This window comes from Nonomuraea coxensis DSM 45129 (assembly GCF_019397265.1).
GTDB classification, from domain to species: Bacteria; Actinomycetota; Actinomycetes; order Streptosporangiales; family Streptosporangiaceae; genus Nonomuraea; species Nonomuraea coxensis.
In genome coordinates this window covers 6,777,495-6,831,988 of the sequence record NZ_CP068985.1, presented here as the reverse complement: position 1 = coordinate 6,831,988, position 54,494 = coordinate 6,777,495, and the positions used below count along the sequence as shown (strand labels likewise).

Below are 54,494 nucleotides of genomic sequence, written 5' to 3'. Positions count from 1 at the left end.
ATCGTGATCGACTTCATCGACATGGTGCTGGAGTCCAACCGCGACCTGGTGCTGCGGCGGCTGCTGGAGTGCCTGGCGCGCGACCGTACGAAGCACCAGGTGGCCGAGGTGACCTCGCTGGGCCTGGTGCAGATGACGCGTAAGCGGGTCGGCCAGGGGCTGCTGGAGGCGTTCTCGACGCCGTGCGAGTGCTGCAACGGGCGCGGGCTGATCGTCTCGACCGAGCCGGTCGAGAGCAAGCCGGAGCCGCGGGGCACGCAGGGCAAGATGGCCGTCGAGAAGGCGGTCTCGGACAAGGTTTCCGCGGCCAAGGACACCTCCGGCCGTGATACCGTGACCGGTGCGCTTGATGACGTCCCGGCTGAGGACGACCAAGCGGGCCAGACTTCCGGCAGAGGGCGGCGACGCTCCCGCCGAGCCAAGTCCGCCGACTAGCCCTTGGTGGACATCCGACGATCCGTCCGGTTCGCCTAGGGGGCCGTTAATCCGGTACCCTGGTGAACCGGTGCGTCAGGTGACGCGCCCTGTTGGCGCGCCTACTCGGTTCGTCGGTTCAAGACAGGACCGAATGACAGGCGCAGCATTCGGCGGTCGTTCCCTCGGGGGGCGGCTGTGGCAACAGCGAGTCAGTAGAAGGGTTCCGCGGTGTACGCGATCGTTCGTTGCGGCGGCAGGCAGCAGAAGGTCTCCGTCGGTGACGTCCTCGAGGTGGACAAGGTCGCCGGCGAGGTCGGCTCTTCGGTTTCGCTGCCGACGGTGCTCGTCGTCGACGATGGCGACGTGACCACCGAAGTGGGCAAGTTCATGGTCAGCGCCGAGATCCTCGGCGAGACCAAGGGCCCGAAGATCCGGATTCTCAAGTACAAGAACAAGACCGGTTACAAGAAGCGCCAGGGTCACCGCCAGCGGTACACCCAGGTGAAGATCACCGGTATCGACCAGGCCTGATCGGGAGTTTGAGAGATGGCACACAAGAAGGGCGCGTCGTCCACCCGGAACGGCCGTGACTCCAACGCTCAGCGCCTGGGCGTCAAGCGCTTCGGCGGCCAGCTGGTCAACGCGGGCGAGATCATCGTCCGGCAGCGTGGCACCCACTTCCACCCCGGCGACAACGTCGGCCGTGGTGGCGACGACACGCTGTTCGCGCTGACCGCGGGTCACGTGCAGTTCGGCGTCAAGCGCGGCCGTCGGGCCGTGAGCATCGTCCCCGTCGCGGAGTAGTTCTCCGCTCCCGTTCGGGGGTCGTTGCACCATCGCGTCAAAGGGGTGGATCGCGCGGGCGATCCACCCCTTCCGCGTTTCCTGGGCCCGGGCAGGGCCTCGTACGACGAGTTGAGAAAGCCCCCGGCGGGGGCGATGGAGGAGTGCTGCTGCATGCCGGACTTCGTGGACCAGGTGGTCCTGCACGTCAAGGCCGGTGACGGGGGGAACGGGTGCGCCTCCATCCACCGGGAGAAGTTCAAGCCCCTCGGCGGCCCGGACGGGGGCAACGGCGGGCGCGGCGGCGACGTCATCCTTGAGGTCGACCCCAACACCGCGACCCTGCTCGACTACCACCGCCGCCCCCACCGCAAGGCCGAGAACGGCAAGCAGGGGCAGGGCTCCAACCGCGACGGCGCCAACGGCGAGGACGTGATCCTTCCGGTGCCCAACGGCACGGTGGTCAAGGACGCCCGCACCGGCGAGGTGCTGGTGGACCTGATCGGCGCCGGCACCCGGTACGTCATCGCGCAGGGCGGCCACGGGGGTCTCGGCAACGCCGCCCTCGCCACGTCCAGGCGCAAGGCGCCGGGGTTCGCGCTGCTCGGCGAGCCGGGCGACGGGCTCGACGTGATGCTGGAGCTGAAGAGCGTCGCGGACGTGGCGCTGGTCGGCTTCCCCAGCGCGGGCAAGTCGTCGCTGATCGCGGCGCTGAGCGCGGCCAAGCCGAAGATCGCAGACTATCCGTTCACGACGCTCGTCCCGAACCTGGGCGTGGTGACCGCGGGCGACACCGTGTTCACCGTGGCCGACGTGCCGGGGCTGATCCCGGGAGCCTCCCAGGGGAAGGGGCTCGGGCACGAGTTCCTGCGGCACGTCGAGCGGTGCGACATGCTCGCGCACGTCATCGACTGCGCCACGATGGAGCCGGGACGCGACCCGGTCAGCGACTACGAGGTGATCGAGGCCGAGCTGGCCGCGTACGGGAAGCTGGAGGGCCGGCCGCGCATCGTCGTGCTCAACAAGGCGGACGTGCCGGACGCGCGGGAGCTGGCCGAGCTGGTGACGCCGGAGTTCGAGGAGCGCGGGCTGCGGGTGTTCACGGTGTCGGCGGCCACGCATGACGGGTTGCGCGAGCTGACGTACGCGATGGGGGAGTGGGTCGCGGCGGCGCGGGCGAACAAGCCGGTGGAGGAGCCGACCCGGCTGGTCATCCGTCCCAAGCAGCTCGGGGACGCCGGGTTCAAGGTCCGGCGGGTCAACGAGAACCTGTTCCAGGTCACCGGCGAGAAGCCGGAGCGGTGGATCCGGCAGACCGACTTCACCAACGACGAGGCCGTGGGCTACCTCGCCGACCGGCTGGAGCGGCTGGGGGTCGAGGAGGAGCTGGCCAAGGCCGGCGCCACGGCGGGGGCCGAGGTGGTCATCGGGCCTATGGAGGGCGGCTACGTCTTCGACTGGCAGCCCACGCTGGGCGCGGAGTCCGCGCGGCAGGGGCCGCGCGGCACCGACAACCGCCTGGGCTGAAGCGGAAGCGCCGCGAGGCGTCCACAGGGCGGCCACGGGGCCACGGGCGGGTACGGGGCGGCCACCCGTGGCTGGGACCGGGGAAGGACTGGGGTTGTGAAGGCTGGGAGGTGAGGGGATGGGGTCGGGTGGTCATGGCATGACCTGGAGCTTGGATAGGCTGCAAAGTGTGCGGGAACAGATCAGCGCGGCGTCGAAGGTCGTGGTCAAGGTCGGCTCCTCCTCGCTCACCACCCCCCAGGGCACGATCGACGTCGATCGCGTCGACGCCCTGGTGGACGTGCTGGCGGCGCGGCGCCGGACCGGGACGCAGCTCGTCCTGGTCTCCTCCGGGGCGATCGCGGCGGGCCTCGGCCCGCTCGGGCTGAGCGCGCGACCACGTGACCTCGCGACCCAGCAGGCCGCCGCCTCCGTCGGCCAGGGCGTGCTGGTGGCCCGCTACACCTCCTCCTTCGCCCGCTACGGGCTGCGCGTCGGCCAGGTGCTGCTCACCGCCGACGACATGATGCGCCGGGCCAACCACGTCAACGCCCAGCGCACCCTCGACCGGCTGCTGGAGCTGGGCATCGTCCCGATCGTCAACGAGAACGACACGGTGGCCACCGACGAGATCCGCTTCGGCGACAACGACCGGCTGGCCGCCCTGGTGTCGCACCTGATCCGCGCCGACGCGCTGGTCCTGCTGTCGGACGTGGACGCGCTCTACGACGGCCCGCCGAGCCGTGGCGGCGCCCGCCGCCTGGCCGAGATCCGCGGCCCCGAGGACCTGGCGGGCGTCGAGCTGGGCAGGAGCGGCGCGGCCGTCGGCACCGGCGGCATGGTGACCAAGGTGCAGGCCGCGAGGATCGCGACCGGGGCCGGCGTCCCGGTGGTGCTCACGGCGGCCGCTCACGCGGCCCAGGCGCTGAGCGGAGCCGACGTCGGCACCTACTTCCACCCCGGCGGCCGTCATCCCGGCACGCGCCTGCTGTGGCTCGCGCACGCCACCACCGGCCGCGGCCGGCTCAGCCTCGACCCGGGGGCGGTGGAGGCGATCGTCAGGCGGCGCAAGTCGCTGCTGCCGGCCGGGGTCACCTCCGTGGAGGGCGAGTTCGCGGCGGGCGACCCGGTCGACCTGTGCGGGCCTGAGGGCGACGTGGTGGCGCGCGGGCTGGTCAACTTCGACGCGGCAGAGATCCCCGGCCTGCTCGGCCGTTCCACGCGCGAGCTGGCCAGCGCGCTCGGTCCGGAATACGAACGCGAGCTGATCCACCGCGACGACATCGTCATACTGGAGACCCACGCCTAGCAGCACAACGAGGAGCACGCGATGTCCGAGGAGTTCCTGAAGGTCGCCCGCGCGGCACGAGAGGCCGCCGCCGAGCTGGCCCCGCTGCCGCGGGCGCCCAAGGACCGGGCGTTGCGCGCGATCGCCGACGCCCTGGTCGCCCACGCCGCCGAGATCGTCGCGGCCAACGCCGAGGACGTCGAGCGGGCCAGGGCCGAGGGCACGTCCGAGGCCATGGTCGACCGGCTGCGGCTGGACGAGGGCCGCATCGCCAAGATCGCCGACGCCGTGCGCGAGGTCGCCGACCTGCCCGACCCGGTCGGCGAGGTGGTCCGCGGCTCCACGCTGCCGAACGGCCTGGAGCTGCGCCAGCTCCGGGTCCCGCTGGGCGTCATCGGCATCATCTACGAAGGCCGTCCCAACGTCACCGTCGACGCCGCCGCGCTCTGCCTCAAGAGCGGCAACGCCGTGCTGCTGCGCGGCTCCTCCAGCGCCTACTCCTCCAACACCGCGCTGGTCGCGGTCATGCAGGGCGCGCTGGAGGGCACCGAGGCGCCGGTCGGCGCGATCCAGCTCGTGCCGGGCCGCACCCGCGACTCGGTCAAGGAGCTCATGCGCGCCCGCGGCCTGGTCGACGTGCTGATCCCGCGCGGCGGCGCGTCGCTGATCAACTCCGTGGTCGAGGAGTCCACCGTGCCGGTCATCGAGACCGGCGTCGGCAACTGCCACGTCTACGTCGACGCCGAGGCCGACGTCGACCTCGCGGTGAAGATCCTGGTCAACGCCAAGGCGCAGCGGCCCTCGGTGTGCAACGCGGCCGAGACGTTCCTCGTCCACCGGGACATCGCCGACGCGTTCGTGCCGAAGGCGCTGGAGGCGCTGGCCGAGGCGGGCGTCACCGTGCACGGCGACGAGCGGATCGCCGCCTACGGCGCGGGCGTCGTGCCCGCCACCGACGACGACTTCGCCGCCGAATACCTCTCGCTCGACATCGCCGCGGCCGTCGTCGGCTCGCTGGAGGAGGCGGTGGCGCACATCAGGCGCCACGGCTCGGGCCACACCGACGCCATCGTGACCCGCTCGCAGGGGGCGGCCCGGCGGTTCGTGGCGCTGGTCGACTCGGCGGCGGTGGCGGTCAACGCCTCCACCCGGTTCACCGACGGAGGTGAGTTCGGGTTCGGGGCGGAGATCGGCATCTCCACGCAGAAGCTGCACGCGCGCGGCCCGATGGGGCTGCCGGAGCTCACCTCCACGAAGTGGGTTTACACCGGCGAAGGGCATTTGCGCACCTCAGAAGGCACTGTGGTGGCCGGCTGACCGGCGTGTCGGCCTGACCGTGGCCGCGCACCGCGGCTTGACTGGGGGACATGGAGATCATCGTCGCCCTTCTCTTCGTCGCCGGGGTGCTGTTCGGCGCCGACCGGCTGATGCTCTTGCTGGAGAGCCACGGCCACGTACGCTGGCGCCGCACGGGCCGCAGGCGGCTGTCGGAGGAGCCCACTGCGCGGCTCGACAGCATGCTCTCCGACCACTCACGCCGATAAACCTGGACGACCTCCGGCGCGCCGCAAGCGTTGACTCCCGTCCCAACGCTAGGGTTGTGTCCCTTATGGGCGCGCCGGGCGGGGAGGGACGGTGAGCAAGCTCGGCAAGGTCGGGCCGTACACCTTGGTCGAGCGGCTCGGCCGGGGCGGCATGGGCGAGGTCTACCTCGCGACCACCCGCCGGGGCGAGCGCATCGCGCTGAAGGTCCTGCACGACCTGGCCGAGGACGAGACCTCGCGCGTCAGGCTGGAGCGCGAGGTCCGCGCGCTGCGCAGGGTCGAGAGCCCGTACGTCGCCAAGGTGCTGGACGCCGACCTCAACTGCGCGCGTCCCTACCTGGTGATGGAGCACATCGAGGGCGCCACGCTGCTGGAGAAGGTCCGTCAGGACGGGCCGCTCGACGTCGCCGAGCTGGTCGAGATGGCGCAGGGCATCGCGGCGGCGCTGGCGATCATCCACGCGGCCGGGGTCGTGCACCGCGACCTGAAGCCGGGCAACATCATCATGTCCGCGCGGGGGCCGGTGCTCATCGACTTCGGCATCGCCCAGGTCCTGGACGCGACCCGGTTGACCATGACCGGCACGTTCCTCGGCACGCCTGGCTACACCGCGCCGGAGATCTTCGCCGACGAGCAGGTCGACTCGCCGGCCGACGTGCACGCCTGGGCGGCGACGGTGGCGTTCGCGGCGACCGGGCGGCCCACGTTCGGGCGGGGGACGGCCGAGGCGCAGATGTACGCCGTGCTCAACGGGCAGGCCGACCTCAAGGGCGTGCCGGTCGAGCTGCTGCCGCTGGTACGCGCGGCGCTCAACCGGGAGCCCGGCAAGCGGCCCACGGCGGCGCTGCTGGCCGACCGGCTGTCGCGGCTGGCCAGGGTCACCAGCGCGACCGAGACCGACGCGGGCGGTGAAGTCGCCGAGGAGGCGCCGCCGTCGCGGGGGCGGGGCGCGGACGAGAGCGCGCGGGGCGAGGCCAAGGCGGCGCGCGGGCGGCCCAATCCGACGGGCGCGGACGGGAAGGTGCCGCCGCCTCGCCGTACCGGAGGCGACCGGGCTCGGGCCGCCACGGACGGGAAGACCCCGCAGCAGGCCCGTGGGCGGACGCCGGCGGACGGGGCTGCTGTCCGGGGGCGCACGCCCGCTGATGGGGGCGCCGCGCGCGGGCGTACGCCTGCCGACGGGGCTGCCGCTCGTGGGCGGACGGCTGCTGATGGGACCGCTGCTCGGGGCCGCACGTCTGCTGAGGGGGCCGCTGCGCGTGGCCGCACTCCCGCTGACGGGGCCGCCGCCCGTGGCCGCACACCGGCGGATGGGGCCGCCGCTCGTGGGCGGACGCCGGCGGACGGAGCTGCTGCGCGTGGGCGGACGCCGGTGGATGGGGCCGCTGCTCGGGGGCGTACGACCGGTGACGGGGGAGCCGCTCGGGGGCGTACGCCGGCTGACGGGGCGGTGGCGCGGAGCAGGATGGACGGGAAGGTGCCCGCGCCGCGCGTCCGGGGCAGCGGCGGCGACGGCAAGAACACCGGGCCGCGGCCGAAGCTGACCACGCCGCGCGCCCGGGCGGCCGCCGCCGTACGGACCCGCGCGGCGGCGGCCCGGCCGCAGGTCAGGCGGAAGACCGACGCGCCCACCACGCTTCCCGCGGGCAACGGCGCGCTGCTGCTGCTCGCGGTGCTGGCGGTTCCGTGCGTGGTGACGTCGGTGATCTGGCCGATCGCCTCGATCGCGATCACCGCCGTGTTCGTGGTGCTGACCAGGACGCTCTGGATGAACCACTGGATGATCAGGAACCGGGGCTCCCGGCGGGTCCGGGTGACGCTGCGGGTGCTGCTGTTCCCGCTGGCGCTGACCGGCGCGTCGGCGACCGCGCTGGTGTGGCCCGGCCTGCCCGTCGCGGTGGCGTCGGGCGGGGCGCTGTGGGTGACCGGCGGCGGTCAGATCGACACCGACTGGTGGCAGCAGCCCGCGCCCGTGACGGTGGCGGCCGTGGTGTTCGGGATGCTCTGCGGCGGCATCACCGGTCGCGAGATCGAGCGGATCGGCGGCCGGTTGCCTGACCTGCGCAGGGAAGGGCTGCGGGCGCTGGCGGTGCTGGGCGGGTTCGTCGCCCTGTGCGCCGCCGCCGTGCGCGCCATCGCCCTCCTCCTCTAGGCGCGGCCGCTCACGCTGACCGGCCGCGCGTGGCGATGGCGCCGGTCAGCCCTGGCCGCCGTCGCGGCGGGAGAAGCGGTTGAAGATGCGCTCGCCCGCGTTGACCGCGCCCTCGGCGACGTCGCGCAGCACGCCGATGAACGGGTCCTGCGACTGCTGCCAGGACGCGCGGTAGGACTCGGCCGCCGCCTTGACCTCGTCGGTCACCCGTGCGCCGGCGTCGTCCTCGCGGCGCGGGTAGTCGCCGCCGAGGATGCGGTCGTAGTCGCCGCTGCGCTGCCACTTGTCCAGCTCGGCCACGCGCACCACGGCGAACGGGTGGGTGGTGCCGAGCAGGTTGAGCACCTTGAGGAAGCCGTCGCGAAGGTCGCCCGCGGTGTCGTACTCGTTGTACTGCTCCAGGAACGCCTCGATGTTCATCTCGTGGGTGTAGGCGCCGCCGGCGAGCTTCATCAGGGCCCGCTTGCCCGCGTCGGGGTCCTGGCCGACGAGCAGGCCGCCGCGGTCGGAGGACAGCTCCGACTTGCGGTACCACTCCTCCAGGCCCGCGACGATGGCCCGCAGGCCGATGTAGCCGAGCGGGATCCAGGCGACGCGGGTGGCGAGGCGGGTGAGGATGTCGAGCATCGTGCGGTAGACCGCGTGCCCCGAGAGGATGTGGGCGGTCTCGTGGCCGATGACGAAGCGCTGCTCCTCCTCGTTCATGAGGTTGAGCAGGCCGGTGGTCACGACGATGAACGGGTCGTCGAAGCCGATGGCCTTGGCCTGCACCTGCGGGTCCTGCTGGACGTAGATCTCCGGGATCCGGTGCAGGTCGAGGGTGTAGGCGGCGTCGCGGCCCATGTCGTAGAGCGAGCGGAACTGCGTCTCGCTGACGCGGACGGCCGAGGCGAGGTACATCAGGCGGAGGCGGCGCTCGCTGATGAGACCGGACATCTGCTTGAGAACCGTGTCAAACCCACTCAACTTACGCAGAGCGACCAGCGCGGACCGGTCTGCGGGGTGTTCGTAGGCTCGGGACGAGATGCCGGGCAGTTGGACGCGATTGCGGTCCGGGGTGGTCGTCATGCCCGGCATGCTACGTCCGCAAGGGAGGTGGTGCGCGGACATCACGAAGGGGGGTGCCATCGAGTTGTGGTACTGCGTCCGCGTAAGGTCCGTTTCATGAAGAATGCGCCCGGTATGCAGGGGATGCGGAGAGTGGGAGTGATGGGCGGGACGTTCGATCCCATCCACCACGGCCACCTCGTCGCCGCCAGCGAGGTCGCCCACCATTTCCGGCTGGACGAGGTCGTCTTCGTCCCCACGGGACGGCCGTACCAGAAGTCCGAGCGCGAGGTGTCCGCCGCCGAGGACCGCTACCTCATGACGGTCATCGCCACCGCCTCGAACCCCCGCTTCTCCGTGAGCCGGGTGGACGTGGACCGCCCCGGGCCGACGTTCACGATCGACACTCTGCGCGACATCGCCAACATTTACGGCCCGGACGTCGAGCTGTTCTTCATCACCGGCGCCGACGCGCTCGGCGCGATCCTCGACTGGCAGCAGGCCGACGAGCTGTTCGAGCTGGCGCACTTCGTCGGCTGCACCAGGCCGGGCCACACCCTGCACGATCCCGGCCTGCCCGAGGGGCGGGTGACGCTGCTGGAGATCCCCGCCCTGGCCATCTCGTCGTCGGAGTGCCGGCAGCGGGTGGCCAAGGGGGAACCGATCTGGTATCTGGTTCCCGACGGGATCGTGCAGTACATCAACAAACGGGGGCTGTATCACGCCCACGGGTGAGGGTATCCGTGCCGTACGTGAGGGGTTTCGGCCCGGACGGGTACCCTCAACATATGGGCATGCTGCCGACACAGGAGGACAGACCCGCATCGTGACCGCATCTGACAGAGCCGTCCAGCTCGTGCGCATCGCCGCGGAGGCCGCGGCCGACAAGCTGGCCGATGACATCCTCGCCTACGACGTGAGCGAGCAGCTCGTCATCACCGACGCGTTCCTGCTCTGCTCCGCCACCAACGACCGTCAGGTCCGCGCCATCGTCGACGAGATCGAGGACCGGCTGCGCACCGAGGCCGACGCCAAGCCCGTGCGCCGCGAGGGCGAGCGCGAGGGCCGCTGGGTGCTGCTCGACTACATCGACATCGTCGTGCACGTCCAGCACGAGGAGGACCGTACGTTCTACGCCCTGGAGCGCCTGTGGAAGGACTGCCCGGCCATCGCGCTGCCGGAGAGCGTCATGCAGGCCAACCTGCAGCGGGCGCGCGCGTGAGCGGAGGGGCCGGACGTTCCGGCGGGGACGCCGCATGAGCAAGCGCATCGTGTGTCTGCGCCACGGGCAGACGTTGTGGAACGTCGAGCAACGGTTCCAGGGCCACTCCGACATCCCGCTCGACGAGACCGGCATCGCGCAGGCCGCCAGGGCCGGCTCGCTCCTGGCCTCGCTCCGGCCCACCCTCATCGTCTCCTCCGACCTGCAGCGGGCCAACGACACCGCGCTCGCGCTGGGCCGCCTGGTCCGGCTCGACGTGCACGTCGACAAGGACTTCCGCGAGCGCGGAGGCGGCCAGTGGGAGGGGCTGACGCGGGAGGAGATCGCCGCGCGCTGGCCCAAGGAGTACGCCGACTGGGAGGCTCCCGACGGCGAGGCGGTCCAGGACGTCGCCGACCGGGTGGCGTCGGCCATGCGCCGCTGGGTGGCCAAGCTGGACGACGACGGCCTGCTGGTCGTGGCCTCGCACGGCGCGGCGCTGCGGCTCGGCATCTGCGAGCTGCTCGGGCTGCCCGAGGAGCTGTGGCCGGCGATCGGCGGGCTCGGCAACTGCTCGTGGTCGGTGCTGCAGGAGGGGCGCAAGGGCTGGCGCCTGCTGGAGCACAACGCCGGCACCCTGCCCGAGCCCATCAGCAGCGACGACAAACCGGACGCCGAGGTCTGAGAACGGTCGGGCGGCCGTGCGGCTCGGGGGCCGTGCGGCTCGCTCGCTCAGGAGGCGGTGTGCCGCTCCTGCGCGTCGAGAAGCTCGTCCCAGTGCTCGGCCGCCCACGCGCATGCCGCCTCCAGCGGCTCCAGCATGCTGCGGCCGAGCGGCGTCAGCGCGTACTCGACCCTGGGCTTCGGGTCGTCGTGCACGGTCCGCGAGACGAGGCCGCTGCGCTCCAGCCCGCGTAGCGACTGCGTGAGCACCTTCGGGGTGACGCGGTGCAGCGGCACGCGCAGCTCCGAGAACCGGCGCGGGCCGTCCTCCAGACAGCGGATGATCAACGCCGCCCACTTGTCGCCGAAACGGAACGGCAGCAGCGCGGACGGACACAGCTCGTCGAACAGATCGGCGGGCAGCGGCTGCCGGTGCGTCATGATGTCTCTCCCCGCGGGCCTCGGTATCCGAAAGGTAACCGCTCTCGCGGATACCTTTCCGGAGCATCGACGCAACGGGAGGTATTCCGACGATGGGCAGATACGTGGTTTTCGGGGCCGGCGGCCGGGCCGGACGGCAGGCCGTCGCCGAAGCGCGCCGGCGCGGGCACCAGGTGACGGCGGTGGTGCGGGACCCGTCCCGGCACGACGGCCTGGCGGGCGACGGCGTACGGGTCGCGGCGGGGGACGTCACCGACGCGGCCGACGTCGCCGCCCTCGCCGCCGGGCACGACGCGGCCATCAACACGGCGGCGGTGGTCGGCTCGGACACCTTCTTCGGCGACGCCGCGCACGCCCTCGTCAAGGGCCTGCGGCAGGCCGGGGTGGACAGGCTCGTCGCGGTCGGGATCGCCACGCTGCTGCCCGGGCCCGACGGGGTCCGGCTGCTGGACGCGCCCGGTTTCCCGGCCGAGTTCCGGCCCTTCTGCCTGGCGCACGCCGCCGGTCTCGAGGTGCTGCGCGCCGAAGGCGGCGGGCTGGACTGGGTGTACGTCAGCCCGGCCGGCGACTTCGACCACGAAGGGGAGCGGAGCGGCCGGTACGAGATCCGCGAACACGGGGACATGGCGCTGCGCGTCTCGTACGCGGACTTCGCCATCGTCCTGCTGGACGAGGCGGAGACCCCGCGGCACCGCGGCGGCCACCTGGCCGTGACCTGACGGGCGATTAGGCGAATCGGGGCGGATGGCTATATGCTCTCGGAGCGCCGCAACGGGCAAGCGCCCGTGGCGGTGACCAGGGGCTATAGCGCAGTTGGTAGCGCGCCTCCATGGCATGGAGGAGGTCTGGGGTTCGAATCCCCATAGCTCCACCGCCACCACGAACGGCGGCGTCCCACGGGGACGCCGCCGTTTCTCGTGCCGGGGGTCAGGTGGTGCAGGCGGCGCCGTTCAGGGTGAAGGCGGAGGGGGCCGCGGTGTTGCCGGTGTGGGTGGCCTGGAAGCCGAACTGGGCGGACGCGCCGGGCGCCAGGGTGCCGTTGTAGCTGACGTTCCTGGCCGTCACCGTGCCGGAGGCGGGGGAGACGGTGGCGTTCCACGCGCCCGTGACGGTCTGCCCGGCGGGCAGCGTGAAGCCCAGCGACCAGGACGAGAGCTGGGCCGTCCCGGTGTTGGTGATCGTCACGGCGGTGGTGAAGCCGGTGTTCCAGGTGTTCATGGCGTAGGTGACCTTGCAGGCGCCCGGGGTGACGGTCGGGGTGACCGTCGGGGTGACCGTCGGGGTCGAGGTCGGCGTCTGGGACGGGCCGGGGACGTCCAGGCCGAGGAAGGCCAGCGCCATGGCGGCCATCCCGCCCTGCGGCAGGCTGTGCCCGACGCCCTGGAGGCTGATGCCCTCGACCGCGACGGTGGTGCCGGTGCCGCCGTAGCGGGTCCTGGTCCAGCCGGAGCGGGGCTGGTCGGTCATGGACGGGGTCTGGCTCAGGCCGTGGACGTTCGTCCACTGCTTGATCTCCTCGCCGAAGTTCGGGTAGCGCAGGGTGCTGTCCTCGGTGCCGTGCCACACCTGCATGCGCGGGCGCGGGCCGCTGTAGCCGGGGTAGGCGGCGCGCACCAGGTCGCCCCACTCCTGCGGGGACTTGATGAGCTGGCCGTTGGCGCAGGTGCTGTTCCAGCTCGACCCGTCGGTGGTGGCGAAGCAGCCGAACGGCACGCCCATGAACGCCGCCCCCGCCTTGAACACGTCGGGGTAGGCGCCCAGCAGCACGTTCGTCATCATGCCGCCGGAGGAGGCGCCGGTGGCGTACGTGCGCGCGGGGTCGGCGTTGTAGCGCTGCTGCACGTACCGGACCATGGAGACGATGCCGACCGGGTCGCTGCCGCCGTCGTGCCGCAGCGCCTGCGGCGAGGAGACGTCGAAGCAGGATCCACTGCGCGTCGCCGACGGGTAGATGACGATGAACTTGTACTGGTCGGCCAGCGAGGCGAACTCGGTGCCCGAGTAGAAGGCCGGGCCGGAGCCGGTGCAGTAGTGGACGGCCACGAGCAGCGCCGGGCGGGAGCCGATGCCGTCCGGCACGTAGAGATGCATGCGAAGATTGGTAGGGTTCGTACCGAAGCCGGTCACCTCGGTGAGCTGGGCCGAGGCGGCCGGGGGCGCCAAGATCAGCGTCGCGACGACGAGCGCCATCGCGGCGACCGCGGCGCTGGCTAACCGAGCTGTCAGTTTCATCCGGGCTCCTCTCGATGGCCAGAAACATTGCGAGTGTGTTGCGAAAGTTTCAGCTCCGCAATAGGCCAGGTCGACAGGGGATGACTGCCCACTCTTGAGCTGCGAACCCGCGGACGCTAGGCAGGCTCCGGTGTGAAAGTTTCGCCGGTCGTGTAGCGCGCGGCGAGAGCCGTGACGGTCGCGGCGAGCCGGTCCCGCAGCTCGGCCGGGGCCAGCACCTCCGCGTCCACCCCCAGACGCAGGAACTCGGCCAGCGCGTGCTCGACCGACTCGATCGGCACCGTGACCCGCGTCCACCCCTCCGCGTCCGGCGGACCGGCCGTGCGCCGCGCCGCCTCCACCATGCCCGGCGTCATCAGGTCGGGCAGCCGCTCCAGCCCGCGCGGCGACAGCCGCACCACCGCCTCGCCCCGCCGCAGCCGGACCTCGAACGCCTCCAGGTACGCCGCCCAGTACGCCGCCAGGTCGAACCCCTCGGGCCGGGCGAAGCCCTCCTCCAGCGTGCGCAGGCCGAGGATCTGCGAGACGCGGTAGGTCCGCACGTCGCCGTCCGCCCCGGCCACCAGATACCAGCGACCCGCCTTGACCACCAGCCCGTACGGGTCCAGCAGCCGTTCCACCTCCTGCGGCTCCTTCCACCGCCGGTAGACGACCTGGACCCGCCGCTCGTTCCACACGGCGTCGGCCACGGCCGGCAGGAAGGCCGCCGGCTCCCGGTCCCGGTACCACGTGGGCGCGTCGAGGTGGAAGCGCTCCTGGATCCGCCCGGCCCGGTCGCGCAGCTCGACCGGCAGCGCGGCCATGAGCTTGAGCTGCGCCGCCGTCACCACCGCGCCGAGGCCCAGCTCCGCCGCCGGACCGGGCAGCCCGGCGAGGAACAGCGACTCGGCCTCGTCCGTGGTCAGCCCGGTGAGCCGGGTGCGGTAGCCGTCGAGGAGCTGGTAGCCGCCGCGCGGGCCGGCGTCGCCGTACAGGGGGATGCCGGCGGCGTGCAGCGACTCGACGTCGCGGTAGATCGTGCGGACCGAGACCTCAAGCCGCTCGGCCAGCTCGCGCGCCGTCACCCGGCCCCGGGTCTGCAGGAGCAGCAGGATCGACACCAGGCGGGAGGCACGCATAACCGCTGACACTACCTGTCAGTGACCCTGCCGTACGTTCGCCCGCATGAACGACTTCGACTTCTTCGCCGGCCACTGGGACGTCGCCAACCGCCGGCTCGTCAAGCCCCTGTCCGGCAGCGACGAATGGGACGAGTTCCCCGGCCGCTCGGTCGCCACCCGCCACTTCGCCGGCGCCGCCAGCTTCGACGAGATCACCTTTCCCACCAAGGGGTGGAGCGGGCTGACCGTGCGCGTCTACCACCCCGGCACCCGCCAGTGGTCCATCTACTGGGCCAGCAGCGCCCGCGGCGAGCTCGACACCCGGCCCATGGTGGGCGCGTTCGACGGCGACCGGGGCGTCTTCTACGGCGAGGAGGTCGTGGACGGCCGGCCGGTCCGCTGCCGGTTCCTCTGGACGGTGATCGACCGGGACACCGCCCGCTGGGAGCAGGCGTTCGCCGAGGAGGGCAGCGAGGACTGGGAGACGAACTGGATCATGGACTTCACGCGGACGTGACCGCCGTGACCGGCGGCCCGGCCGCCGCGGACTGCGTGCCGCGCACCCACAGGATCCCGGCCACCGCCAGCGCCCCGAGCAGCAGCACCAGCCCGCCCACCACGATCACCCACCACCAGCCCGCCCGCGCCGGCTTGGCCTCGTAGAGCTGGACGTCGGGCAGCATGTCGGGGGTGTAGTCCAGCCGCTGCGTGGCCGGTGGCTCCTGGGGCTCCCGGCGGGGTGGGGGCGACGCCGGGTGAGGTGAGCGGTGCCGGATGGTCTGGTCGGGGTCCGGCTCCTGGCGGCCGGGCTGGTGCGCAGTCATGGGCCCCTCGAACGCGCTGGGAGGTGTCGGGCTTTCCGCCGACATTGTCACACTTTCACGTGCTGCCCCGTCCAGGTCCCATGACACGTGTGCTGGTGACGGGAGGCAGCGGCCGGCTCGGCCGCGCGGCGCTGGAGACCCTGGTGAAGGAGGGGTACGAGACGCGGGCGACCAGCCGGTCGGCGCGTGCCTCCGACACCGAGGCCCGGCCGGCCGGCGAGCTCACCTGGGAGCGGTACCTGCGAGGCGAGTGAGGGAGCGGGCTCGGGTCAGCCGTAGGGGCCCTGGCCGTAGGGCGGCTGCGGAGGCTGCTGTGGATAGGGCTGCGACCCCTGCGGCTGCTGCTGGTAGGGCTGCTGTTGGGGCTGCTGGGGAAACGGCTGCGGGCCCTGCGGGTGCGGCGGAGGCTGCGGCTGGTTCCATCCCTGCTGCCATCCCTGGGGCCCTTGCGGTCCCTGCTGCCATCCTTGGGGCCCCTGCGGTCCCTGCGGGGGAGCGGGCCGTTGCGCGGGCTCGGTCCGCCTCGCCACCACTCCGCCGATCAGCAGGGCGATGCCGGCGAACTGGATGAGCGAGCCGATGACGACCCACACGGACAGCCCCGTGACCAGGCCCAGCAGCCCGACCAGCTGTGACTGCAGGAAGCTCTGCGCCAGGGCGAGGGCCGCGCCGACCAGGAGGACGGCGCAGCCGGCGATCCCGAGCACGGCTCCGCGCCCCTGCTCCCGCCGGCGCATCGCCATGAGGACGAGGCCGGCGAGCAGGAGCACGCCGTTGAGGAACGCGCTGATGAGGCCGATGACCGCGAGCGAGCTGGTGGCTGTCAAAGGAGGACTCCGGCGGGGATCGAGGGGTTCTGTCAGGAAGGCTGTGGCGACGGGCGTAGCGCGGCTATCGCCCGGCTGATCGCGTCCTCGTCGAGCGGCCCCTGGTAGCGGACGCCGTTGAGGAAGAGGGTGGGGGTGCCGCGCACGCCGCTGTCGCGCCCGGAAGCCTCGTCGAGCGCGATCCTGGAGGCGTGCCGCGGCACGTCCTCCCACGGTTCGACGTCGAGCTGGGCGGCGTAGTGCTCCAGGTCGGCGTCCGTGAGGTGACGCTGGTTGTCGTAGAGGACGTCGTGCATCTCCCAGAAGCGGCCCTGGTCGCCGGCCGCCTCGGCGACGATCGCGGCGGAGGCGGCGCGCGGGTGGATGCTGCGCAGCGGGAAGTGACGGAAGACGAGGCGCACGTCGGGGTTGTCCCTGAGCAGCCGCGTCAGCACGGGGTGGAGCCGGCCGCAGTAGGGGCATTCGAAGTCGCCGTACTGGACGATCGTGATCGGGGCGCCGGGCCGGCCGCGTACGTGGTCGCGCGGCCCTACGGGCACCGACAGCAGCTCGGGCAGCTCCTCGTCGGGCTCGGCCTCGGGCGGGGCGCAGACGCCGCCCCGGTCCCACGCCATGCGGAAGATCACCCAGCCCAGCGCGGCGGCCAGCAGCGAGCCGGCCAGGATGCCGATCTTGGCCTCGGCGCGGATCACCGGGTCGGCGAAGGCGAGGTCCACGATGAACAGCGCCACCGTGAACCCGATGCCGGACACCGCGGCCCCGCCGAACAACTGCCCCCACACCAGGTTGCCCGGCAGGACGCCCCAGCGGAGCCGGAGCGGCAGCCACGTGCCGAGCGCGATGCCGGCGAACTTGCCGAGCAGCAGCCCCGCCACGATCCCCCACGACACGGGCGAGGTGAGCGCCGCCCGCAGCGTCTCGCCGTCCAGCCGCACCCCGGCGTTGGCCAGCGCGAACACCGGCACGATCACGTAGCTGCTCCACGGGTGCAGGCGCAGTTGCAGCCGCTCGTTCACGGAGACGGCGTGCCTGACCCGCAGGGTGGCCTCCCTGGCGGCGCGGGCGCTCGGCTCGTTCGTGAACTCCTGGACGGCCTCGCCGGCCATCAGCAGCTTCTGGTCGGAGGGCGCGTAGACGAAGACGAGCACGCCGAGCGCGATGCCGACCAGCGTCGGGTGGATGCCGCTCTCCAGCGTGGCCACCCACAGCGCGAACCCCAGCACGATGTACGCCGGCGCCCGCCAGATCTTCAGCCAGCGCAGCGTCACGATGGCCGCCAGCAGCAGCGCCGCGGTGAGGAGCGCGGGCACCGACAGCTCGTCCGTGTAGAACAGCGCGATGATCAGGATGGCGAGCACGTCGTCCACGATCGCCAGCGTCAGCAGGAACGCCCGCAGTGGATCGGGGCACCGCGCCCCCACGACGGCGAGCACGCCGAGCACGAAGGCCGTGTCGGTCGCGATCGGCACGCCCCACCCGGCCGCGCCGGGGCCGCCCGCGTTGAGCAGCAGGTAGATGCCCGCCGGCACGAGCATGCCGCCGAACGCCGCCACCGCCGGCACCGCGATCAGCCGGCGGTCGCGCAGCTGGCCCAGCCGGACCTCGTACGAGATCTCCAGGCCGATGACGAAGAAGAACAGCGTCATCAGCCCGTCGTTGACCCAGTGGCGCAGGTCCAGCGAGAACTCGGCGGTCCCGAACGACAGCCCCATCGGGGTGTGCCAGAACGCCTCGTAGGTGTCGCCCCAGGGGGAGTTGGCCCAGACCAGGGCGAGGACGGTGGCGATGAGCAGCGCGCTGGTGCTGCCCGCTTCGGTACGGAAAAAGGTGCGCAACATCGTCTGGATCGCCTCCCCGGAGATCGATCCTAGAGGCGCGGACCCGGTTCCCCCCAGCCGGGAGCGGTCAGGCCGGGGCGAAGAACAGCTGAGCCGCCGCGTCGCGGGCGAGCAGGAAGCCGATGATGCCGAGCGCCCAGCTCACCATCGACGCCGAGTGCCTGGTCAGCCAGGCCCGCAGCCGCTCCAGCCGGGGCTCCAGCCGGGCCCCGGTCATGCCGCGCAGGCCGATGAGCGCGAGCGGCGGCACGATCATGACGAGCACGTACCCGGCCAGCAGCGGCAGCCACTGCGCGGCGGACAGGCCGGCGGTGGTCATGATGCCGACCGCCGCCAGGTAGGGGACCATCGTGGCCACCTCGACCGCGCCGGCCGTCAGCCCGAGCAGCACCATCGTCCCGGGCCCGCCGGTGCGCGGCTCGAAACGGCGCTCGGGCAGGCCCCGCTTGGCCCGGTACTTGGGGTCGAACCTGAAGCTCAGCGCGAACAGGCCCACGCCCAGCGCGAGCTGCACGCCGTACGCGACCTTGCTGTGCAGCGCCTCGCCGAGGCCGTCCATGGCCGCGGACAGGCCCAGCATGAGCGCGACCCCGACCAGGAAGTAGAACGCCGCGATCGTCGCCAGGTAGACGAGCTGCCCCGGCACCTTGGACCGCCCGCCGGACAGCAGCAGGTAGAGGGGGATGACCAGCGTCCCGAAGCTGGTGCTGTCCACCAGTGCGAAGGCGGCGAGGGTGAGCATCAGGCCGATCGTCATGACACGATCATCACGGCCGGTGCCCGCCCCCGCCTCCTACGCCGGTCCGAACCTGGCGTACATCCTTCGATGCAGGCCGGGCGCGCTCACGGGGTCACAGGGTGCGCAGGTAGGCCAGCGACGGCGCGAAGAAGTACTCCCCGCCCCTCATCGTGACCGTCTGCGCCACCTGGGCCTGCGGCGGCGACTGCTCGGGCTTGCCCCAGACCTTCGGGAACGTCACCTTGATCGCCCGCTCGCCCTGCCCGATGACCGGGTCGTGGCCGGTCGCCGGGTGCTCGAAGTCGGGATTGCCCGCCCAGCTCCGCTGGGTGAACTCGAACTGGTCGACCAGGCTGCTGTTGAACGCCATGAACAGCAGCCCGACCCCGCCGCTGGGCCGCGTCTCCGGGGGCGCGTCGTCCCACGGCTCGTCGCCGCGCCGCCCGTACGTCTGGCCGCGTCTCGCCATGAGCACCTCGCGGCCGAACGAGCGCGGGTTGGTCTTCCTGATGTGGCCGCTGAAGGGGCACTTGCTCCCGTCGTCGCCGTCGAAGGTGAAGTCGTTGGCCACCGGGCCGCCGCCGGCCTTGGCCCGGCCGGTCACCGGCGTGCCGTCCTTGAAGCGGCCGACGAGCATCGCGCCCGCCCGGTGGCGGTCGCCGCCCTTCAGCCCGAGGTCGTCGGCGAGCCGCTCCTCGATCTCCTTGAACGCCCGTACGTTCTGCTCCAGCTTCCTGAAGACCAGGTAGCTGCCGTGGTGGCGGCGCGGGTCCGGCGAGAAGGGGTCGGGCACCAGCACGTTGGCCAGCGGGAAGGCCGGGTCCCAGTGCTTTCTCGGCTCGCGGTCCACCTCGTCCTTGAGGAACAGCGGCTGGCTGCGGCCGTCCACGTAGCCGAAGTGCTCGATGCCGTCGCCGGCCGGGTTGCGCATGCCCCGGCCGGTCTCCTCGCCGAGCAGCCTGGCGCTGGCCGGCAGCGCGCCGATGATCTCCTCGCGGAGTGCCGCCACCGGTCCCGGCCGGTCGTCGCCGATGAGCACGACGGCGTGGATCTCGCGCTGGTAGGCGCGGTCCCACTGCTCGACGGGCGGGTCCTCGACCTCGGCGACGCGCCGTTTCATGCCGTCGCGGAACGCCTGGTCGCCGAAGGCCCGCACCTGCTCGACCGAGTGGCCGAGGTCGCGGTAGCCGGCCTTGCTGATGCCGATCCCGACGTAGGGGGTGCCGCGCCGCCCCCGGCCGGCGAAGTCGCGCACCTCCTCCAGGTGCTCGCGCGCCGACTTCATCCTCGCGGTGGCCACGTGCCGGAGGAACGCCCGGCCCTCGGCCGCGTCGTTGAACCGGACGAACAGGACGGCCAGGTGCTCGCGTACGTGCGCGCGCAGGATGTTCGGCTGAAGGTTGTCGAGCATCGCCTTGGTGTCCGCGTCGAGCGTGGCCGAGTCCCAGGCCAGGGGTCGTGCGTTGTTCAGGTCGACTGGCATCGCCAAGTCCCTTTCCCCGTTTCGGAATGGAGTTTTCCGAGCCCCCACTTCTAGGACTCCCGGGAGGCGGAGAAAGTTTCCCCCGTGAGGCGCCGGGCGGACGCTACCGCGCCGGACGTACGCCGACGGCCTCCCCCGGGACGATGGCCGGCCGTGCCCCCCGGTGGGAGCGTGGTGCCATGGACGCGATCCGCAGAGCCCTGGGCCGGCTCTCCCTGCTGTACGCGCTGATCTTCCTGGCGGCGGCGCTGCTGCACGCCGGGGCCGGTCCCGGCCCGCTGCGCCAGCCCCCGGTTCCGCCCGCGGTGATCGTGGAGGCGCTGTGCTGCGCCGCGATGCTGACCGGCGCGTACGGAGCGCTGAAGGCCCGCCCGTGGGCGTGGGACGGGCTGATCTACACGCACGCGGCCGCGCTGGGCGGGGTGCTGCTCGGCATCCTGGCGACGGCGCTCGCGCCGGGCACGCGGGGCAGCACGCCGCTCCTGTGGTATCACGGCACGATCGCGACCTTCCTCGCCGCCGGCCTCGGCGCGGCCTTCTACGTCTCCAGGGTGCGCAGGTAGCCGGCCGCCTCGGCGAGGCGGTCCTCGCCGAACACCCGGATGCCGTGCCGCTCCAGCAGCGCCGTGGTGACCCCTTGACCGGGCGTCCTGCGGCCGGCGAAGGAGCCGTCGTAGACGGCCAGCGCGCCGCACGACGGGCTGCCCTCCTTGAGCACCGCCATCCTGGCGCCCGCCGCCCTGGCCGCCTCCAGCGCCGCCCGCGCCCCCGCGAGGAACGCCTCCGTCACGTCGTCGCCGCCGGACGTCAGGACCCGGGCCGCGCCCTCCAGCACGGCGGCCCCGCCCGCGCCCCCCTCGATCTCGGCGGCCGGGCGCGGCACCGGCAGCCCGCCCGACACCTCGGGGCAGAACGGCACAAGCCGCCCCTCCGTCCGCCATCCGGCGAGCACGGCGGCCGAGCTGGTCTTCGCGCCGCCGTCGTAGCGGACTTTGCGGCCCATCAGGCAGGCGCTGACGAGGATCTTCTCCACGTCTTCGATCCTATGAGCAGGATCGGCGCCGGCGAGAGCGCGGCCGGCGCGGCGGCGCAGCCGAAGGCGTAGGCGAAGGGCCGGGCCGCGCCCGCCGCCTGGCGCTTCCTGACCGCCTGCACCGACTACATGACCGGCTACATGGTCCGTGAGGCGCAGGAGCGCTCCGCGCCCAGGCGCGAGGGCGTCAGCGACGCCGAGCCGCCGCACCTGGCGCCCCTGCTGGAGCGGGGCGTCCCCGGTGCGGACGACAACTTCGAGCGCGGCCTGCGCCGGCTGCTCGACGGCATCGAGCGCGAGCTGCCGCGATGAGGGGCGCCACCGCCGGGCGATAGCCTTACCCCCGATGAACACCACCGTCTCCGCGATCGTCATCACCGTCGCGCTGCTGCTCATGCTGGCGAGCCTGGTCACCGCGATCCGCGACCGGCCCATGGGCATGGTGCTGCTGGTCGGCTTCGCCGTGCTGGAGGTCGCCGTGCTGGTGCAGGTCGGCTTCGTGATCGCGGCGGTGGCCGGGGGAGCGGAGTCGCCTGAGCCGGCCACGCTGTGGGGCTACCTCATCGGCGAGGTCGTCATCCCGCCCGCCGCGGTGTTCCTGGCGCTGGCCGAACGGTCGCGGTGGGGGACCGCGATCCTGGTCGTGGCGGGGTTCGCGATCGCGGTCATGAACGCCCGCCTCGGGCAGATCTGGCAGGGCGCGGCATGAGCTCCATCGGCAGCGGCCCCGGGCGGGCGCTGATCGCGGTCTACGGCCTGTTCTCGCTGGCGGCGGGCGCGCGCGCCGCGGTGCAGATCGCCACGAGGTTCGGGGAGGCGCCGCTCGCCTACAGCCTGTCGGCGTTCGCGGCGGCCGTCTACGTCCTGCTCACGGTCGCGCTCTGGCGCGGCGCGCGGCGGCTGGCGCTGGCCGCGCTCCTGGTCGAGCTGGCCGGGGTGCTGATCATCGGCACCGTCAGCCTCCTCGACCCCGCGGCCTTCCCCGACGAGACCGTGTGGTCCGCCTACGGCAAGGGCTACCTCTTCATCCCGCTCGTGCTCCCGTTCGTCGGGCTCCTCTGGCTGCGGCGAAAGCGTTAACCTCCGGCCCGGCCGGGAAGTGGCTGAACCCATGAGCACGATCGAGCACTCCGTAGACGTCGAGGTCCCCATCAGGGTGGCCTACAACCAGTGGACGCAGTTCGAGAGCTTCCCCGAGTTCATGGAAGGGGTCGAGTCGGTCAAACAGGTGACCGACACCCGTACGCACTGGGTGGCGGAGATCGCCGGGGTCAGGCGCGAGTTCGACGCCGACATCACCGAGCAGCACCCGGACGAGCGGGTCGCCTGGCGCAGCGTCGACAAGCCGAACCAGGCGGGCGTCGTCACCTTCCACCGCGTCGACGACGGCCGCACGCGGGTCACGCTCCAGATGGAGTACGACCCCGAGGGCTTCGTCGAGACCGCCGGCGACTGGCTGCAGCTGGTCCGCATGCGGGTCAACGGCGACCTCAAGCGGTTCAAGCAGTTCATCGAGTCGCGCGGCTCGGAGACGGGCGGCTGGCGCGGCGACGTGCCCGGCCCGCACCAGCGCGACGGCGCCGCCCCCGGCACCGGCACGCACGAGCCCGGCTCCACGTACGGCGGCGCGCAGCAGGTGCCGCCCGGCACGATCGGCGGCACAGATCCGTCCATGCCGGGCGGCGACACGACGCTGCCGGCCCCCGGCCACTTCCCCCCGCGCGACGAGCCGCCGCAGGGGCCCCGGCCGGTCCTGTAAGCGCGGTCCTGCAAGCAGGTCCTGTAAGCGATCCCCCTTCGACCCGAACGGCGGCCGCCCGCGTGGCGGCCGCTGTCGTGTGCCGGGAGGCCGGCGCGCCGGGTGGAATAAAGCCGCATTTCGCTCCTGTTAGGGTGGTGATTCGTCCCATGACTTGATGAATGGAGGAATTGCCCGGCATGAGTGTTCTGGCGTCGGAGCGCAGAGGCAGGACCACACCCCTCGCCTGGCTCCTCGTGCTGGGAATCGTCCTCGCCGCACTCAACCTGCGGACCGCCGTCACCAGCGTAGGCCCCCTCCTCGACCAGCTCGCGGGGGCGCTCGGCATGACGAGCGTCGGCACGGGCCTGCTCACCACCCTCCCGGTGCTGGCCTTCGCCGGCGTCGGCGCCGTCACCCCGGCGCTCGCCCGGCGCGTCGGCGAGCACCGGCTGCTCCTGCTCGCCCTGGTCACGCTGGGCGCGGGCCTGCTGGTCAGGTCGCTGGTCGGCTCGGCCCCCGTGTTCCTGCTGAGCAGCGCGGTCGCGCTGTCCGGCGGCGCCGTGGGCAACGTGCTGATCCCGACGCTGATCAAACGGCACTTCCCCGCGCGTACGGGGATCATGACCACCGTCTACACCACGGCCCTGGCGACGGGCACCATGCTGGCCGCCGCCGCGACCGTGCCGATCGAGCGCGCGTCGGGGGACTGGCACGTCGCGCTCGGCGTGTGGGCGGCCCTGGCCGCCGTGGCCGCCATTCCGTGGCTTGCGCTGCTGCGCAGTGAGCCGGAGCGGGACACGGGAGGCAGGGACGCCGGAGTACGGCGGATGCTGGGCAGCCAGCTGGCCTGGACGATCGCGATCTACTTCGGCACCCAGTCGATGATCGCGTACATCATGTTCGGCTGGCTCGCCACCATCCTCACCGACGGGGGCTACAGCACCTCCGAGGCCGGGCTGCTCCTCGGCGTGTTCACCGCGCTGAACATCCCGGTGTCGGTCGCCGTGCCCGTGATCGCCGCGCGGTTCCGCGACCAGCGGCCGGTGGTGTCCGGGCTCGTCGCCTTCTACGCGGCCGGCTTCGGCGGGCTCTGGGCGGGGCCGGCGTCGTGGGCGCCGCTCTGGGTGACGCTCATCGCCATCGGCATGGGGTCGTTCCCGCTGGCGCTGGTGATGCTGGGGCTGCGCACCCGTACGCCGGAGGTGACCGCCGCGCTGTCGGCGTTCGGGCAGAGCGCCGGCTACCTCATCGCGGGCGGCGGGCCGCTGCTGGTCGGCGTGCTGCGGGACTGGTCGGGAGGGTGGGCGCTGCCGTACACGCTGATCTTCGTGGTGCTGGCCGTCCAGCTCGCCGCCGGCCTGTACGCCGGCCGCGAGCGGCACCTGGAGGACGAGCGGGCACTGGGATGATGGACGGATGAACTCGACTCTCGTCACCTTCCCCAGCGGCCGGGTCTCGGGCCGTTCCGAGGTCGTCGCGGTCGTGCCGGTGGGGGACCGGCACGGGATCGTCGTCGCCGAGACGCCCTTCCACCCTCTCGACCACACCTGGCCCGACCAGCCCGCCGACCGCGGCACGGTCGGCGGGGCGCCGGTCCTCGACTGCGTGACAGGGGCCCAGTCGGCGACCGGCGAGACCTTCCTGGGGGCGGACATCCCGGTGCGGCGCGGGGACGAGGGCTGGCGGTGGCTCGTCGTGCACGTGACCGGCGACGCGCCGCCGCCCGTGGGGGCCGAGGTCGACCTGGAGGTGGACGCCGCCCACCGCGCCGCGCTCTCGGCCGGCCACACCGCCTGCCACCTCGCCGCGCTCGCGCTCAACGCCGCCCTCGCCGGCCGCTGGCGCAAGGAGGCGCCGCTCGACCGGCTCGGCCACCCCGACTTCGACCAGACCGCGATCACCTCCTCGCGCATCGCCGAGCGCGGCAGCGTCGACGTCTACCGCCTCGGCAAGTCGCTGCGGAAGAAGGGCTTCTCCGCCGAGGGCCTCGACGCCGCCGCGGTCGCCGGCGAGGTGAACGACCGGCTCAAGACCTGGGTCGCCGCCGACGCCCCCGTCCGGCTCGACGTCCCCGGTCCCGAGCTGACCGCCCGCCGCACCTGGCGCTGCGAGCTGCCCGAGGGCGAGGCGGCCATCCCGTGCGGCGGCACCCACGTCGCCCGCACCGGCGAACTGGGCCGGGTCCAGGTCACGCTCACGCTCGACGAGGCCACCCTGACCATGCACACCACCTGCGGCTGACTTTCCGGGGCGCGGGCGCTCCGGAAGTCCTATACACTTGGTGATCGCAAGGGGCTATAGCGCAGTTGGTAGCGCGCCTCCATGGCATGGAGGAGGTCTGGGGTTCGAATCCCCATAGCTCCACCCTTTCCGCAGGTCACCGGCGTGGCCTCCATGGCTTCGTTCCGCGCTCCGCCTAACGTGGCGCACATGCGTGCCGCCATCTGGACGGGAGCCGTCGCCGCTCTCCTGATCGGGCAGGTCGCCGTGGCGCTCCCGGCCCTCGCCGACCAGATCCCTCCTCCTTGGAAGCACCGCACCTCGCTGCGCGTGGTGCCCGACGACCCTCAGCAGAACGACTTCGTCCGCGTCTTCGTGCACTGCCCGTCGCCGGCCGAGCATGCGACGCTCACCTCCACCGCCTTCATGCTCAGGTCGTCATGGCGGCCCTACCGTGAGGTCGGCATCTCGCTCTCCAACCGGGGGCTCGGCAGGAAGACCGTGGGCATCTCGTACTTCACCCCGCCCGGTGACTACGAGGTCGTGCTGCGGTGCGTCCAGGACAAGATCGACAAGAAGACCCGGCTCAAGAAGCTCAAACTGATCAGCTGGTACGTCGTGCCGATCACGGTGCGCCCCTTCCGGGTGGCTCACTTCTTCGACTGAGCGCGCTCAGTCCGTACGCACACACCTCGCGCAGCACGCACTCCCCGCACCGGGGCTGCCGCGCCCGGCAGACCGCGCGCCCGTGCCGGATCAGCGCGAGGTGCAGCTCGTGCCGGACCTCCGGCGGCACCATGGGCCGCAGGAGGCGGTGCGCCCGCTCGGCGGAGACGCCCGCCGGGATCCAGCCGAGCCGGGTGGTGACGCGGTGCACGTGGGTGTCCACGGGGAACGCCTCCCGGCCCATCGAGAACATGAGCACGCAGGCCGCGGTCTTCGGGCCGACACCCGGCAGCGAGGTCAGGTACGCCTCCGCCGCCTCGTCGTCGAGCCCGTCCAGCCGGTCCAGCGTGATCGCGCCCTCGCGGTCCTCGATCGCGGTCAGGATCTCTTGGATGCGGCGGGCCTTGCGCTCGGCGATGCCGCCGCAGCGGATGGCGTCGGCCACCTCCTCGGGCGGCGCGTCCGCCACCTGCTCCCACGCCGGGAACCTGGCCTTGAGGCGGGCGAAGGCGCGGCCGGAGTTGACGTCCGAGGTGGCCTGGGACAGGACGGTCGCCACGACCTGGTCCACGACGGGCAGCGCCGGGCCCGGCGCGAACGCCTCCCGCCCGGCCCGCAGTCGCCGCAGCACCTCCATCACCCGATCGGTCACCTGTCCTCCTTGGTCGTCGCCCGCCCGTCCATGATCGCGCTTCCAGGCCGCTCCGGCGGGCAAAAGGGACGGACCGGAGGGGAGTCCCCTCCGGTCCGTCGTGTATGGCGAACGATCAGCGATCGTTGGTGGTCTTGCGCCAGTGAAAGCCTCCGGGCAGGTTGACCGACAGCGTACGACGCCCGTCCGCCCTTCGCGTCACCCGGAACAGCCGGTTGCCCCAGCTGTGGCCGACCCCGCCGCGGGACAGGTTCAGCCGTAAGGGGCCCACCTTGATCGACTTACGGTAGCTCCAGCCCATCTCGAAACTCCTCCATCGAATTCGCGAGGGCACTCCACTACCCACCGGAAGCGCTTTGTATCGGGGTTCAGTGATGTCCGCGATATCTCCTGCCGCCGAACGTCTTGCCGACGTGGAAGCCGCCGGGCAGGCGCACCGACACGTGCCGCCGGCCGTCGGGGGTCGCGGTGACGTGGAAGCGCCGGTTGCCGTAGCTGTGGCTGATGCCATGCCGCGAGAGGTTGATCCGGAACGGTCCTACTTTGATGGATTTTCTGTAGTGCCAGCCCAAGGCCCCTCCTTCGCCGTTCGCCCCGTTCAACGGGCGGCGGGTGACCCGAGTTCCGTCGGCGTCCCGGCGTACGGTGGAGTGCATGATCGTGATCGCCCACCTGAGTGACATCCACCTCGGCGCCACCCCCGAGAGCGCCGCACGCGCGCGGGCCGTCATGCGTCACCTCGACGCGCTCCCCGCCGACCTCGACGCCGTGCTGGTGACCGGCGACATCGCCGACCATGGCACCGCCGACGAGTACGAGCAGGCCCGCAAGCTGCTCGCCTCCCGTCACCCCGTCCTGATCGGCCCCGGCAACCACGACGTGCGCGAGGAGTTCCGCCGCGTCCTGCTCAGCGAGCCCGATCCTGGACCAGGCCCGGTCAACCAGGTCCTGCGCACCCCCCGCGCGATCTACGCCATGTGCGACTCCTCCATCCCCCGCCAGAACCCCGGCCACCTGGACGAGGAGACCCTGGACTGGCTGGAGGGGGTGCTGGCGGGCAGCGACCGCCCGGTGTTCGTGGCCTTCCACCACCCGCCGGTGCCGCTGCACGCGCCGCTGATCGACGGCATCATGCTGCGCCCCAGCCCGCGCCTGGAGGAGCTGGCCCGCCACCCCAACGTGGCGGCCGTTCTGGTCGGCCACGCGCACACGGCCGCCGCCACCACCTTCGCCGGCCGGCCGCTCCTCGTCGCGCCGGGCGTGGTCTCCACCCTGACGCTGCCCTGGGAGGGCGGCACCACGTGGGAGACCTGCCTCGACTACGCCCTGCCCCCGTCGCTCGCCTTCCACGTGCTCGACGACGAGGGCAGGACGACCACCCACTACCGCGTGGTCACCGCTCCGTGAGCTCGATGAACGTCACCGAGTGGGCCGGGAAGTCGTAGCCGAAGGAGGCGGACAGGCCGCTCTGCCGCCATTCCTCCGGCGCGACGCGGTCGGGCTCGGCGAGCGTGTTGACGTCGGACGGCGCCCCGGTGAGCGAGGTGATCACGGCCGTCGGCCGGAACCGGGAGCCGCCGAGGTCCACCGCCGTGCGCACCGCGCTGTCCTGGGCGTTGACGACCTTGAGCGTCACCTTGTCGCGGTCCCTGGACACCACCTGGTACAGCGGCTCGACCTGGGCGCTGTCCACGAAGTCGTGCACCTTGCGCCCGTCCAGCCAGGTCGTGATCCGCCGCCCGTCCACCTGCACCTTGAGGCGGTGGTCACGGCCGGTCTCCACGGTGTCCGCCGAGGTGACGAGCGCCGACTTGCCGCCGTCGACGGCCTTCTCGATCGCCGTCTGGGTGTTGTTCCAGCCGCCCACGTTCCACCAGTAGAAGTTTCCGGTGTCCCGCACGCCGAACATCACCAGGAAGCCCTCGTCGCCGCCGGTCTTGCGGGCGGTCACCTCGACCGTGTAGTTCGACCAGCCGGCCGAGCCCGCGGTCGAGCGGGCGTCCTCGACCAGGGCGCTCTGCGTGTAGGCGCCGTCCTGGACCGCCCAGGTGCCGAGGCCCGGCGTCCAGCCGGGCGCGCCCGCCGAGAAGTCCTCCGCGAGCAGGACCGTCCCGTCGGCGGCGGTCACCTTGACGTCGTCGTAGCGGACCTGGGTGCGCCAGGAGCCCAGCCCGACCGCGCCGCTGATGTCCTCGACCGGCCTGGCCTCCCCCTTGAAGGAGCTCGGCAGCACCCGGTCGCCGACGTGGCGGGAGAACAGCCGCTGCACGTGGTAGCTGGGGGAGCCGTACGCCTGGTCGTTGTCGAACCAGATGAGGTCGGGCGTCCAGTCCACGTAGTCGACGTCGGCCAGCAGCGGCGCGTACGAGGCCAGCTCGACCACGTCGGCGTTGCGCTCGATGCCGGTCAGGAACGACGCCTCGGCGAGGGCGTTGGAGAAGGCGTTGCCGCGCGAGGCGTACTCGCCGACGAACACCTTGGGCCCGCTGCGGTCATCAGATACCTCCGAGGAGACCCCCGCCTTCAGGCGGGGCAGGAATCGGACTCCTTCCGGGCAGGGCAGGAGCAGGCGATACGCCGTCAGGCGGACCGCCGTCTTTCGGAATCGGCCGGTGCGCAAGCGATCTCGTACATAGAATCCAAAGGTGGCGCAGCTGGTGAAGCGGGCCTACAAGTACCGCTTCCACCCGACTCCCGAGCAGGCCGGAGAGCTTGTCCGGACGTTCGGTTGCGTGCGCCTGGTGTACAACAAGGCCCTGGAGGAGCGGACCCGCGCCTACACCCAGGAAGGCCGAGGTGTCTCCTACGCCAAGTCGTCGGCCGCGCTGACCGCGTGGAAGAAGACGCCCGAGCTGGCGTTTCTGCGCGAGGTGTCGTCGGTGCCGCTCCAGCAGACGCTGCGGCATCTGCAGGCGGCGTTCGCGAACTTCTTCGCCAAACGGGCCAAATACCCGACGTTCAAGAGCAGGAAGAGGTCGCGGGCGTCGGCCGAATACACCCGCTCGGCGTTCCGCTGGCGCGACGGCCGGCTCACCCTGGCCAAGATGGGCGCGCCGCTGGACATCGTGTGGTCGCGTCCACTTCCGGAGGGGGCTGAGCCGTCCACGGTCACGGTGTCGAGGGACGCGGCGGGGCGGTGGTTCGTGTCCCTGCTGGTGGAAGAGAAGATCGCGCCGTTGGCGCCGGTCGAGCAGGCCGTCGGGGTGGACGCGGGCCTCACCATGCTGGCGACGCTGTCGTGCGCTGAGCAGATCGTCAATCCGCGTCATGAGCGTCGTGAGCGGCGCAGGCTGGCCAAGGCGCAGCGGGCGCTGGCCCGCAAGGAGAAGGGGTCGAACAACCGGGCCAAGGCCCGGCTGAAGGTCGCACGGGTACATGCCCAAATCGCTGACCGCAGGCGCGATTACCTGCACAAGGTCACCACACGGCTGATTTCCGAGAATCAAGTGATCGCCGTGGAAGACCTGGGTGTCCGCAACCTGGTCAAGAACCGCAGGCTGGCTCGCGCCATCTCGGATGCGGGCTGGCGGGAGCTGCGCAGCATGCTGGAGTACAAGGCTGCCTGGTACGGGCGCACCCTGGTGGTGGCGGACCGCTGGTTCCCCTCCTCCAGGTTGTGCTCGGTCTGCGGGGCCCTGCGGAACGAGATGCCGTTGAGCGTCCGTGCGTGGGCCTGTGCGTGCGGCGCGGTCCATGACCGGGACGTGAACGCGGCCAGAAACCTGCTCGCCGCCGGGCTGGCGGAGAGCTGAAACGCCTGTGGAGCTGGTGTAAGACCTCAACGGGAGTCCTCCTCCCGGGCGGGCGGCCGGCGGTGAAGCAGGAAGACCGACCGGCGACGGTCGGAATCCCCCTTGTTCACGAGGGGGAGGATGTCAAAGGTGTCGTAGCGGTGGTTGTTGGCGAGGAACCAGTCGGGGTTGTTGTAGTAGTGCTCGTCCACGAGGTCGGCCTTCTGGTCGTGGGCGAACTGCCACATCCGGTCGAACCACGCCCCCTGGGAGGTCTGCCCGTTCTGCGCCGAGAGCCCGAACAGTCCGAGCTGGCGCACCTCCAGCCGGGCCGTCATGCGGGACGCCTGCACCCAGGCCGTGCCGTCCCAGTACGAGGAGGTGAACTCGTCGCCGCTGCGCGCCAGCTTCAGCGTCTCAGCCGTGGATCCTGGCCGGGCCGCGAACGCCGAGGTGAAGGCGGCCCCCACCTCGGTCGCGGTCTCGATCACCGGCCCGCCGGCGAAGCCGACGTGGGCGAGCCCGGCCCGTACGTAGTTGTCCCAGTCCTGCCAGGCCAGCAGGCCCGCGCTCTGGTAGTCGAGGGAGACGGGCGCGCTCAGCCTGGTGACCACCTCGAAGTCGCCGTCGGGGACGTCGACGAGGAACAGGTTCCGCGCGTTGTTGGTGCCCTGGTGGGTGTCACCGGTGAGGGTGTCCAGGTGCAGCGCCCCGTCGGACAGGCTCCAGCGGGACTCGTCGGGGGACAGGACGGTCCAGTCCTGCCCGAGGGTGTCGCCGTCGAACTGGTCGACGACCGCGCCCTCGGGCACGGGGTCGGCGAGCGCGGCCGCCGGGGGTGGCGCGACGAGCAGGGCGGCCACCAGCAGGGCCGACAGGGCGATGCGCGTCATGAGTCGGGGGGCTCCTCAAGTCGTGTTAGCGCTAACAACAAGTGAGCGTTAACATCGGCGATCCGCGCCACGGTAGATACCGGCCCCCCTGCACGTCAAGAGCGAGCCTGTGTAACCCGACCGTAATCAGGCGACCTCTTGACGGAACCGGTTGTTAACGTTCACAGTCGGGGCCAAGCCAGGGAAGGAGCACGGCAGTGGGATCCCGCCTGGGACGTCGCTCACCGGTCATGGCCGATGTGGCCAGGGAGGCCGGCGTGTCGCACCAGACCGTGTCCCGCGTGCTCAACGATCACCCGAACGTGCGCAGCGAGACCCGCGCCCGGGTGCTCCAGGCGATCGACAAGCTCGGCTACCGCCGTAACCTCGTCGCCCGCGCCCTGGTGACCAAACGGTCGCGGACGCTCGGCGTGGTGAGCTTCGACACCACGCTGTACGGCCCGGCCAGCACGGTGTACGGCATCGAGCAGGCCGCCAGGGCGGCCGGCTACTTCGTCAGCATCGTCAGCCTCAAGTCCATCGATCCCGGGGGCGTCCGCGACGCCCTCGACTACCTGGCCGACCAGGGCGTGGACGGGGTCGTGGTGGTCGCGCCGCAGCGCTCGGCCGCCCGGGCCCTCGCCGACCTGCCGCTCGCCATCCCCACCGTCGCCGTCGAGGGCGGCCAGGCGGGGGAGGTGCCGGTGGTCAGCGTGGACCAGGTCGCGGGGGGCAGGCTCGCCACCGAGCACCTGCTCTCCCTGGGCCACGAGACGGTCTGGCACGTCAGCGGCCCGTCGGACTGGCTGGAGGCCGAAGGGCGCGTGGCCGGGTGGCGGGCCGCGCTGGAGCAGGCGGGCCGCGAGGCCCCGCACCCGCTCGCCGGGGACTGGAGCCCGCGCTCGGGATACGAGGCGGGCCGCAGCCTGGCGCGCATGACGGACGTGACCGCGGTCTTCGTCGCCAACGACCAGATGGCGCTCGGAGTGCTGCGGGCGTTCACCGAGCAGGGGGTGAGCGTGCCCGGCCAGGTGAGTGTCGTCGGCTTCGACGACATCCCCGAGTCGGCGTACTTCTCGCCGCCGCTCACGACCATCAGACAGGATTTCGACGCGGTCGGCAGACACAGCATCGAGGTGCTCGTGCGGCTGCTGGAGGACGGTCTCCAGCAGCGGGAGCGGCTCGTGGTGCCGCCGGCGTTCGTGTGCAGGGCCAGTACGGCCCGGCCCCCGGAAGGTCGCTAGCGGCCGTCCGCGACGACGGCGGCCCCTGGCCCCATCAGGGGTGTTAGCGTTCACATCAGAAGGGAACCCCCCAAGTGTTCAAGAGGATCTCGGCCCTGGTCCTCGCCGGCCTCACCGCGTTGTCGGTGACGGCCTGCGGCGGCGGCGACGGCACCACCAGCGCCGGCACGGGCGGTGGCGGCGACGACACCATCACCATGGGCTTCGCCCAGGTCGGCGCGGAGAGCGGCTGGCGGACCGCGAACACCAAGTCCGTCCAGGAGTCGGCGAAGAGCGCGGGCATCACGCTGAAGTTCTCCGACGCCCAGCAGAAGCAGGAGAACCAGATCAAGGCCATCCGCTCCTACATCCAGCAGAAGGTGGACGTCATCGCCTTCTCGCCGGTGGTGGAGTCCGGATGGGACCCGGTGCTCAACGAGGCCAAGAACGCCAAGATCCCGGTCATCCTGACCGACCGCGCCGTGGACTCCAAGGACACCTCCCTCTACAAGACCTTCCTTGGCTCGGACTTCGTTGAGGAGGGCAAGAAGGCCGGTCAGTGGCTGGTGGAGGAGTACAAGGACAGCCAGGACACGGTGAACATCGTCGAGCTGCAGGGCACCACCGGCTCGGCCCCGGCCAACGACCGCAAGGCCGGCTTCCAGGAGGTCATCGGCGCCGATCCCAAGTTCAAGATCATCGCCTCGCAGACCGGCGACTTCACCCGGGCCAAGGGCAAGGAGGTCATGGAGGCGTTCCTGAAGTCCAACCCGGACATCGACGTGCTCTACGCCCACAACGACGACATGGGCCTCGGCGCGATCGAGGCCATCGAGGGCGCGGGCAAGGTCCCCGGCAAGGACATCAAGATCATCACGGTCGACGCGGTCAAGGACGGCATGCAGGCGCTCGCCGACGGAAAGATCAACTTCATCGTCGAGTGCTCCCCGCTGCTCGGCCCGCAGCTCATGGATCTCGCCAAGAAGGTCGTCAAGGGCGAGGAGGTGCCGGCCCGCGTGGTGACCGAGGAGACCACGTTCACCCAGGAGCAGGCCAAGCAGGTCCTGTCCTCCCGCCAGTACTGATCGCAAGGACGCCGGGCCGGCGACCCTGCCGGCCCGGTCTTCACCTGGAGGCTTCATGGCAGTACCCGCGCCGGTCCTGACGATGAGCGGGATCGGCAAACAGTTCCCGGGGGTGAAGGCCCTCGACGACGTGGACCTGCGGCTGCTCCCCGGCGAGGTGCACGCGCTCATGGGCGAGAACGGCGCGGGCAAGTCCACCCTCATCAAGGTGCTCACGGGCGTGCACCCCGCCGACGCGGGCACCATCGAGCTGGCCGGCCGGACCGTCGCCTTCGGCAGCCCGCTGGAGGCGCAGCAGGCCGGCATCAGCACGGTCTACCAGGAGGTCAACCTCTGCCCCAACCTCTCGGTGGCGGAGAACATCCTGCTCGGCCGCGAGCCGCGCCGCCGGGGGCGCATCGACTGGAAGCGCATGCGCGCCCGCGCCGGCGAGCTGCTCGCCCGGCTCGACGTGCGGCTCGACGTGTCGGCGCCGCTGTCGGTCTACTCGCTGGCCGTCCAGCAGATGGTGGCGATCGCGCGGGCCGTGGACATCGACGCCCGCGTGCTCATCCTCGACGAGCCGACCTCCAGCCTCGACGCCGACGAGGTCCAGCAGCTCTTCCGCGTGATGCGGCGGCTCAAGGAGGAGGGGATCGCGATCCTCTTCGTCTCCCACTTCCTCGACCAGATCTACGAGATCTCCGACCGCATGACGATCCTGCGCAACGGCCGGCTGGTCGGCGAGTACCCGACCAGCGAGCTCAGCCAGGTCCAGCTCGTGGCCAAGATGATCGGCCAGGAGCTGGCCGCGCTGGAACGCCTGCACGGCGAGCACAAGACCTTCGACCGCCCCCTGGTCGAGGCGCGCGGGCTCGGCCGGGCCGGGGCGATCGAGCCGTTCAGCCTGACCATCCACGAGGGCGAGGTCGTCGGCCTCGCCGGGCTGCTCGGCTCGGGCCGCACCGAGGTCGCCAGGCTGCTGTTCGGGGCCGACCACCCGGGCTCGGGCGACATCGCGATCGGCGGCGCGCCCGCGTCGCTGCGCACCCCGCGCGCGGCCATGACCCACCGCATCGCGTTCTGCTCGGAGAACCGCAAGGAGGACGGGCTCATCCCCGACCTCACCGTCCGCGAGAACATCGTGCTGGCGCTCCAGGCCACCCGCGGCTGGACCCGCCCGGTGCCCCGCGAGACGCAGGACGACCTGGTCGGCAAGTACGTCAAGGCGCTGCGCATCAGCCCGCCCAACCCCGAGATCCCGGTGCGCAACCTGAGCGGCGGCAACCAGCAGAAGGTGGTGCTGGCCCGCTGGCTCATCCTCGAACCCCGGCTGCTCATCCTCGACGAGCCCACGCGCGGCATCGACGTCGGGGCCAAGACCGAGATCCAGCGGCTGGTGGCCGAGCTGTCGGACGGCGGCATGGCGGTGCTGTTCATCTCCGCCGAGCTGGAGGAGGTGCTGCGGCTCAGCCACAAGGTCGAGGTGCTGCGCGACCGCCGCCTGGTGGCCGAGCTGCCCAACGACGAGACCTTGACCACCGACGTCCTGCTGGAGACGATCGCCAGCGGAGGGCGAGTGTCATGAGACGCCTGCTGTGGCCGGCCGTGGTCCTCGTGCTGCTGCTGGCGCTCAACATCTTCTTCACGCCGAGCTTCTTCTCCGTCCAGGTCAGGGACGGCCACCTGTACGGCAGCCTGATCGACATCCTGCGCTTCGGCGCGCCGCTGATCCTGGTCTCCATCGGCATGACCCTGGTCATCGCCACCGGGGGCATCGACCTGTCGGTGGGCTCGGTGGTGGCGATCTCCGGGGCGCTCGCCTGCCTCCAGATCAGCGAGGACGCCGGCGTGGCCACGGCGGTGGCGGCGGCGCTCGGGCTGTGCCTGGTGCTCGGGGCCTGGAACGGGTTCCTGGTGGCCGCCGTCGGCATCCAGCCGATCATCGCCACGCTGATCCTCATGGTGGCCGGGCGGGGCCTCGCGCAGCTCATCACCGACGGGCAGATCATCACGATCAACGACCCGGCGTACAAGGTGATCGGCGGGGGCTACTGGCTGACCGTGCCGTTCGGCATCCTCGTGGTGATCGCGGTGCTGGGGATCACCGCGTTCCTGACCCGGCGGCTGGCGCTGGGCATGCTCATCGAGGCGGTGGGCGGGAACGCCGAGGCCAGCCGGCTGGCCGGGATCCGGGCGCGCGGGATCGTCATCATGGTCTACGCGTTCGCGGCGCTGTGCGCGGGCGTGGCCGGGCTGATGATCAGCTCGAACGTCTCCAGCGCCGACGGCAACAACGCCGGCCTGTGGATCGAGCTGGACGCGATCCTCGCCGTGGTGATCGGCGGGACCTCGCTGGCGGGCGGCCGGTTCTCGCTGTCCGGCACCGTGCTGGGCGCGCTGATCATCCAGACGCTGACCACGACGATCTACTCGATCGGCGTGCCGCCGGAGACCACGCTGCTGTTCAAGGCGCTGGTCGTGACGGCCGTCTGTCTCATCCAGTCCCCGTCCTTCCGCGCCAAGGCGTTCCGGCGCCGCGGCCGGCCCGCACCCGTGGAACCGACCCCTGAGGAGAGAGTCTTGGCAGGCCGAGGAGGCACGGCGTGACCGCGCTGACGTTCGGGCGGGCCTCCGTCCCGGTCAAGTACCTGCCGGTCCTGGTGACCGGATGCCTGTTCGTGGCGATGTTCGTGGCGGGCGGGATCCGCTACGAGGGCTTCGCCAGCGGGCAGGTCGTGCTCAACGTCTTCATCGACAACGCCTTCCTGCTGGTGGTGGCGGTGGGGATGACGTTCGTGATCCTGACGGGCGGCATCGACCTGTCGGTGGGCTCCGTGGTGGCGCTGTCGACGATGATCGCGGCCAGCCTGATGGAGGGGCCGGGGTGGCCTCCTTACGTGGTGGTGCCGCTGGTGCTGCTCATCGGGTCGGGGCTCGGGCTGGTGATGGGCTGGATCGTCCAGGCCTTCGACATCCAGCCGTTCATCGTGACGCTGGCGGGCATGTTCCTGGCCCGCGGGCTCTGCTACACGATCGGGACGGACTCCATCCCGATCAGGGACGCCACGTTCACGGCGTTCGCGCAGACCAGGATCGACCTGTTCGCCGACCTGTGGGTCTCGCCGAGCGTGGTCATCGCGCTGGTCGTGGTGGCGGTGGCGGCGTACGTGCTGCACTACACGCGCTTCGGCCGGTCGGTCTACGCGACCGGCGGAAACGAGCAGTCGGCGCTGCTCATGGGGCTGCCGGTGGCCCGTACGAAGATCACGGTGTACACGGTCAGCGGCTTCTGCTCGGCGCTCGGCGGCGTGCTGCTGTCGTTCTACATGCTCTCGGGCTACGGCCTGCACGCGGTGGGCATGGAGCTCGACGCGATCGCGGCCGTGGTGATCGGCGGCACGCTGCTCAGCGGCGGCACCGGGTTCCTGCTCGGCACCGTGCTGGGGGTGCTGGTGCTCGGGCTGATCCAGACGATCATCAGCTTCGAGGGCACCCTCAACTCCTGGTGGACCAAGATCTTTATCGGACTGCTGCTCTTCGTGTTCATCCTCCTGCAGCGCCCGTTCTCCGGGCGGGCCAGGCGTTGAACAGGGCAGAGACGCGGTTGGGCGTTACCTGAATGTTTCCGGCGGGTGACGCCCCAACGTTGACATAGTCTTTGTTAGCGATAACAATCGGCGGAAACGAACGCGAAGTTTGTTCTTGTTCGTCACGTTCTGTGGCGAATTGATGTTCTACATCGGCAGCCGCCGTGTCCACGCGCCTGCCGCGACCCCCATCGCAAGGAGATGACATGAGGTTGGGACGGATCGGGGGCGTGGTCACGGCCATCGCCCTCGCCGCGACCATGACGGCCTGTGGCTCCAGCCAGAAGACGGTCGACGCCGAGGCCTCCGCGTCCTCCGCCGCCGGCAGCGCCGGAGCGCTGATCGGCGTGACGATGCCGACCAAGTCGTCGGAGCGCTGGATCCACGACGGTGACAACGTCAAGTCGGCGCTGGAGAAGCTGGGCTACAAGGTCGACCTCCAGTACGCGGAGAACGACATCCCCACCCAGGCCAACCAGATCGAGAACCAGATCACCAAGGGCGCCAAGCTCCTGATCATCGCCTCGATCGACGGCACCGCGATCACCTCGCAGCTCCAGCAGGCCGCCGACAACAAGATCCCGGTCATCGCCTACGACCGGCTGATCCGCAACAGCCCCAACGTGGACTACTACGCCACCTTCGACAACTTCAAGGTCGGCGTGCAGCAGGCCACCTCGCTGCTCAAGGGCCTCGGCGTCGAGGAGGGCAAGAAGGGCCCGTTCAACGTCGAGCTGTTCGGCGGCTCCCCCGACGACAACAACGCCACGTTCTTCTGGAACGGCGCCATGTCGGTGCTCCAGCCGAAGATCGACGACGGCACCATCGTCGTCAAGAGCAAGCAGACCGACTTCAAGCAGGCCGCCATCCTGCGCTGGGACCCGGCCACGGCCCAGAAGCGCATGGAGGACATCCTCACCAGCACCTACGGCAACGCCAAGGTCGACGGCGTGCTCTCGCCGTACGACGGCCTGTCCATCGGCATCCTGTCGGCGCTCAAGAGCTCCGGCTACGGCACCAGCGGCCAGCCCTACCCGATCGTGACCGGCCAGGACGCCGAGCTCGCCTCGGTCAAGTCCATCATCGCCGACGAGCAGTACTCCACGATCTTCAAGGACACCCGCAAGCTCGCCGAGCAGACGGTGAAGATGGCCGACGCCGTGCTGAAGGGCGGCCAGCCCGAGGTCAACAACACCAAGGACTACGACAACGGCAACAAGGTCGTCCCGTCGTTCCTGCTCGACCCGGTGATCGTCGACAAGTCCAACTACAAGGAGATCATCGTCGGCGGCAACTACTACACCGAGGACCAGCTCCAGTAAGGGCCGCGCCCCCGGGGACCGCGGGTCCCCGGGGGCCTCCCTGAGCTGAGCGAGGGGCATATGACCGAGCACATCTTGCGGATGGTCGGGATCACCAAGACCTTCCCCGGCGTCAAGGCACTCCAGGACGTCAACCTGTCCGTCCGGCGGGGCGAGATCCACGCCATCTGCGGCGAGAACGGCGCCGGCAAGTCGACGCTGATGAAGGTGCTGTCCGGGGTCTACCCGCACGGCACGTACGAGGGCGAGATCGTCTTCGAGGGCGAGCGGGTCGAGTTCGGCGGCATCCGCGACAGCGAGCACGCCGGCATCGTCATCATCCACCAGGAGCTGGCGCTCAGCCCGCAGCTGTCGATCGCGGAGAACATCTTCCTCGGCAACGAGCGCGCCAAGCGCGGGATCATCGACTGGAACCGCACCAACTACGAGGCCGCCGCCCTCATGAAGCGGGTCGGCCTGCGGGAGAACCCCACCACGCCCATCGCCGACATCGGCGTGGGCAAGCAGCAGCTCGTGGAGATCGCCAAGGCGCTGTCGAAGGAGGTCAAGCTCCTCATCCTCGACGAGCCGACCGCGGCGCTCAACGACGACGACTCCGCGCACCTGCTGGACCTGCTGCGCGGCCTGCGGGAGGAGGGCATCACCTGCGTGATCATCTCCCACAAGCTCAACGAGGTCATCGCGATCGCCGACTCCGTCACGATCATCCGCGACGGCCGGACCATCGAGACGCTCGACATGGCGACCGACGACGTGACCGAGGACCGCGTCATCTCGGGCATGGTCGGCCGCGCGCTGGACAACCGCTTCCCGCCGCACGAGCCGTCGATCGGCGAGGAGGTGCTGCGCATCGAGGACTGGACCGTGCACAGCCCGAGCCAGCCCGGCCGCAAGGTCGTCGACGGGGCCGGGCTCACCGTGCGCCGCGGCGAGATCGTGGGCCTGGCCGGCCTCATGGGCGCCGGCCGCACCGAGCTGGCCATGAGCGTGTTCGGGCGGACGTACGGGGTGAACATCTCCGGCAGGATCTTCAAGGACGGCCGGCCGATCGAGATCCGCAACGTCCAGGACGCGATCAGGCACGGCCTCGCGTACGCGACCGAGGACCGCAAGCGTTACGGCCTCAACCTCATCGACGACATCAAGCGCAACATCAGCGCCGCCGGGCTCAAGGGCCTGGCCAGGCGCGGCTGGGTGAACGAGAACGAGGAGTACAAGGTCGCCGAGACCTTCCACAAGAGCATGAACATCAAGGCGCCCACCGTGAACAGCGTGGTCGGCAAGCTGAGCGGCGGCAACCAGCAGAAGGTCGTGCTCTCCAAGTGGATCCTCACCGAGCCGGACGTGCTCATCCTCGACGAACCCACCCGCGGCATCGACGTCGGTGCCAAGTACGAGATCTACACGATCATCAACCGCCTCGCCGACCAGGGCAAGGCCGTGCTGGTGATCTCCAGTGAGTTGCCTGAGCTGCTCGGCCTGTGCGACCGCATCTACACGCTTTCCGAGGGTCGCATCACCGGGGAGGTGGCGCGCGAGGACGCCACCCAGGAACGGCTCATGTACCTCATGACCAAGGGACAGGAGAAGCTCTCATGAGCAGCATCACGCCCGCCGACGTGCCCGCCGACACGGCGACCGGCGCGAAGGGCGGCGACGGGGGAGCGCCACGCCGGCCGGGCAGGGTGTCGCTCGGCGGGCTGTCGCTGAACCTGCGCTCCAGCGGCATCTACATCGCGTTCGCGCTCATCATCGTGCTGTTCTCGGTGCTCACCGACGGCGCGCTGCTGCAGCCGCAGAACATCTCGAACATCATCGTCCAGAACTCCTACGTCCTGATCCTCGCGATCGGGATGATCCTCGTCATCATCGCCGGGCACATCGACCTGTCGGTCGGCTCGGTGGTGGCCGTGACCGGAGCGCTGGCCGCCGTGCTCATGGTCAACATGGGCGTGGCGTGGCCGCTGGCCCTGCTCATCACGCTGGTCGCGGGCGCGCTCATCGGCGCGTGGCAGGGCTACTGGATCGCCTACTTCGGCATCCCGGCGTTCATCGTGACGCTGGCCGGCATGCTGCTGTTCCGGGCGCTGACCCTCACCGTGCTGGGCAACCAGGGCATCGGCCCGTTCCCCGACCAGGTCCGCACGCTGGCCAACGGCTTCACCAACGGCTACCTCGGCAACGTCGGTCTCGGCCCGCTCGGCGGCGCCGACCTGTTCAGCCTGCTGATCGGCCTGGTGGCGATCGCCGGCATGGTGGTCGCGCAGCTGCGCACCCGCAACGCCCGCAAGGGCTACGGCCAGGCCGTCGAGCCGATGGCGCTGTTCGCGCTCAAGATGGCGGCAGGCGCCGCGCTGATCCTGTTCCTGGTCGTGCAGCTCGCCAGGTTCAAGAACCTGCCGTGGGTGCTCGTGCTGCTCGCGGTGCTGGTGCTCGGCTACTCGCTGCTGGCCGGCCGCACGGTCTTCGGCCGCCAGATCTACGCCATCGGCGGCAACCTCCAGGCGGCGGTCATGTCCGGCGTGAAGGTCAAGTCGGTCGTCTTCTGGATCTTCGTCAACATGGGCGTGCTGTCGGCGATCGCCGGCATCATCTTCGCCGGCCGGCTCAACCAGGCGGGTCCGACGGCGGGCAACAGCTTCGAGCTGGACGCCATCGCGGCGGCGTTCATCGGCGGCGCGGCCGTGCAGGGCGGCGTCGGCAAGGTGGCCGGCGCGATCACCGGCGGCCTGATCATGGCGGTCATCAACAACGGCATGTCGCTGATCGGCTCGCCCAGCGAGCGGGTCATGCTGGTCAAGGGCGCGGTGCTCCTGGCGGCGGTCGCGTTCGACGTCTGGACCAAGCGCCGGGCCGGCGCGACGCGCTGAGCACGACCCCATCCGCGACGAGCGCCCAGCGAGAGGAGACGCCTGTGACGGCATCCAAGCGCCGCCTGCCGGTCATGGCCGACGTGGCCAAGGAGGCGGGCGTGTCGCACCAGACCGTCTCCCGGGTGCTCAACGACCATCCGAACGTCCGGGCCGACACCCGGGCCCGGGTGGAGGCGGCGATCGTCCGGCTGGGCTACCGGCGCAACCTGGTCGCCCGCGCCCTGGTGACCAAGCGGTCGCGGACGCTCGGCGTGGTGAGCTTCGACACCACGCTGTACGGCCCGGCCAGCACGGTGTACGGCATCGAGCAGGCGGCGAGGACCGCGGGCTACTTCGTCAGCATCGTGAGCCTGAAGTCGATCGACGCCGACAGCGTGCGCGACGCCATCGCGTACCTGGCCGAGCAGGGCGTGGACGGGGTCGTGGTGGTGGCGCCGCAGCGCTCGGCCGCCCAGGCCCTGGAGAGCCTGCCGGTCGGGATGCCGGCGGTCGCGGTCGAGGGCGGCTCGCGCCGGGACGACATCCCGGTGGTCTGCATCGACCAGGCCGAGGGCGCCCGGCTGGCCACCCGCCACCTGCTGGAGCTGGGCCACGAGACGGTCTGGCACGTCAGCGGCCCGTCCGACTGGCTGGAGACCGAGGGCCGGCTGAAGGGCTGGCGGGCCGCGCTGGAGGAGGCGGGCCGGCCGGTGCCCGAGCCGCTGGCCGGCGACTGGAGCCCGCGGGCCGGCTACGAGGCGGGGCGCAGCCTCGCCGCGATGGCGGGCGTCACCGCGGTCTTCGCGGCCAACGACCAGATGGCGCTCGGCGTGCTGCGCGCGCTCAGCGAGGCGGGCGTGCGGGTGCCGGAGCGGATCAGCGTGGTGGGCTTCGACGACATCCCGGAGTCGGAGTTCTTCTCGCCGCCGCTGACCACGGTCCGGCAGGACTTCGACGTGGTGGGCCGGCACTGCATCGAGGTGCTCCTGCGGCAGATCGAGAGCGGGCGCGGCGCGTCCGGGCGCCTGGTCGTGCCGCCCCGCCTGGTGGTGCGCTCCAGCACCGCACCCGCACCCGCGCCCGCACCCGAACGTCCGGCCGGTAGATGATGGGCATGCCCCCGGAATTTCCCCTGGAGAGCAATGTGAACGCTAACACCTATGTGGTAGGAGTCGACTTCGGCACGCTGTCCGGGCGCGCGGTCGTCGTCCGGGTCAGCGACGGCGCGGAGCTCGGCAGCGCCGTCCACGAGTACGCCCACCGCGTCATCGAGCGGGAGCTGCCCGGCTCCGGTGTGCGGCTCGGCCCCGACTGGGCGCTGCAGTCGCCGCAGGACTGGCTGGAGGTGCTGAGGAACGCGGTGCCCGCCGCGCTCGCCGCCGCCGGCGTGCCCGCCGGGCAGGTCGTCGGCATCGGCACCGACTTCACCGCCTGCACCGTGCTGCCGGCCACGGCCGACGGCACACCCCTCTGCGTGGAGACCCCCGAGCTGCCGCACGCCTGGCCCAAGCTGTGGAAGCACCACGCCGCGCAGCCGCACGCCGACCGCATCAACGAGCTGGCCGCGCGCCGCGGCGAGAGCTGGCTGCCGCGCTACGGCGGCAAGATCTCCTCGGAGTGGGAGTTCGCCAAGGCGCTGCAGGTTCTGGAGGAGGCTCCCGACGTCTACGCGCGGGCCGAGCGCTGGATCGAGGCCGCCGACTGGATCATCTGGCAGCTCACCGGCGTCGAGAGCCGCAACATCTGCACGGCCGGTTACAAGGGCGTCTTCCAGGACGGCGCCTACCCGTCGAAGGAGTTCCTCGCCGAGCTCAACCCCGGCTTCGCCGGCTTCGTGGACAAGCTCGCCACGGGCAGGGTCGGCCCCGACGAGGGCGGCGTCACGCTCGCCCCGCTCGGCGGCCTCGCCGGCCGGCTGACCGCCGAGGCGGCCGGCTGGACCGGCCTGCCCGAGGGCATCGCGGTCGCCGTCGGCAACGTGGACGCGCACGTCACCGCCGCCGCCGCGGACGCCGTCAGGCCCGGCCAGATGGTGGCCATCATGGGCACCTCCACCTGCCACATCATGCCCAGCGACCGGCTCGCCGAGGTGCCCGGCATGTGCGGCGTCGTCCGCGACGGCATCGTCCCCGGCCTGTGGGGCTACGAGGCGGGGCAGTCGGCGGTCGGCGACATCTTCGCCTGGTACGTCGAGAGCTGCGGGCTCGGCCACGAGGAGCTGACCGCGCTCGCCGAGAAGCAGGCCGTCGGCCAGCACGGCCTGGTGGCGCTCGACTGGTTCGGCGGCAACCGCTCGGTGCTCGTGGACCACAACCTGTCCGGCGTCATCGTCGGCCAGACCCTGGCCACGCGGCCGGAGGACGTCTACCGCGCGCTCATCGAGTCCACCGCGTACGGCGCCCGCATGATCGTCGAGACGTTCGAGTCGGCCGGGGTGCCGGTCGAGGAGTTCGTCGTCGCCGGCGGGCTGCTGAAGAACCCCTTCCTCATGCAGATCTACGCCGACGTGCTGCGCCGGCCGCTGTCGGTGATCGGCTCCGACCAGGGGCCCGCGCTCGGCTCGGCCATCCACGCGGCGGTCGCCGCCGGCGCCTACCCGGGCATCGAGGAGGCGGCGGCGGCCATGGGCAAGCGGACCGAGGCGGCGTACACGCCGGACCCGGACCGCGCCGACGCCTACGACCGGCTCTACGCCGAGTACCGCAGGCTCCACGACTTCTTCGCGGACGGGCGCATGCTCCACACGCTGCGCGCCATCAGGAACGAGGCCCAGGCATGAAGAACATCCGCAGAGCGGTCGCCGACCTGCACGCCGAGCTGGTCAGGTACGGCCTCGTGGTCTGGACCGCCGGCAACGTCTCCGGCCGGGTCCCCGGCGAGGACCTGTTCGTCATCAAGCCCTCCGGCGTCTCCTACGACGAGCTGACCCCGGAGAACATGGTGGTGTGCGACCTCGACGGCAACCTGGTCGAGGGCGAGCACGCCCCCTCCAGCGACACCGCCGCGCACGCCTACGTCTACCGCAACCTGCCCGAGGTCGGCGGCGTCGTGCACACCCACTCGACGTACGCCTCGGCCTGGGCCGCCCGCGGCGAGGCGATCCCGTGCGTGCTCACCGCCATGGCCGACGAGTTCGGCGGCGAGATCCCCGTCGGCCCGTTCGCGCTGATCGGCGACGACTCGATCGGGCAGGGCATCGTCGAGACGCTCAAGGGCCACCGCTCCAAGGCGGTCCTCATGCGGAACCACGGCGTGTTCACCATCGGCAAGGACGCCAAGGCGGCGGTGAAGGCCGCCGTCATGTGCGAGGACGTGGCCCGTACCGTGCACGTGGCCCGCCAGCTCGGCGAGCCCCTGCCCATCGCCCAGGACGACATCGACCGCCTGTACGACCGTTACCAGAACGTCTACGGACAGAGGAGCCCGCGTTGAAGATCTGGTTTCTGACCGGCAGCCAGGGGCTGTACGGCGAGGACACGCTCCGCCAGGTGGCCGAGCAGTCCCAGCGCATCGCCGGGCAGTTGCCCGTCGCGGTCGAGTGGAAGCCCGTCCTCACGGACGCCGCCGCGATCCGGCGCGTGATGCTGGAGGCCAACGCGGACGACTCGTGCGCCGGCGTGATCGCCTGGATGCACACCTTCTCCCCGGCCAAGATGTGGATCGCCGGGCTCGACGCGCTGCGCAAGCCGCTGCTGCACCTGCACACCCAGGCCAATGTCGAGCTCCCGTGGAGCACCATCGACATGGACTTCATGAACCTCAACCAGGCCGCGCACGGCGACCGCGAGTTCGGGTTCGTGCAGACGCGGCTCGGCGTGCCGCGCAAGACCGTGGCCGGGCACGTCAGCGACCCGGCCGTGGGCGGGCGCATCCAGGCGTGGGCGCGCGCCGCGACGGGCCTGGCCGAGGTCCGCCAGCTCAAGCTGGTGCGTTTCGGCGACAACATGCGCGACGTGGCCGTCACCGAGGGAGACAAGGTCGAGGCGCAGCTCCGCTTCGGCGTCTCGGTCAACACCTATGGGGTCAACGACCTGGTCGAGGCCGTGGACGCGGCCTCCGACGCCGACGTGGCCGCGCTGGTCAAGGAGTACGAGGAGCAGTACCGGGTGGCCCCGGAGCTGCTCGGCGAGCGGGTCGAGTCGCTGCGCTACGCCGCCAGGATCGAGCTGGGCCTGCGCGGCTTCCTGGAGGCCGGCGGCTACCGGGCGTTCACCACGAACTTCGAGGACCTCGGCGGCCTGCGCCAGCTTCCCGGCCTGGCCGTGCAGCGCCTCATGGCCGACGGCTACGGCTTCGGCGGCGAGGGCGACTGGAAGACGTCGGTGCTGCTGCGGACGCTGAAGTCGATGTCGCCGGCGGGCGGCACGTCGTTCATGGAGGACTACACCTACGACCTCACGCCGGGCAACGAGCTGATCCTGGGCGCGCACATGCTGGAGGTCTGCCCGTCGATCGCCGCGGGCACACCGTCCTGCGAGATCCACCCGCTCGGCATCGGCGGCAGGGAGGACCCGGTGCGGCTGGTGTTCGACGCCGCTCCCGGCCCCGGCATCGTGGTGGGCCTCGCCGACATGGGCGACCGGTTCCGCCTGGTGGCCAACGAGATCGACGTCGTGGCGCCGCCGGAGCCGCTGCCGAAGCTGCCCGTGGCCCGCGCGGTGTGGCGGCCCCGCCCGAACCTGCGCACCTCCACCGAGTCGTGGCTCACCGCGGGCGCGCCGCACCACACGGTGCTCACCATGGCGGTCACCCGCGAGGAGCTGACGGACCTGGCCGAGATGCTGGGCGTGGAGCTGGTGATCATCGACGCCGGCACCACGACCGAGCGTTTCACCAAGGAGCTGCGCTGGAACCAGGCGTACTACCGCCTGGCCCAGGGCTTCTAACCCTCCTCGGTGGGTTTCGGCGGGGCGTTCCTGCGCTGCTCCTCGGCGCGTTCGCGGCAGCGGCGCAGGAACTCCTCGTCGTCGTCGGGGCTGGTGGCGGCGAAGCGGCCGGGGCGGTCGTACTCGGGGAAGGCGCTCGGCGGAGCCGCCGGCCGCCGCTCCGGGCGCCCGGCCAGCAGCCACACCAGCGAGCCGACCAGCGGCGCGAGGAACACGATCACCAGCCAGAAGATCTTGGGCAGGTTGCGGCACAGCGGTTCGGGCGTGGTGATCACGTCGAACAGGCAGTAGAGCCACAGCACGAGCGTGACCAGGCCCATGGCCTCGTACAGGTAGAGCACGGCGCACCTCCGTCAGCGGCCAGACGAAACTAGCGGCACCTGGCCGGGCTGACAAGCGGCCGCTGTGGGAAGGTAAGCGCGTGACGCTGAGCAACTGGGCGGGAAACACCGCATTCCGGGCAAGTGACGTCCACCATCCCTCCTCCCTCGACGAACTACGCCGGCTCGTCGCGGGCAGCGCCCGGATCCGGGCGCTCGGGAGCGGCCACTCCTTCAACGACGTCGCCGACACCACGGGCGACCTCGTCGTCCTCGACCGGATGCCGGACGCCGTCGAGATCGACCGCGCCGCCGCCCAGGTCCGGGTGCCGGCGCGCACGACGTACGCGCGGCTCGCCCGGCAGCTCGACGCGCACGGCCTCGCGCTGGCCAACCTGGCCTCGCTGCCGCACATCTCCGTCGCCGGCTCGGTCGCGACCGGCACCCACGGCTCCGGCGACGCCATCCCGAGCCTCGCCGCCGCCGTCTCCTCGCTCGACCTCGTCACCGCCGACGGCTCGCCGCTCACCCTCGCCCGCGGCGACGCCGACTTCCCCGGCGCGGTGGTCGCGCTGGGCGCGCTCGGCATCGTCACCTCGCTCACCCTCGACGTGGTGCCCGCCTTCGAGGTGCGCCAGTACGTCCGCGAGGGCCTGCCGGTCGAGGCCCTGGCCCACTTCGACGCCATCATGGCCGCCGGCTACAGCGTCAGCCTCTTCACCGACTGGCGCGACACCCGCGTCTGGCTCAAGCGCGCCGGCGAGCAGCCCGAACTCCCCGCCGACTGGTACGGCACCCGCCCCGCCGACGGCCCGCGCCACCCGCTGCCCGCCATGCCCGCCGGCCCCTGCACCACCCAGCTCGGCGTGCCGGGCCCCTGGCACGAGCGGCTGCCGCACTTCCGCGCCGACTTCGAGCCCAGCGGCGCGGGCGACGAGCTGCAGTCGGAGCTGATCCTGCCGCGCGAGCACGCGGTCGCGGCGCTGCGCGCGCTGTTCGCGATCGGCGAGCGCATCCGGCCGGTGCTGCACATCTCCGAGGTGCGCACCGTGGCCGCCGACGACCTGTGGCTCAGCCCCTTCCACGGGCGCGACAGCGTCGGCGTCCACTTCACCTGGATCAAGGACCCCGAGGGCGTGCGGCCGGTGCTGGAGCTGGTGGAGGAGACGCTGGCGCCGTTCGCGCCGCGGCCGCACTGGGGCAAGCTGTTCACCCGGTGGCCGTCGTGCCCCGAGCGGTTCAGGTCGCTCGCCCGGCGGCTCGACCCGGAGGGAAAGTTCGCCAACGACTTCACCCGCCGCCTCCTGGGGGAGTAGCCCTACCGCCGGAGGAGTAGTCCGCCGGGTCCGCGCTGCGTCCACGGACGTAGCCGGTCACCGGTCCCGGGGACGATGCGCCGCAGCCGCCCGTAGGCGATCGTCTGGGGTATGACCGATCATCCGTTCAGGTTCGGCGTGGTCGCCGGACGAGCCCCCGACTGGTGCGGCCTGGCCCGGCGGGCCGAGGACCTCGGCTACGCCACGCTGCTGGTGCCCGACACGCTCGGCACGTACGCGCCGTTCAGCGCGGTCGCCGCGGCGGCGGCGGCCACCAGCAGGCTGCGGCTCGGGACGTACGTGCTGAGCGTCGCCAACCGCACGCCCCGCGCCGTCGCCTGGGAGGCCGCCACGCTGCGCGAGCTGTCCGGGGGGCGCTTCGAGCTGGGCCTCGGCGCCGGCCGCCCGGACGCCGCGCGCGACGCCGCCGAGCTGGGCCTGCCGTTCGGCGCCGCGGGCGCGCGGGTGCGCCGGCTCGCCGACACCATCGACGCGGTCGCCGCCGAGGCGAAGGACGTGCCGATCCTCGTCGCCGCCGCCGGCACCCGGCTGCTGCGGCTGGCCGCCGCCAGGGCGGACACGGTCGCGCTCGCCGTCCCGCCGCACTGCACGGAGGAGCAGGTCGCGGCCAAGCTCGACGAGCTGTACGAGCTGGCCGGCGACCGCTTCCACGACCTGGAGCTCGGCATGGGCCTGGCCGCCGCCGGCACGGAGCCGCCCGCCTGGCTCGGCCCGCTCGGCCCCGAGGCCACCGGCGTGCTGCGGGGCACGCCCGCGCAGATGGCGGACGTGCTGCGCCGCCGCAGGGACCGGCTCGGGGTGTCGTACGTGACCGTCAGCGCCGCCTGCCTGGAGGCGTTCGCCCCGGTCGTGGAACTCCTCGCCGGAACCTGACGGAACCTGACAGGTACGTCCGCCAGCATGGACGCCATGACCGCAAAGGGAACCTTCGACACCGCGAACTGGGACGCCAAGCAGCCCTACGAGGACCGCGACGGCGTCACGCTCGGCCTTGTCACCATGACGAAGACCTTCCACGGCGACCTCACCGGCACCAGCCTCGTCACGCTGTTGATCGCCACGACCCCGGTGGAGGACTCCCGCGCGTACGTGGCGCTGGAGCGCGTCGAGGGCTCCCTGCACGGCCGGTCGGGCAGCTTCGTCGTCCAGCACAACGCGGTCAGCGACCGGGACGTGCATGCGCTGCGCGTGTCGGTGGTGCCGGACTCGGCGACCGGGGAGCTGACCGGCCTGCGCGGCGAGATGCGGATCGTCATCGGCCCGGACGGCGGCCACTCCTACACCTTCGACTACACGCTCTGATGGCGCCCCCCGTCCTGCCACCCGCTCCTGAGCCGGTCAGCCGCGCGGGCGGTGCACGACCTTCTCCGCCGAGCGGCCGGGATAGACGACGAGCAGGTGCTCCTCCAGCGGCGCGCCGGGGTCGTTCTCGTCCCACGGCAGCGTGCGGGCGTGGACGCGCAGGCGGTAGTGGCCAGGACCGGCGACGGCCAGGTCGGGCAGCGGCCCGGCGCGCGGTGAGGCCGGGCCGCGCAGGATCTGCCACAGCGCCCACGCGTTGAGCACGCCGACCGCCGCGGCCAGGAGCCGCACCCCGTCGTCCGGCGGCCAGCTGACCGTCGTCGCGACGAAGGTGAACCACCGCCCGTCGTCGTACCCGGCGGCGACGGCGACGGCGGTCAGGTAGAGCGCGACGGCGACGGCGGCAGGACGCCCGAAGCGGTGGCGGGCGACGGCGGCCCTGAGTAAGGCGACGATGCGGATGATCTTAACGCGCCGCCGGGCGGGAGCGAACGGAAGAAGGCCCGTCCGATCCATCGGACGGGCCTTGCTCTGGGTGGTCTGTGGAGCTATGGGGATTCGAACCCCAGACCTCCTCCATGCCATGGAGGCGCGCTACCAACTGCGCCATAGCCCCTTGCGTGAGTACGAGTGTATCGGACTCCCCGACCATCACGGACCGGCTACTCCAGCAGGGCGCGCAGGATCGGCCCGGCGTGCGTCCACAGCAGGGAGCCGCCCGCGCCGGGGACCAGGTGGCGGCGGGCGCCGCGGATCCGGCGGGAGAGGGTGAGGCCCTGGTCGGGGGAGTGGTGCAGGTCGAGGTCGCCGTACCAGAGGTCGACCGGGACGGCGACCTCGGCGAGCGGGAACGGCCAGGGGCTCATGGCGAGCACGCTGTCGCGGGCGTAGCCGGCCGGCCCCTGGGCGAAGGCCTCGGCCATGGCCCGGCGGTAGGCGCGGGCGAATTCGGGCTGCTCGTAGACCGCCCGGTCCACGGCGGGGCTGTTCGGGACGATCATGTCCCAGAGGGCGTCGGGCGTGAGGGAGGAGAAGAACGTCTCGGCGGCGGCCGGGTCGGCGGCGACCGTCTCGACCAGCTCGCGGAAGTGGCCGGGCAGCGCGCCGGTCATGGTGGCGACCTCGTCGGCGCCCGAGACGACCGCCACCCGGCGGACGCCCGGGACGAACGCGCACGCCAGCGCGAACGGCGCTCCCTGCGAGAAGCCGACCACCCGCGGCTCGTCCAGGCCAAGGGCGGCCACGTCGGCGGCCCAGGAGGTCAGGGTGCGGCCGGCGTCGGGGTCGGAGGAGCCGAGGCCGGGCCGGTCGAGGGAGATGAGGCGGACGCCGAGCTCGTCCACGACGTCCGCGCCGAAGCCGAGCCACCGGCTCGTGCCCGCCCCCGGGCAGAGCACGACCGGTGTCCCCGTCGCCGGCCCCCATTCGGCGCGGGCCAGGCGGCGGCCGTCGGGCAGGACGGTCTCGCCGAGCCGGACCGGTGGGGTGATCAGGACGTGCCGTGTCATGCCTGACACCTTGCTCGGCCCGGCGGGCGGCCCGCAAACCGTTTTCCTGGAGGCGCCGGGGTCAGCCGACCGAGCGGGCCTTGTCGATGAGCGTCGTCAGCTCGGTCACCATCGGGTCCTCCGACAGGGAGGCGAGCCGGGAGGAGTGCTCGGCGAGGTCCGGCAGGCCGAGCCCGAACGCCTCGCGCTCCCGCAGGTACATCGCGAACGCCGCCACCAGCACGTCCACCTGGAGCCGGACCGGCGTGCCCTTGTCCCAGACGCCCTTGGCCAGGTCGGCGGCCCGCAGCGACTTGCCGGCCTCGGACGCCTCGCGGGTGTCGGGGTCCTGCCAGCGGACCGTGGCCTGGGCGAGCTGCCCGCGCGCCCCCGGCTTGAGCTTGAGCGCGTAGAGGGCGGTCACGGCGTGGCCGGGGCCGATCTCGCCGCCGTCGCGGCTGTCGTCGCGGAACTCCTCGGTGGACAGGGCGCGGTTCTCGTAGCCGATGAGGCGGTAGGTGTCGACGACGGACGGGTTGAAGACCACCTGCGCCTTGGCGTCGCGGGCGCGCAGCTCGACGGTGGCCGTGAGCTGGGTGGTGAAGAGCTTGTCGGCGTCCTCCTGGGAGCTGACGTAGACGGCCATGCCGTCGCCGTTGTCGGCGAGCTGTTCCATCAGGGTGTCGCCGTACTCGCGGCCGACGCCGACGGTGAGCAGCGTGACCTGGCGGCCCGCGTACTCCTTCACCTGGGCGAGGATGCCCTGCCACGCGGTCTCGCCCTGGTTGGCGAGGCCGTCGGAGAGGAGGATGACGCGGTTGGTGGCGGCGGGGCGGAACGCCTTGGCCGCCTCCTGGTAGCCGGTGACGAGGCCGCTCTCCAGGTTGGTGCCGCCCTCGACGTCGAGCCGGTCCACGGCGGCGAGCAGCTCGGCGCGGGCGGTGAGCGGGGTCATCGAGGCGAGCACCTCGGCCTCGTCGCTGAAGGCCACGATGGACACCTGGTCGCCGGGCGCGAGCTGGTCGAGCAGCGTGCGCAGCGAGGACTTCACCAGGTCGAGGCGGCCGGTCTCGGCCATCGAGCCGGACACGTCGACCACGAAGGTGAGGTTGACGGGCCGGCGCGCGGCGGCCTCGGTGGCGCGGGTCTGCAGGCCCACCCGCAGCACGGCCTCGTCCCGGCCGCCGGGCAGCAGGGCGCCGTCCACGTGCACCGTGAACCCGTCGTCCGGCGGCTGCTCGTAGTCCTGGCGGAAGGCGTTGACCCACTCCTCGGGGCGGATCCGGTCCGGCTCGGGCCAGCGGCCCTCGCCGAGGGCGCGGCGGGCGTAGCCGTACGAGGCGGTGTCCACGTCCAGCGCGAACGTGGAGATCTGGGCCGTGGCCGTCTCCTGCTCGTCCTGCTCGTCCGCGCTGGTCGACTCCGGACGGACAGGCAACTGGGACGCCCTCGGGGCGTTGGCGTTCTCGGCGCTTCCCGCGCTGCCGCCGGAGCCCCCGCACCCGGCGAGCACGAGGACGGTGACCAAGCCGGCGCCGATGGCCAACGGGCGGATTCTCATCTCTCAACCACCTCCGACCTCTTACGACGGACCTGACCTGTCGTTCGCCGGGGCGGTGACGCAAGCGAGCACAAACCGCGATCGATACGTGATCAGTTGTGACAATCGGAGCAAATGAGATAGATGTGACGGACATGCGCGTCTACCTCGGTATAGCCGCGAAGCACGGTGAGATCCCTCTCCATGTCCTGGAGAAGGCCCGTTCCGTCATCGAGCTCGCCTTCCCGGTGCCCCCCGACGTCATCCGCGGCAAGGAGTGGCACGGAAGAGGCGTCTCCCTGCTCGGCTGGACCAACGAGCCCGACGACCTCCGGCAGCCGCCGCTGCTGTCCGAGCACGGCGGCCGGGTCATCGGGCTGAACGGCCACCTGGCCGACCCCGCCGACGTCGCCCGGCTGCCCGGCGGCCCCGGCGAGACGCTGGGCGGCTGCTTCTCCTCCTGGTACGCCCGCGACGGCGAGCTGGGCGCGGGCACGGCGATCAACCGGGTGTGCCCCGTCTTCCACGCCGAGACGCCCGACCTGCACCTCGTCGGCAGCCGCGCCCTGCTCGTGCACCTGGTGGCCCAGCCGGGCGACCGCGTCGAACACGACGTCCTGGCGCTCCAGACGATGGCCCGTCAGGGGTTCTTCCTGTCGGACGAGACGCCGTACAAGGGGGTGTCGGCGCTGCGGCCGAGCACGCGCGTCGAGGTGCGCGACGGCCGGCGCGTGATCACCGAGACCCCGCTGCCGCAGGCGGCGCCGCCCCCGGCGAGCCGCCGGGCCAAGCGGGCCGCCGTGGACGAGCTGGCCGACGCGCTGCTCGCCACCGTCGCGCCGCTGCGCTCCCTGGGCGAGCCGGTCAACCTGGCGCTGACCGGCGGGCGCGACACCCGGATCCTGGCGGCGCTGCTGCACGCCGCGCGGGTGCCGTTCAGGGTGACGACGAACGGCCTCGACACCCACCCCGACGTGATCATCGCGCGCCGGATCGCCGCCGAGCTGAAGGTCGAGCACACGGTCATCGCGCCGCCGCAGACGGCCGCGAAGGACGCCGTGCTGGTGGAGCACCCGCTGGCCCGCGCCTGGGAGACGTTGCGCACGTGCGAGGGCATGACCTCGGCGTACGAGTCGATCGTGAGCTACCTGCCGTACTCCGGCAAGCCCACCATGTCCGGGCAGAGCGGCGAGACGCTGCGCGCGGGCAGCCTCAACCTCCTGCAGACCGATCTCGGCGACAAGGCCCTGCTGCGCAGGATCACCACGACCTTCGTCAAGGACGACAAGCTGTTCACGGCCGCGGCCAACGAGCACGCCCGCGAGCTGGCCCGCCCCTGGCAGGAGCGGGCCGACCGGCTGGAGGCCCTCGACCACATCTACATCTGGTACAAGGTCGGCCGCTGGCAGGCCAGCGCGCGCGCCGGGGCGCTGCGCCGCGGCGATCCGGTGCGGCCGTTCCTGGACAACCGGGTGGTGCGCGCGGCGCTCGCCCTCGACCAGCGCTGGCGGCTGTCGGAAGAGGTGATCTACCAGCTCGTCCTGCGCTTCGCGCCCCGCCTGCGTGACGTGCCGATCGAGGGCAAGCCGTGGCGCTTCGCGGAGGGCCTGACCCGGCGGCTGCCCTGGACCCACGTCCCGCCGCCGCACATGCCGACCGTGAAGACCGGCGGCGGCTGGAGCTGGCGGACCAGCCCGGGACCGGCGCTCACCGACGTGCTGCGCCGGCAGGTGCTCGGCAGCCTCGACGCGCTCGCGCCCATCGTGAACCCCGACGAGGCGCGGGCCCTGTTCGCCGACCCGGTGGTCAAGAAGCCCGCGCTCGCCTGGCACCTCTACACCGTCAGCTGCCTCCTCACCGGGCTCCACCCCGGCAAGCAGCCCGAGGGGCTGGAGCCGATCACGGTCTCCAGGCCGGATCCCGGCCGATGAGGCCGAGGAACCTCTCCAGCGTGGGCGCGTCGTCCGGCACGAAGACCTCCTCGCCGAAGGCGCCGCGCGCCCGGCCGATCGGCGCCATGTCCCTGGCGAAGGCGAGCAGCCTGGCCGCGGTCGCCTCCTCCACCTCGTAGCCGCGCCCGGTCGCCCGGGAGAGGTCCCAGCCGTGGGCGACCAGGTCGGTGAGCGCCATGTGGGCGAGGACGATGCGGGGCAGCCCGCCCATGGCCTCGCTGACGCCCTCCCACGACTCCGGCTTGTCCCAGGCGATCAGCATGCGCTCGACCCGCTCGGGGAAGTCGCCGGTGTACTCCTTGGGCGGGAGGAACCCGCCGCCGCCCGCGACCGACTCGAACAGCGAGGCGCCCCACTCCAGATGGTTGACCAGCCCCCTGACGTCGAACTCCGGGCACGGCGTCGGCCGGCCGAACTCCTCCTCGGGGATGCTCGTGACCAGGTCGGCGGTGCGCTGGGCGGCCCCGCGCAGCATCGGCAGCAACTCTTCTCTCATGAGCTACAGGATGCCAGCGCCCGGTCCTCCGAGGTGATCCGAATCGTCAGAAGAACCGCGTTGACCGCGGTGAAGACCAGCGCGGTGAGCCAGGCGGTGTGGACGAGCGGGAGCGCCACCCCT

General features: G+C 71.8%; 59 protein-coding genes, 3 tRNA genes and 2 pseudogenes (2 of these 64 cut by a window edge). 42 read left to right on the top strand and 22 right to left on the bottom strand.

Features of this window, described 5'->3' with window-relative positions; all coding sequences use genetic code 11:
- From Nocox_RS32035 to Nocox_RS32000, 8 genes are all read left to right on the top strand, one after another.
- A protein-coding gene (locus Nocox_RS32035; RefSeq protein WP_343224318.1) for an Rne/Rng family ribonuclease crosses the window boundary here: on the top strand, positions 1-435 show its end. The gene continues 2,988 nt to the left of window position 1, outside the view; 435 of the gene's 3,423 nt are visible here — the last part of the coding sequence; its start codon lies beyond the left edge, outside the window; its stop codon occupies positions 433-435.
- 210 nt (positions 436-645) lie between these two features.
- Complete coding sequence (gene rplU / locus Nocox_RS32030) at positions 646-948, top strand: 50S ribosomal protein L21 (RefSeq protein ID WP_020546368.1); 303 nt, start codon at positions 646-648, stop codon at positions 946-948.
- Between the two features lie 15 nt (positions 949-963).
- Positions 964-1,221 (top strand): 50S ribosomal protein L27, encoded by a 258-nt coding sequence (rpmA, locus tag Nocox_RS32025; protein WP_020546367.1) that lies wholly within the window; start codon positions 964-966, stop codon positions 1,219-1,221.
- Between the two features lie 153 nt (positions 1,222-1,374).
- Positions 1,375-2,727, top strand: coding sequence for a GTPase ObgE (gene obgE, locus Nocox_RS32020; RefSeq protein ID WP_020546366.1), 1,353 nt, complete (start codon positions 1,375-1,377; stop codon positions 2,725-2,727).
- Between the two features lie 139 nt (positions 2,728-2,866).
- Positions 2,867-4,015 (top strand): glutamate 5-kinase, encoded by a 1,149-nt coding sequence (gene proB / locus Nocox_RS32015; RefSeq protein ID WP_051112726.1) that lies wholly within the window; start codon positions 2,867-2,869, stop codon positions 4,013-4,015.
- A 21-nt stretch (positions 4,016-4,036) separates the two neighbouring features.
- On the top strand, positions 4,037-5,311 hold the full coding sequence (locus Nocox_RS32010; RefSeq protein ID WP_020546364.1) for a glutamate-5-semialdehyde dehydrogenase: 1,275 nt from the start codon (positions 4,037-4,039) through the stop codon (positions 5,309-5,311).
- Between the two features lie 50 nt (positions 5,312-5,361).
- Positions 5,362-5,538 (top strand): hypothetical protein, encoded by a 177-nt coding sequence (locus Nocox_RS32005; protein WP_020546363.1) that lies wholly within the window; start codon positions 5,362-5,364, stop codon positions 5,536-5,538.
- 91 nt (positions 5,539-5,629) lie between these two features.
- Positions 5,630-7,690: a serine/threonine protein kinase gene (locus Nocox_RS32000; RefSeq protein ID WP_020546362.1), complete on the top strand. Its 2,061-nt coding sequence runs from the start codon at positions 5,630-5,632 to the stop codon at positions 7,688-7,690.
- Between the two features lie 45 nt (positions 7,691-7,735).
- Here the strand turns inward: Nocox_RS32000 and Nocox_RS31995 are convergent, their stop codons facing one another.
- Positions 7,736-8,758, bottom strand: a complete 1,023-nt coding sequence (locus Nocox_RS31995) for a M48 family metallopeptidase (protein WP_026214995.1) — start codon at positions 8,756-8,758, stop codon at positions 7,736-7,738.
- A 141-nt stretch (positions 8,759-8,899) separates the two neighbouring features.
- Here Nocox_RS31995 and nadD point away from each other — a divergent pair, with 141 nt between their 5' ends.
- From nadD to Nocox_RS31980, 3 genes are all read left to right on the top strand, one after another.
- Positions 8,900-9,472, top strand: coding sequence for a nicotinate-nucleotide adenylyltransferase (gene nadD / locus Nocox_RS31990; protein ID WP_020546360.1), 573 nt, complete (start codon positions 8,900-8,902; stop codon positions 9,470-9,472).
- A gap of 91 nt (positions 9,473-9,563) precedes the next feature.
- Positions 9,564-9,959, top strand: a complete 396-nt coding sequence (gene rsfS, locus Nocox_RS31985) for a ribosome silencing factor (protein ID WP_026214994.1) — start codon at positions 9,564-9,566, stop codon at positions 9,957-9,959.
- A gap of 34 nt (positions 9,960-9,993) precedes the next feature.
- Entirely contained in the window at positions 9,994-10,623 is a 630-nt protein-coding gene (locus Nocox_RS31980) for a histidine phosphatase family protein (protein ID WP_020546358.1), read from the top strand.
- 47 nt (positions 10,624-10,670) lie between these two features.
- Here the strand turns inward: Nocox_RS31980 and Nocox_RS31975 are convergent, their stop codons facing one another.
- The gene (locus Nocox_RS31975; protein WP_020546357.1) at positions 10,671-11,042 is read right to left on the bottom strand and encodes a winged helix-turn-helix transcriptional regulator; all 372 of its coding nucleotides are present in this window, start codon (positions 11,040-11,042) and stop codon (positions 10,671-10,673) included.
- A gap of 92 nt (positions 11,043-11,134) precedes the next feature.
- Between Nocox_RS31975 and Nocox_RS31970 the strand changes: the two genes are divergently transcribed.
- Positions 11,135-11,761: an NAD(P)-dependent oxidoreductase gene (locus Nocox_RS31970; RefSeq protein ID WP_020546356.1), complete on the top strand. Its 627-nt coding sequence runs from the start codon at positions 11,135-11,137 to the stop codon at positions 11,759-11,761.
- Between the two features lie 79 nt (positions 11,762-11,840).
- Positions 11,841-11,913, top strand: a tRNA-Ala gene (locus Nocox_RS31965).
- A 56-nt stretch (positions 11,914-11,969) separates the two neighbouring features.
- Here the strand turns inward: Nocox_RS31965 and Nocox_RS31960 are convergent.
- Positions 11,970-13,274: an extracellular catalytic domain type 1 short-chain-length polyhydroxyalkanoate depolymerase gene (locus Nocox_RS31960; RefSeq protein ID WP_026214993.1), complete on the bottom strand. Its 1,305-nt coding sequence runs from the start codon at positions 13,272-13,274 to the stop codon at positions 11,970-11,972.
- A gap of 116 nt (positions 13,275-13,390) precedes the next feature.
- Positions 13,391-14,392 carry a helix-turn-helix transcriptional regulator gene (locus Nocox_RS31955; protein WP_020546354.1) on the bottom strand — a complete coding sequence of 334 codons (1,002 nt, stop codon included), beginning with the start codon at positions 14,390-14,392 and terminating at the stop codon, positions 13,391-13,393.
- Between the two features lie 46 nt (positions 14,393-14,438).
- On the opposite strand from Nocox_RS31955, the gene Nocox_RS31950 reads away from it, so the two are divergent.
- The gene (locus Nocox_RS31950; RefSeq protein ID WP_020546353.1) at positions 14,439-14,891 is read left to right on the top strand and encodes a hypothetical protein; all 453 of its coding nucleotides are present in this window, start codon (positions 14,439-14,441) and stop codon (positions 14,889-14,891) included.
- Here the strand turns inward: Nocox_RS31950 and Nocox_RS31945 are convergent.
- Positions 14,878-15,198, bottom strand: coding sequence for a hypothetical protein (locus Nocox_RS31945; RefSeq protein ID WP_020546352.1), 321 nt, complete (start codon positions 15,196-15,198; stop codon positions 14,878-14,880). The two genes, Nocox_RS31950 and Nocox_RS31945, sit on opposite strands and share 14 nt — an antisense overlap.
- A gap of 80 nt (positions 15,199-15,278) precedes the next feature.
- Between Nocox_RS31945 and Nocox_RS31940 the strand changes: the two genes are divergently transcribed.
- Complete coding sequence (locus tag Nocox_RS31940; RefSeq protein ID WP_219495529.1) at positions 15,279-15,452, top strand: NAD-dependent epimerase/dehydratase family protein; 174 nt, start codon at positions 15,279-15,281, stop codon at positions 15,450-15,452.
- Positions 15,453-15,467: 15 nt separating this feature from the next.
- On the opposite strand, the gene Nocox_RS31935 is transcribed toward Nocox_RS31940, so the two are convergent.
- The 4 genes from Nocox_RS31935 to Nocox_RS31920 all read right to left on the bottom strand — a co-directional run bounded on the left by Nocox_RS31935 (position 15,468) and on the right by Nocox_RS31920 (position 20,085).
- Entirely contained in the window at positions 15,468-16,025 is a 558-nt protein-coding gene (locus Nocox_RS31935; RefSeq protein WP_020546350.1) for a hypothetical protein, read from the bottom strand.
- Between the two features lie 32 nt (positions 16,026-16,057).
- Entirely contained in the window at positions 16,058-17,863 is a 1,806-nt protein-coding gene (gene nhaA, locus Nocox_RS31930; protein WP_020546349.1) for a Na+/H+ antiporter NhaA, read from the bottom strand.
- 67 nt (positions 17,864-17,930) lie between these two features.
- Positions 17,931-18,620 (bottom strand): GAP family protein, encoded by a 690-nt coding sequence (locus Nocox_RS31925; RefSeq protein WP_020546348.1) that lies wholly within the window; start codon positions 18,618-18,620, stop codon positions 17,931-17,933.
- A 94-nt stretch (positions 18,621-18,714) separates the two neighbouring features.
- Complete coding sequence (locus Nocox_RS31920) at positions 18,715-20,085, bottom strand: Dyp-type peroxidase (RefSeq protein ID WP_020546347.1); 1,371 nt, start codon at positions 20,083-20,085, stop codon at positions 18,715-18,717.
- A gap of 179 nt (positions 20,086-20,264) precedes the next feature.
- Here Nocox_RS31920 and Nocox_RS31915 point away from each other — a divergent pair, with 179 nt between their 5' ends.
- The gene (locus Nocox_RS31915) at positions 20,265-20,648 is read left to right on the top strand and encodes a hypothetical protein (protein WP_020546346.1); all 384 of its coding nucleotides are present in this window, start codon (positions 20,265-20,267) and stop codon (positions 20,646-20,648) included.
- On the opposite strand, the gene Nocox_RS31910 is transcribed toward Nocox_RS31915, so the two are convergent.
- Entirely contained in the window at positions 20,624-21,118 is a 495-nt protein-coding gene (locus tag Nocox_RS31910; protein ID WP_020546345.1) for a 2-thiouracil desulfurase family protein, read from the bottom strand. The two genes, Nocox_RS31915 and Nocox_RS31910, sit on opposite strands and share 25 nt — an antisense overlap.
- A gap of 129 nt (positions 21,119-21,247) precedes the next feature.
- Here Nocox_RS31910 and Nocox_RS31905 point away from each other — a divergent pair, with 129 nt between their 5' ends.
- The 8 genes from Nocox_RS31905 (at position 21,248) to Nocox_RS31870 (ending at position 25,745) form a co-directional block, all read left to right on the top strand.
- Positions 21,248-21,430 carry a TetR/AcrR family transcriptional regulator C-terminal domain-containing protein gene (locus tag Nocox_RS31905; protein WP_020546344.1) on the top strand — a complete coding sequence of 61 codons (183 nt, stop codon included), beginning with the start codon at positions 21,248-21,250 and terminating at the stop codon, positions 21,428-21,430.
- A gap of 34 nt (positions 21,431-21,464) precedes the next feature.
- Positions 21,465-21,827, top strand: a complete 363-nt coding sequence (locus tag Nocox_RS31900) for a hypothetical protein (protein WP_020546343.1) — start codon at positions 21,465-21,467, stop codon at positions 21,825-21,827.
- A complete protein-coding gene (locus tag Nocox_RS31895; protein ID WP_020546342.1) occupies positions 21,824-22,198 on the top strand; it encodes a hypothetical protein in 375 nt (124 codons plus the stop codon). The genes Nocox_RS31900 and Nocox_RS31895 overlap by 4 nt, the downstream gene beginning before the upstream one ends.
- A gap of 31 nt (positions 22,199-22,229) precedes the next feature.
- Positions 22,230-22,877 (top strand): SRPBCC family protein, encoded by a 648-nt coding sequence (locus tag Nocox_RS31890; protein WP_020546341.1) that lies wholly within the window; start codon positions 22,230-22,232, stop codon positions 22,875-22,877.
- 179 nt (positions 22,878-23,056) lie between these two features.
- Positions 23,057-24,268: a CynX/NimT family MFS transporter gene (locus Nocox_RS31885; RefSeq protein WP_051112725.1), complete on the top strand. Its 1,212-nt coding sequence runs from the start codon at positions 23,057-23,059 to the stop codon at positions 24,266-24,268.
- Between the two features lie 7 nt (positions 24,269-24,275).
- Positions 24,276-25,100 carry an alanyl-tRNA editing protein gene (locus tag Nocox_RS31880; protein ID WP_020546339.1) on the top strand — a complete coding sequence of 275 codons (825 nt, stop codon included), beginning with the start codon at positions 24,276-24,278 and terminating at the stop codon, positions 25,098-25,100.
- A 50-nt stretch (positions 25,101-25,150) separates the two neighbouring features.
- A tRNA-Ala gene (locus Nocox_RS31875) sits at positions 25,151-25,223 on the top strand.
- Positions 25,224-25,289: 66 nt separating this feature from the next.
- The gene (locus tag Nocox_RS31870; RefSeq protein WP_026214991.1) at positions 25,290-25,745 is read left to right on the top strand and encodes a hypothetical protein; all 456 of its coding nucleotides are present in this window, start codon (positions 25,290-25,292) and stop codon (positions 25,743-25,745) included.
- Here the strand turns inward: Nocox_RS31870 and Nocox_RS31865 are convergent.
- From Nocox_RS31865 to Nocox_RS31855, 3 genes are all read right to left on the bottom strand, one after another.
- Complete coding sequence (locus Nocox_RS31865) at positions 25,705-26,397, bottom strand: endonuclease III domain-containing protein (protein WP_020546338.1); 693 nt, start codon at positions 26,395-26,397, stop codon at positions 25,705-25,707. The genes Nocox_RS31870 and Nocox_RS31865 overlap by 41 nt on opposite strands.
- A 115-nt stretch (positions 26,398-26,512) precedes the next feature.
- The gene (locus tag Nocox_RS31860; RefSeq protein WP_020546337.1) at positions 26,513-26,698 is read right to left on the bottom strand and encodes a DUF4236 domain-containing protein; all 186 of its coding nucleotides are present in this window, start codon (positions 26,696-26,698) and stop codon (positions 26,513-26,515) included.
- A gap of 67 nt (positions 26,699-26,765) precedes the next feature.
- Complete coding sequence (locus tag Nocox_RS31855) at positions 26,766-26,969, bottom strand: DUF4236 domain-containing protein (protein WP_020546336.1); 204 nt, start codon at positions 26,967-26,969, stop codon at positions 26,766-26,768.
- Between the two features lie 82 nt (positions 26,970-27,051).
- Here Nocox_RS31855 and Nocox_RS31850 point away from each other — a divergent pair, with 82 nt between their 5' ends.
- Positions 27,052-27,804 (top strand): metallophosphoesterase, encoded by a 753-nt coding sequence (locus Nocox_RS31850; protein ID WP_020546335.1) that lies wholly within the window; start codon positions 27,052-27,054, stop codon positions 27,802-27,804.
- Here Nocox_RS31850 and Nocox_RS31845 read toward each other — a convergent pair.
- A complete protein-coding gene (locus tag Nocox_RS31845) occupies positions 27,791-28,873 on the bottom strand; it encodes an alpha-L-arabinofuranosidase C-terminal domain-containing protein (protein WP_020546334.1) in 1,083 nt (360 codons plus the stop codon). The genes Nocox_RS31850 and Nocox_RS31845 overlap by 14 nt on opposite strands.
- 169 nt (positions 28,874-29,042) lie before the next feature.
- Here Nocox_RS31845 and Nocox_RS31840 point away from each other — a divergent pair.
- Positions 29,043-30,238 (top strand): annotated as a pseudogene (locus Nocox_RS31840) (RNA-guided endonuclease InsQ/TnpB family protein); the annotation flags it as partial.
- 297 nt (positions 30,239-30,535) lie between these two features.
- Here the strand turns inward: Nocox_RS31840 and Nocox_RS43405 are convergent.
- Positions 30,536-31,021, bottom strand: a pseudogene (locus Nocox_RS43405) (beta-xylosidase family glycoside hydrolase); the annotation flags it as partial.
- Positions 31,022-31,251: 230 nt separating this feature from the next.
- On the opposite strand from Nocox_RS43405, the gene Nocox_RS31830 reads away from it, so the two are divergent.
- The 12 genes from Nocox_RS31830 to araA all read left to right on the top strand — a co-directional run bounded on the left by Nocox_RS31830 (position 31,252) and on the right by araA (position 45,937).
- The gene (locus Nocox_RS31830; protein WP_020544513.1) at positions 31,252-32,244 is read left to right on the top strand and encodes a LacI family DNA-binding transcriptional regulator; all 993 of its coding nucleotides are present in this window, start codon (positions 31,252-31,254) and stop codon (positions 32,242-32,244) included.
- Positions 32,245-32,318: 74 nt separating this feature from the next.
- Complete coding sequence (locus Nocox_RS31825; RefSeq protein WP_020544514.1) at positions 32,319-33,308, top strand: ABC transporter substrate-binding protein; 990 nt, start codon at positions 32,319-32,321, stop codon at positions 33,306-33,308.
- A gap of 55 nt (positions 33,309-33,363) precedes the next feature.
- Positions 33,364-34,875 (top strand): sugar ABC transporter ATP-binding protein, encoded by a 1,512-nt coding sequence (locus Nocox_RS31820; RefSeq protein WP_026214604.1) that lies wholly within the window; start codon positions 33,364-33,366, stop codon positions 34,873-34,875.
- On the top strand, positions 34,872-35,897 hold the full coding sequence (locus Nocox_RS31815; RefSeq protein ID WP_020544516.1) for an ABC transporter permease: 1,026 nt from the start codon (positions 34,872-34,874) through the stop codon (positions 35,895-35,897). The genes Nocox_RS31820 and Nocox_RS31815 overlap by 4 nt, the downstream gene beginning before the upstream one ends.
- A complete protein-coding gene (yjfF, locus tag Nocox_RS31810) occupies positions 35,894-36,877 on the top strand; it encodes a galactofuranose ABC transporter, permease protein YjfF (protein WP_020544517.1) in 984 nt (327 codons plus the stop codon). The genes Nocox_RS31815 and yjfF overlap by 4 nt, the downstream gene beginning before the upstream one ends.
- A gap of 206 nt (positions 36,878-37,083) precedes the next feature.
- Entirely contained in the window at positions 37,084-38,199 is a 1,116-nt protein-coding gene (chvE, locus tag Nocox_RS31805) for a multiple monosaccharide ABC transporter substrate-binding protein (protein ID WP_026214606.1), read from the top strand.
- Between the two features lie 60 nt (positions 38,200-38,259).
- The gene (gene mmsA / locus Nocox_RS31800) at positions 38,260-39,798 is read left to right on the top strand and encodes a multiple monosaccharide ABC transporter ATP-binding protein (protein WP_020544519.1); all 1,539 of its coding nucleotides are present in this window, start codon (positions 38,260-38,262) and stop codon (positions 39,796-39,798) included.
- On the top strand, positions 39,795-41,069 hold the full coding sequence (gene mmsB / locus Nocox_RS31795; protein WP_020544520.1) for a multiple monosaccharide ABC transporter permease: 1,275 nt from the start codon (positions 39,795-39,797) through the stop codon (positions 41,067-41,069). Before mmsA ends, mmsB begins: the two co-directional genes overlap by 4 nt.
- 44 nt (positions 41,070-41,113) lie before the next feature.
- Complete coding sequence (locus Nocox_RS31790) at positions 41,114-42,160, top strand: LacI family DNA-binding transcriptional regulator (protein WP_020544521.1); 1,047 nt, start codon at positions 41,114-41,116, stop codon at positions 42,158-42,160.
- Positions 42,161-42,165: 5 nt separating this feature from the next.
- Entirely contained in the window at positions 42,166-43,830 is a 1,665-nt protein-coding gene (araB, locus tag Nocox_RS31785) for a ribulokinase (protein ID WP_211212722.1), read from the top strand.
- Positions 43,827-44,483, top strand: a complete 657-nt coding sequence (locus tag Nocox_RS31780) for an L-ribulose-5-phosphate 4-epimerase (protein WP_020544523.1) — start codon at positions 43,827-43,829, stop codon at positions 44,481-44,483. Before araB ends, Nocox_RS31780 begins: the two co-directional genes overlap by 4 nt.
- Positions 44,480-45,937, top strand: coding sequence for an L-arabinose isomerase (gene araA, locus Nocox_RS31775; protein WP_020544524.1), 1,458 nt, complete (start codon positions 44,480-44,482; stop codon positions 45,935-45,937). Before Nocox_RS31780 ends, araA begins: the two co-directional genes overlap by 4 nt.
- Here the strand turns inward: araA and Nocox_RS31770 are convergent.
- A complete protein-coding gene (locus Nocox_RS31770; RefSeq protein WP_020544525.1) occupies positions 45,934-46,278 on the bottom strand; it encodes a PLD nuclease N-terminal domain-containing protein in 345 nt (114 codons plus the stop codon). The genes araA and Nocox_RS31770 overlap by 4 nt on opposite strands.
- Before the next feature lie 80 nt (positions 46,279-46,358).
- Here Nocox_RS31770 and Nocox_RS31765 point away from each other — a divergent pair, with 80 nt between their 5' ends.
- The 3 genes from Nocox_RS31765 (at position 46,359) to Nocox_RS31755 (ending at position 48,896) form a co-directional block, all read left to right on the top strand.
- On the top strand, positions 46,359-47,573 hold the full coding sequence (locus Nocox_RS31765) for an FAD-binding protein (protein WP_020544526.1): 1,215 nt from the start codon (positions 46,359-46,361) through the stop codon (positions 47,571-47,573).
- 111 nt (positions 47,574-47,684) lie between these two features.
- Positions 47,685-48,467: an LLM class flavin-dependent oxidoreductase gene (locus tag Nocox_RS31760; protein WP_020544527.1), complete on the top strand. Its 783-nt coding sequence runs from the start codon at positions 47,685-47,687 to the stop codon at positions 48,465-48,467.
- Between the two features lie 36 nt (positions 48,468-48,503).
- Positions 48,504-48,896, top strand: a complete 393-nt coding sequence (locus tag Nocox_RS31755) for a DUF3224 domain-containing protein (RefSeq protein WP_026214608.1) — start codon at positions 48,504-48,506, stop codon at positions 48,894-48,896.
- A gap of 36 nt (positions 48,897-48,932) precedes the next feature.
- Here the strand turns inward: Nocox_RS31755 and Nocox_RS31750 are convergent, their stop codons facing one another.
- From Nocox_RS31750 to Nocox_RS31735, 4 genes are all read right to left on the bottom strand, one after another.
- The gene (locus Nocox_RS31750; protein WP_026214609.1) at positions 48,933-49,412 is read right to left on the bottom strand and encodes a hypothetical protein; all 480 of its coding nucleotides are present in this window, start codon (positions 49,410-49,412) and stop codon (positions 48,933-48,935) included.
- A 27-nt stretch (positions 49,413-49,439) separates the two neighbouring features.
- A tRNA-Ala gene (locus tag Nocox_RS31745) sits at positions 49,440-49,512 on the bottom strand.
- 46 nt (positions 49,513-49,558) lie between these two features.
- Positions 49,559-50,404, bottom strand: a complete 846-nt coding sequence (locus tag Nocox_RS31740) for an alpha/beta fold hydrolase (RefSeq protein ID WP_026214610.1) — start codon at positions 50,402-50,404, stop codon at positions 49,559-49,561.
- 61 nt (positions 50,405-50,465) lie between these two features.
- The gene (locus tag Nocox_RS31735) at positions 50,466-51,944 is read right to left on the bottom strand and encodes a vWA domain-containing protein (protein ID WP_051112621.1); all 1,479 of its coding nucleotides are present in this window, start codon (positions 51,942-51,944) and stop codon (positions 50,466-50,468) included.
- A gap of 134 nt (positions 51,945-52,078) precedes the next feature.
- Here Nocox_RS31735 and Nocox_RS31730 point away from each other — a divergent pair, with 134 nt between their 5' ends.
- Positions 52,079-53,854: an asparagine synthase-related protein gene (locus Nocox_RS31730; RefSeq protein ID WP_033409765.1), complete on the top strand. Its 1,776-nt coding sequence runs from the start codon at positions 52,079-52,081 to the stop codon at positions 53,852-53,854.
- Here the strand turns inward: Nocox_RS31730 and Nocox_RS31725 are convergent.
- Together Nocox_RS31725 and Nocox_RS31720 are read right to left on the bottom strand one after the other, a co-directional pair.
- Entirely contained in the window at positions 53,823-54,371 is a 549-nt protein-coding gene (locus Nocox_RS31725) for a TIGR03086 family metal-binding protein (protein WP_063711651.1), read from the bottom strand. The two genes, Nocox_RS31730 and Nocox_RS31725, sit on opposite strands and share 32 nt — an antisense overlap.
- Positions 54,368-54,494, bottom strand: partial view of an isoprenylcysteine carboxyl methyltransferase family protein gene (locus tag Nocox_RS31720; protein ID WP_020544533.1) — the end only. It continues 386 nt past the right edge of the window; 127 of the gene's 513 nt are visible here — the last part of the coding sequence; the start codon falls outside the window, past its right edge; its stop codon occupies positions 54,368-54,370. The genes Nocox_RS31725 and Nocox_RS31720 overlap by 4 nt, the downstream gene beginning before the upstream one ends.

Coding starts and splice junctions, on each gene's coding strand:
- Nocox_RS31735 (WP_051112621.1), bottom strand. CDS start 51,944: ATGAGAATCCGCCCGTTGGCCATCGGCGCCGGCTTGGTCACCGTCCTC.
- Nocox_RS31850 (WP_020546335.1), top strand. CDS start 27,052: ATGATCGTGATCGCCCACCTGAGTGACATCCACCTCGGCGCCACCCCC.
- Nocox_RS31900 (WP_020546343.1), top strand. CDS start 21,465: ATGAACACCACCGTCTCCGCGATCGTCATCACCGTCGCGCTGCTGCTC.
- Nocox_RS31960 (WP_026214993.1), bottom strand. CDS start 13,274: ATGAAACTGACAGCTCGGTTAGCCAGCGCCGCGGTCGCCGCGATGGCG.
- Nocox_RS31995 (WP_026214995.1), bottom strand. CDS start 8,758: ATGACGACCACCCCGGACCGCAATCGCGTCCAACTGCCCGGCATCTCG.
- Nocox_RS31885 (WP_051112725.1), top strand. CDS start 23,057: ATGAGTGTTCTGGCGTCGGAGCGCAGAGGCAGGACCACACCCCTCGCC.
- Nocox_RS31880 (WP_020546339.1), top strand. CDS start 24,276: ATGAACTCGACTCTCGTCACCTTCCCCAGCGGCCGGGTCTCGGGCCGT.
- Nocox_RS31925 (WP_020546348.1), bottom strand. CDS start 18,620: ATGACGATCGGCCTGATGCTCACCCTCGCCGCCTTCGCACTGGTGGAC.
- Nocox_RS31970 (WP_020546356.1), top strand. CDS start 11,135: ATGGGCAGATACGTGGTTTTCGGGGCCGGCGGCCGGGCCGGACGGCAG.
- Nocox_RS31750 (WP_026214609.1), bottom strand. CDS start 49,412: ATGGATCGGACGGGCCTTCTTCCGTTCGCTCCCGCCCGGCGGCGCGTT.
- Nocox_RS31975 (WP_020546357.1), bottom strand. CDS start 11,042: ATGACGCACCGGCAGCCGCTGCCCGCCGATCTGTTCGACGAGCTGTGT.
- Nocox_RS31950 (WP_020546353.1), top strand. CDS start 14,439: ATGAACGACTTCGACTTCTTCGCCGGCCACTGGGACGTCGCCAACCGC.
- Nocox_RS32010 (WP_020546364.1), top strand. CDS start 4,037: ATGTCCGAGGAGTTCCTGAAGGTCGCCCGCGCGGCACGAGAGGCCGCC.
- Nocox_RS31945 (WP_020546352.1), bottom strand. CDS start 15,198: ATGACTGCGCACCAGCCCGGCCGCCAGGAGCCGGACCCCGACCAGACC.
- Nocox_RS31760 (WP_020544527.1), top strand. CDS start 47,685: ATGACCGATCATCCGTTCAGGTTCGGCGTGGTCGCCGGACGAGCCCCC.
- Nocox_RS31860 (WP_020546337.1), bottom strand. CDS start 26,698: ATGGGCTGGAGCTACCGTAAGTCGATCAAGGTGGGCCCCTTACGGCTG.
- obgE (WP_020546366.1), top strand. CDS start 1,375: ATGCCGGACTTCGTGGACCAGGTGGTCCTGCACGTCAAGGCCGGTGAC.
- Nocox_RS31740 (WP_026214610.1), bottom strand. CDS start 50,404: ATGACACGGCACGTCCTGATCACCCCACCGGTCCGGCTCGGCGAGACC.
- rpmA (WP_020546367.1), top strand. CDS start 964: ATGGCACACAAGAAGGGCGCGTCGTCCACCCGGAACGGCCGTGACTCC.
- chvE (WP_026214606.1), top strand. CDS start 37,084: ATGAGGTTGGGACGGATCGGGGGCGTGGTCACGGCCATCGCCCTCGCC.
- Nocox_RS31980 (WP_020546358.1), top strand. CDS start 9,994: ATGAGCAAGCGCATCGTGTGTCTGCGCCACGGGCAGACGTTGTGGAAC.
- Nocox_RS31870 (WP_026214991.1), top strand. CDS start 25,290: ATGCGTGCCGCCATCTGGACGGGAGCCGTCGCCGCTCTCCTGATCGGG.
- Nocox_RS31915 (WP_020546346.1), top strand. CDS start 20,265: ATGGACGCGATCCGCAGAGCCCTGGGCCGGCTCTCCCTGCTGTACGCG.
- Nocox_RS31730 (WP_033409765.1), top strand. CDS start 52,079: ATGCGCGTCTACCTCGGTATAGCCGCGAAGCACGGTGAGATCCCTCTC.
- Nocox_RS31755 (WP_026214608.1), top strand. CDS start 48,504: ATGACCGCAAAGGGAACCTTCGACACCGCGAACTGGGACGCCAAGCAG.
- mmsA (WP_020544519.1), top strand. CDS start 38,260: ATGACCGAGCACATCTTGCGGATGGTCGGGATCACCAAGACCTTCCCC.
- Nocox_RS31780 (WP_020544523.1), top strand. CDS start 43,827: ATGAAGAACATCCGCAGAGCGGTCGCCGACCTGCACGCCGAGCTGGTC.
- Nocox_RS31815 (WP_020544516.1), top strand. CDS start 34,872: ATGAGACGCCTGCTGTGGCCGGCCGTGGTCCTCGTGCTGCTGCTGGCG.
- Nocox_RS31820 (WP_026214604.1), top strand. CDS start 33,364: ATGGCAGTACCCGCGCCGGTCCTGACGATGAGCGGGATCGGCAAACAG.
- nhaA (WP_020546349.1), bottom strand. CDS start 17,863: ATGTTGCGCACCTTTTTCCGTACCGAAGCGGGCAGCACCAGCGCGCTG.
- Nocox_RS31955 (WP_020546354.1), bottom strand. CDS start 14,392: ATGCGTGCCTCCCGCCTGGTGTCGATCCTGCTGCTCCTGCAGACCCGG.
- Nocox_RS31725 (WP_063711651.1), bottom strand. CDS start 54,371: ATGAGAGAAGAGTTGCTGCCGATGCTGCGCGGGGCCGCCCAGCGCACC.
- mmsB (WP_020544520.1), top strand. CDS start 39,795: ATGAGCAGCATCACGCCCGCCGACGTGCCCGCCGACACGGCGACCGGC.
- nadD (WP_020546360.1), top strand. CDS start 8,900: ATGGGCGGGACGTTCGATCCCATCCACCACGGCCACCTCGTCGCCGCC.
- araB (WP_211212722.1), top strand. CDS start 42,166: ATGCCCCCGGAATTTCCCCTGGAGAGCAATGTGAACGCTAACACCTAT.
- Nocox_RS31830 (WP_020544513.1), top strand. CDS start 31,252: ATGGCCGATGTGGCCAGGGAGGCCGGCGTGTCGCACCAGACCGTGTCC.
- Nocox_RS31940 (WP_219495529.1), top strand. CDS start 15,279: ATGACACGTGTGCTGGTGACGGGAGGCAGCGGCCGGCTCGGCCGCGCG.
- Nocox_RS31890 (WP_020546341.1), top strand. CDS start 22,230: ATGAGCACGATCGAGCACTCCGTAGACGTCGAGGTCCCCATCAGGGTG.
- Nocox_RS31905 (WP_020546344.1), top strand. CDS start 21,248: ATGACCGGCTACATGGTCCGTGAGGCGCAGGAGCGCTCCGCGCCCAGG.
- Nocox_RS31895 (WP_020546342.1), top strand. CDS start 21,824: ATGAGCTCCATCGGCAGCGGCCCCGGGCGGGCGCTGATCGCGGTCTAC.
- proB (WP_051112726.1), top strand. CDS start 2,867: ATGACCTGGAGCTTGGATAGGCTGCAAAGTGTGCGGGAACAGATCAGC.
- Nocox_RS31920 (WP_020546347.1), bottom strand. CDS start 20,085: ATGCCAGTCGACCTGAACAACGCACGACCCCTGGCCTGGGACTCGGCC.
- Nocox_RS32005 (WP_020546363.1), top strand. CDS start 5,362: ATGGAGATCATCGTCGCCCTTCTCTTCGTCGCCGGGGTGCTGTTCGGC.